At 70.9% G+C, this 54059-nt stretch carries 57 protein-coding genes, 1 tRNA gene and 1 riboswitch (1 of these 59 running past the window's edge); of the genes, 34 read left to right on the top strand and 24 right to left on the bottom strand.

Annotation, left to right across the window (positions count from 1 at the left end; genetic code table 11):
- From ACYVOM_RS08445 to htpX, 6 genes are all read left to right on the top strand, one after another.
- On the top strand, positions 1-198 hold the 3' end of the coding sequence (locus ACYVOM_RS08445) for an NADH-quinone oxidoreductase subunit J family protein (protein ID WP_460302686.1). The gene continues 330 nt to the left of window position 1, outside the view; 198 of the gene's 528 nt are visible here — the last part of the coding sequence; its start codon lies off the left edge, out of view; the stop codon is at positions 196-198.
- Entirely contained in the window at positions 198-557 is a 360-nt protein-coding gene (nuoK, locus tag ACYVOM_RS08440; protein ID WP_460302685.1) for an NADH-quinone oxidoreductase subunit NuoK, read from the top strand. The genes ACYVOM_RS08445 and nuoK overlap by 1 nt, the downstream gene beginning before the upstream one ends.
- A 5-nt stretch (positions 558-562) precedes the next feature.
- The gene (locus ACYVOM_RS08435) at positions 563-2545 is read left to right on the top strand and encodes an NADH-quinone oxidoreductase subunit 5 family protein (RefSeq protein WP_460302994.1); all 1983 of its coding nucleotides are present in this window, start codon (positions 563-565) and stop codon (positions 2543-2545) included.
- Positions 2542-4041, top strand: a complete 1500-nt coding sequence (locus ACYVOM_RS08430) for a complex I subunit 4 family protein (RefSeq protein WP_460302684.1) — start codon at positions 2542-2544, stop codon at positions 4039-4041. The genes ACYVOM_RS08435 and ACYVOM_RS08430 overlap by 4 nt, the downstream gene beginning before the upstream one ends.
- Positions 4038-5531 carry an NADH-quinone oxidoreductase subunit N gene (locus ACYVOM_RS08425; protein WP_460302683.1) on the top strand — a complete coding sequence of 498 codons (1494 nt, stop codon included), beginning with the start codon at positions 4038-4040 and terminating at the stop codon, positions 5529-5531. Before ACYVOM_RS08430 ends, ACYVOM_RS08425 begins: the two co-directional genes overlap by 4 nt.
- Before the next feature lie 95 nt (positions 5532-5626).
- Positions 5627-6490: a zinc metalloprotease HtpX gene (htpX, locus tag ACYVOM_RS08420; protein ID WP_460302682.1), complete on the top strand. Its 864-nt coding sequence runs from the start codon at positions 5627-5629 to the stop codon at positions 6488-6490.
- A 48-nt stretch (positions 6491-6538) separates the two neighbouring features.
- On the opposite strand, the gene ACYVOM_RS08415 is transcribed toward htpX, so the two are convergent.
- The 4 genes from ACYVOM_RS08415 to ACYVOM_RS08400 form a co-directional block, all read right to left on the bottom strand.
- Entirely contained in the window at positions 6539-7183 is a 645-nt protein-coding gene (locus ACYVOM_RS08415) for a VOC family protein (RefSeq protein ID WP_460302681.1), read from the bottom strand.
- Between the two features lie 56 nt (positions 7184-7239).
- Positions 7240-8034, bottom strand: coding sequence for an SGNH/GDSL hydrolase family protein (locus ACYVOM_RS08410; RefSeq protein ID WP_460302680.1), 795 nt, complete (start codon positions 8032-8034; stop codon positions 7240-7242).
- A gap of 196 nt (positions 8035-8230) precedes the next feature.
- Positions 8231-8758: an isoprenylcysteine carboxyl methyltransferase family protein gene (locus ACYVOM_RS08405; RefSeq protein WP_460302679.1), complete on the bottom strand. Its 528-nt coding sequence runs from the start codon at positions 8756-8758 to the stop codon at positions 8231-8233.
- A gap of 38 nt (positions 8759-8796) precedes the next feature.
- A complete protein-coding gene (locus tag ACYVOM_RS08400) occupies positions 8797-9849 on the bottom strand; it encodes a type III polyketide synthase (protein ID WP_460302678.1) in 1053 nt (350 codons plus the stop codon).
- A 193-nt stretch (positions 9850-10042) separates the two neighbouring features.
- Between ACYVOM_RS08400 and ACYVOM_RS08395 the strand changes: the two genes are divergently transcribed.
- Both ACYVOM_RS08395 and ACYVOM_RS08390 read left to right on the top strand, forming a co-directional pair.
- Positions 10043-10801 (top strand): GNAT family N-acetyltransferase, encoded by a 759-nt coding sequence (locus ACYVOM_RS08395; RefSeq protein ID WP_460302677.1) that lies wholly within the window; start codon positions 10043-10045, stop codon positions 10799-10801.
- Positions 10802-10839: 38 nt separating this feature from the next.
- On the top strand, positions 10840-11652 hold the full coding sequence (locus ACYVOM_RS08390; RefSeq protein WP_460302676.1) for a lysophospholipid acyltransferase family protein: 813 nt from the start codon (positions 10840-10842) through the stop codon (positions 11650-11652).
- 204 nt (positions 11653-11856) lie between these two features.
- On the opposite strand, the gene ACYVOM_RS08385 is transcribed toward ACYVOM_RS08390, so the two are convergent.
- A complete protein-coding gene (locus ACYVOM_RS08385; protein WP_460302675.1) occupies positions 11857-12246 on the bottom strand; it encodes a VOC family protein in 390 nt (129 codons plus the stop codon).
- Positions 12247-12317: 71 nt separating this feature from the next.
- Here ACYVOM_RS08385 and ACYVOM_RS08380 point away from each other — a divergent pair, with 71 nt between their 5' ends.
- The gene (locus ACYVOM_RS08380) at positions 12318-12743 is read left to right on the top strand and encodes an SRPBCC family protein (protein ID WP_460302674.1); all 426 of its coding nucleotides are present in this window, start codon (positions 12318-12320) and stop codon (positions 12741-12743) included.
- Between the two features lie 69 nt (positions 12744-12812).
- Here the strand turns inward: ACYVOM_RS08380 and ACYVOM_RS08375 are convergent, their stop codons facing one another.
- Positions 12813-13313 (bottom strand): hypothetical protein, encoded by a 501-nt coding sequence (locus ACYVOM_RS08375; protein WP_460302673.1) that lies wholly within the window; start codon positions 13311-13313, stop codon positions 12813-12815.
- Positions 13310-13774, bottom strand: a complete 465-nt coding sequence (locus tag ACYVOM_RS08370; RefSeq protein WP_460302672.1) for a helix-turn-helix domain-containing protein — start codon at positions 13772-13774, stop codon at positions 13310-13312. The genes ACYVOM_RS08375 and ACYVOM_RS08370 overlap by 4 nt, the downstream gene beginning before the upstream one ends.
- 225 nt (positions 13775-13999) lie before the next feature.
- Here ACYVOM_RS08370 and ACYVOM_RS08365 point away from each other — a divergent pair, with 225 nt between their 5' ends.
- The 3 genes from ACYVOM_RS08365 to ACYVOM_RS08355 all read left to right on the top strand — a co-directional run bounded on the left by ACYVOM_RS08365 (position 14000) and on the right by ACYVOM_RS08355 (position 17673).
- Entirely contained in the window at positions 14000-15727 is a 1728-nt protein-coding gene (locus tag ACYVOM_RS08365) for a DUF2207 domain-containing protein (RefSeq protein ID WP_460302671.1), read from the top strand.
- Complete coding sequence (locus ACYVOM_RS08360) at positions 15724-16761, top strand: hypothetical protein (protein WP_460302670.1); 1038 nt, start codon at positions 15724-15726, stop codon at positions 16759-16761. Before ACYVOM_RS08365 ends, ACYVOM_RS08360 begins: the two co-directional genes overlap by 4 nt.
- Positions 16762-16857: 96 nt before the next feature.
- Positions 16858-17673, top strand: a complete 816-nt coding sequence (locus ACYVOM_RS08355) for a class I SAM-dependent methyltransferase (protein WP_460302669.1) — start codon at positions 16858-16860, stop codon at positions 17671-17673.
- Between the two features lie 51 nt (positions 17674-17724).
- Here the strand turns inward: ACYVOM_RS08355 and ACYVOM_RS08350 are convergent, their stop codons facing one another.
- On the bottom strand, positions 17725-18804 hold the full coding sequence (locus ACYVOM_RS08350; RefSeq protein ID WP_460302668.1) for a hypothetical protein: 1080 nt from the start codon (positions 18802-18804) through the stop codon (positions 17725-17727).
- Positions 18805-18901: 97 nt separating this feature from the next.
- Positions 18902-19666, bottom strand: coding sequence for an SDR family NAD(P)-dependent oxidoreductase (locus ACYVOM_RS08345; RefSeq protein ID WP_460302667.1), 765 nt, complete (start codon positions 19664-19666; stop codon positions 18902-18904).
- Between the two features lie 136 nt (positions 19667-19802).
- On the opposite strand from ACYVOM_RS08345, the gene mshA reads away from it, so the two are divergent.
- From mshA to ACYVOM_RS08330, 3 genes are read left to right on the top strand one after another with little or no spacing between them, the layout of a single operon-like run.
- Complete coding sequence (gene mshA, locus ACYVOM_RS08340) at positions 19803-21050, top strand: D-inositol-3-phosphate glycosyltransferase (RefSeq protein ID WP_460302666.1); 1248 nt, start codon at positions 19803-19805, stop codon at positions 21048-21050.
- Positions 21047-21535 carry a type III secretion system chaperone family protein gene (locus ACYVOM_RS08335; RefSeq protein WP_460302665.1) on the top strand — a complete coding sequence of 163 codons (489 nt, stop codon included), beginning with the start codon at positions 21047-21049 and terminating at the stop codon, positions 21533-21535. The genes mshA and ACYVOM_RS08335 overlap by 4 nt, the downstream gene beginning before the upstream one ends.
- Before the next feature lie 44 nt (positions 21536-21579).
- Positions 21580-22326 carry a phosphoglyceromutase gene (locus ACYVOM_RS08330; protein ID WP_460302664.1) on the top strand — a complete coding sequence of 249 codons (747 nt, stop codon included), beginning with the start codon at positions 21580-21582 and terminating at the stop codon, positions 22324-22326.
- A gap of 67 nt (positions 22327-22393) precedes the next feature.
- Here the strand turns inward: ACYVOM_RS08330 and phoU are convergent, their stop codons facing one another.
- Positions 22394-23059, bottom strand: coding sequence for a phosphate signaling complex protein PhoU (phoU, locus tag ACYVOM_RS08325; protein WP_460302663.1), 666 nt, complete (start codon positions 23057-23059; stop codon positions 22394-22396).
- A 184-nt stretch (positions 23060-23243) separates the two neighbouring features.
- Here phoU and ACYVOM_RS08320 point away from each other — a divergent pair, with 184 nt between their 5' ends.
- Both ACYVOM_RS08320 and ACYVOM_RS08315 read left to right on the top strand, forming a co-directional pair.
- On the top strand, positions 23244-24428 hold the full coding sequence (locus ACYVOM_RS08320; protein WP_460302662.1) for a sensor histidine kinase: 1185 nt from the start codon (positions 23244-23246) through the stop codon (positions 24426-24428).
- Positions 24425-25105, top strand: coding sequence for a response regulator (locus ACYVOM_RS08315; protein ID WP_460302661.1), 681 nt, complete (start codon positions 24425-24427; stop codon positions 25103-25105). The genes ACYVOM_RS08320 and ACYVOM_RS08315 overlap by 4 nt, the downstream gene beginning before the upstream one ends.
- A 98-nt stretch (positions 25106-25203) precedes the next feature.
- On the opposite strand, the gene ACYVOM_RS08310 is transcribed toward ACYVOM_RS08315, so the two are convergent.
- Together ACYVOM_RS08310 and ACYVOM_RS08305 are read right to left on the bottom strand one after the other, a co-directional pair.
- The gene (locus ACYVOM_RS08310; RefSeq protein ID WP_460302660.1) at positions 25204-25851 is read right to left on the bottom strand and encodes a copper chaperone PCu(A)C; all 648 of its coding nucleotides are present in this window, start codon (positions 25849-25851) and stop codon (positions 25204-25206) included.
- A gap of 170 nt (positions 25852-26021) precedes the next feature.
- A complete protein-coding gene (locus ACYVOM_RS08305; RefSeq protein ID WP_460302659.1) occupies positions 26022-26729 on the bottom strand; it encodes a hypothetical protein in 708 nt (235 codons plus the stop codon).
- 284 nt (positions 26730-27013) lie between these two features.
- Between ACYVOM_RS08305 and ACYVOM_RS08300 the strand changes: the two genes are divergently transcribed.
- On the top strand, positions 27014-27496 hold the full coding sequence (locus ACYVOM_RS08300; RefSeq protein ID WP_106397345.1) for a CarD family transcriptional regulator: 483 nt from the start codon (positions 27014-27016) through the stop codon (positions 27494-27496).
- Positions 27497-27511: 15 nt separating this feature from the next.
- Complete coding sequence (gene ispF, locus ACYVOM_RS08295) at positions 27512-27997, top strand: 2-C-methyl-D-erythritol 2,4-cyclodiphosphate synthase (protein WP_460302658.1); 486 nt, start codon at positions 27512-27514, stop codon at positions 27995-27997.
- A gap of 56 nt (positions 27998-28053) precedes the next feature.
- On the opposite strand, the gene ACYVOM_RS08290 is transcribed toward ispF, so the two are convergent.
- Positions 28054-28938 carry a hypothetical protein gene (locus ACYVOM_RS08290; protein ID WP_460302657.1) on the bottom strand — a complete coding sequence of 295 codons (885 nt, stop codon included), beginning with the start codon at positions 28936-28938 and terminating at the stop codon, positions 28054-28056.
- A 195-nt stretch (positions 28939-29133) separates the two neighbouring features.
- Here ACYVOM_RS08290 and cysS point away from each other — a divergent pair, with 195 nt between their 5' ends.
- The 3 genes from cysS to ACYVOM_RS08275 all read left to right on the top strand — a co-directional run bounded on the left by cysS (position 29134) and on the right by ACYVOM_RS08275 (position 31656).
- A complete protein-coding gene (gene cysS, locus ACYVOM_RS08285; RefSeq protein ID WP_460302656.1) occupies positions 29134-30528 on the top strand; it encodes a cysteine--tRNA ligase in 1395 nt (464 codons plus the stop codon).
- Between the two features lie 88 nt (positions 30529-30616).
- Positions 30617-31558 carry a 23S rRNA (guanosine(2251)-2'-O)-methyltransferase RlmB gene (rlmB, locus tag ACYVOM_RS08280; RefSeq protein WP_460302655.1) on the top strand — a complete coding sequence of 314 codons (942 nt, stop codon included), beginning with the start codon at positions 30617-30619 and terminating at the stop codon, positions 31556-31558.
- Between the two features lie 24 nt (positions 31559-31582).
- Positions 31583-31656, top strand: a tRNA-Thr gene (locus ACYVOM_RS08275).
- Positions 31657-31721: 65 nt separating this feature from the next.
- On the opposite strand, the gene ACYVOM_RS08270 is transcribed toward ACYVOM_RS08275, so the two are convergent.
- Positions 31722-31868, bottom strand: a complete 147-nt coding sequence (locus ACYVOM_RS08270; RefSeq protein WP_460302654.1) for a hypothetical protein — start codon at positions 31866-31868, stop codon at positions 31722-31724.
- Positions 31869-32523: 655 nt separating this feature from the next.
- Between ACYVOM_RS08270 and ACYVOM_RS08265 the strand changes: the two genes are divergently transcribed.
- A complete protein-coding gene (locus ACYVOM_RS08265) occupies positions 32524-33324 on the top strand; it encodes a hypothetical protein (protein WP_460302653.1) in 801 nt (266 codons plus the stop codon).
- On the opposite strand, the gene ACYVOM_RS08260 is transcribed toward ACYVOM_RS08265, so the two are convergent.
- The 4 genes from ACYVOM_RS08260 to ACYVOM_RS08245 all read right to left on the bottom strand — a co-directional run bounded on the left by ACYVOM_RS08260 (position 33291) and on the right by ACYVOM_RS08245 (position 35516).
- Positions 33291-33914 (bottom strand): transposase, encoded by a 624-nt coding sequence (locus ACYVOM_RS08260; protein WP_460302652.1) that lies wholly within the window; start codon positions 33912-33914, stop codon positions 33291-33293. The genes ACYVOM_RS08265 and ACYVOM_RS08260 overlap by 34 nt on opposite strands.
- Before the next feature lie 221 nt (positions 33915-34135).
- Positions 34136-34426 (bottom strand): ribosomal protein L7/L12, encoded by a 291-nt coding sequence (locus tag ACYVOM_RS08255; RefSeq protein ID WP_460302651.1) that lies wholly within the window; start codon positions 34424-34426, stop codon positions 34136-34138.
- Between the two features lie 153 nt (positions 34427-34579).
- A complete protein-coding gene (locus tag ACYVOM_RS08250) occupies positions 34580-34966 on the bottom strand; it encodes a DUF7144 family membrane protein (RefSeq protein WP_460302650.1) in 387 nt (128 codons plus the stop codon).
- A 130-nt stretch (positions 34967-35096) separates the two neighbouring features.
- The gene (locus ACYVOM_RS08245) at positions 35097-35516 is read right to left on the bottom strand and encodes an Rrf2 family transcriptional regulator (protein WP_460302649.1); all 420 of its coding nucleotides are present in this window, start codon (positions 35514-35516) and stop codon (positions 35097-35099) included.
- Positions 35517-35593: 77 nt separating this feature from the next.
- Here ACYVOM_RS08245 and ACYVOM_RS08240 point away from each other — a divergent pair, with 77 nt between their 5' ends.
- A complete protein-coding gene (locus ACYVOM_RS08240; protein ID WP_460302648.1) occupies positions 35594-36445 on the top strand; it encodes an SDR family oxidoreductase in 852 nt (283 codons plus the stop codon).
- A gap of 15 nt (positions 36446-36460) precedes the next feature.
- Here ACYVOM_RS08240 and mycP read toward each other — a convergent pair whose 3' ends face one another.
- Together mycP and ACYVOM_RS08230 are read right to left on the bottom strand one after the other, a co-directional pair.
- Positions 36461-37675 carry a type VII secretion-associated serine protease mycosin gene (gene mycP, locus ACYVOM_RS08235; RefSeq protein WP_460302647.1) on the bottom strand — a complete coding sequence of 405 codons (1215 nt, stop codon included), beginning with the start codon at positions 37673-37675 and terminating at the stop codon, positions 36461-36463.
- Positions 37676-37748: 73 nt separating this feature from the next.
- Positions 37749-38276, bottom strand: a complete 528-nt coding sequence (locus ACYVOM_RS08230; protein WP_460302993.1) for a MarR family winged helix-turn-helix transcriptional regulator — start codon at positions 38274-38276, stop codon at positions 37749-37751.
- A 498-nt stretch (positions 38277-38774) separates the two neighbouring features.
- On the opposite strand from ACYVOM_RS08230, the gene ACYVOM_RS08225 reads away from it, so the two are divergent.
- The 4 genes from ACYVOM_RS08225 to ACYVOM_RS08210 all read left to right on the top strand — a co-directional run bounded on the left by ACYVOM_RS08225 (position 38775) and on the right by ACYVOM_RS08210 (position 43127).
- Positions 38775-39098: a DUF3263 domain-containing protein gene (locus tag ACYVOM_RS08225; protein ID WP_460302646.1), complete on the top strand. Its 324-nt coding sequence runs from the start codon at positions 38775-38777 to the stop codon at positions 39096-39098.
- A gap of 35 nt (positions 39099-39133) precedes the next feature.
- Positions 39134-39901 (top strand): trehalose-phosphatase, encoded by a 768-nt coding sequence (gene otsB, locus ACYVOM_RS08220; protein WP_460302645.1) that lies wholly within the window; start codon positions 39134-39136, stop codon positions 39899-39901.
- 90 nt (positions 39902-39991) lie between these two features.
- Positions 39992-41578 (top strand): serine/threonine protein kinase, encoded by a 1587-nt coding sequence (locus tag ACYVOM_RS08215; protein WP_460302644.1) that lies wholly within the window; start codon positions 39992-39994, stop codon positions 41576-41578.
- A gap of 88 nt (positions 41579-41666) precedes the next feature.
- Entirely contained in the window at positions 41667-43127 is a 1461-nt protein-coding gene (locus ACYVOM_RS08210) for a serine/threonine protein kinase (protein WP_460302643.1), read from the top strand.
- A gap of 3 nt (positions 43128-43130) precedes the next feature.
- On the opposite strand, the gene ACYVOM_RS08205 is transcribed toward ACYVOM_RS08210, so the two are convergent.
- Together ACYVOM_RS08205 and ACYVOM_RS08200 are read right to left on the bottom strand one after the other, a co-directional pair.
- On the bottom strand, positions 43131-43694 hold the full coding sequence (locus ACYVOM_RS08205; RefSeq protein WP_460302642.1) for a PadR family transcriptional regulator: 564 nt from the start codon (positions 43692-43694) through the stop codon (positions 43131-43133).
- 144 nt (positions 43695-43838) lie between these two features.
- Positions 43839-45593, bottom strand: coding sequence for a serine/threonine-protein kinase (locus ACYVOM_RS08200; RefSeq protein ID WP_460302992.1), 1755 nt, complete (start codon positions 45591-45593; stop codon positions 43839-43841).
- A gap of 52 nt (positions 45594-45645) precedes the next feature.
- On the opposite strand from ACYVOM_RS08200, the gene ACYVOM_RS08195 reads away from it, so the two are divergent.
- Positions 45646-46197, top strand: a complete 552-nt coding sequence (locus ACYVOM_RS08195; protein ID WP_460302641.1) for an RNA polymerase sigma factor — start codon at positions 45646-45648, stop codon at positions 46195-46197.
- A 38-nt stretch (positions 46198-46235) separates the two neighbouring features.
- On the opposite strand, the gene ACYVOM_RS08190 is transcribed toward ACYVOM_RS08195, so the two are convergent.
- Complete coding sequence (locus ACYVOM_RS08190; protein WP_460302640.1) at positions 46236-47660, bottom strand: alpha,alpha-trehalose-phosphate synthase (UDP-forming); 1425 nt, start codon at positions 47658-47660, stop codon at positions 46236-46238.
- Between the two features lie 185 nt (positions 47661-47845).
- Positions 47846-47984: riboswitch (SAM riboswitch) on the top strand.
- Between the two features lie 13 nt (positions 47985-47997).
- Between ACYVOM_RS08190 and thrC the strand changes: the two genes are divergently transcribed.
- The 4 genes from thrC to groL all read left to right on the top strand — a co-directional run bounded on the left by thrC (position 47998) and on the right by groL (position 51877).
- Positions 47998-49227, top strand: a complete 1230-nt coding sequence (gene thrC / locus ACYVOM_RS08185) for a threonine synthase (RefSeq protein WP_460302639.1) — start codon at positions 47998-48000, stop codon at positions 49225-49227.
- A gap of 8 nt (positions 49228-49235) precedes the next feature.
- Positions 49236-49514, top strand: a complete 279-nt coding sequence (locus ACYVOM_RS08180) for a MoaD/ThiS family protein (protein ID WP_460302638.1) — start codon at positions 49236-49238, stop codon at positions 49512-49514.
- 248 nt (positions 49515-49762) lie between these two features.
- Positions 49763-49963 carry a cold-shock protein gene (locus tag ACYVOM_RS08175; RefSeq protein ID WP_460302637.1) on the top strand — a complete coding sequence of 67 codons (201 nt, stop codon included), beginning with the start codon at positions 49763-49765 and terminating at the stop codon, positions 49961-49963.
- 288 nt (positions 49964-50251) lie between these two features.
- Positions 50252-51877, top strand: a complete 1626-nt coding sequence (groL, locus tag ACYVOM_RS08170; protein WP_460302636.1) for a chaperonin GroEL — start codon at positions 50252-50254, stop codon at positions 51875-51877.
- 144 nt (positions 51878-52021) lie between these two features.
- On the opposite strand, the gene ACYVOM_RS08165 is transcribed toward groL, so the two are convergent.
- Positions 52022-52435 (bottom strand): winged helix-turn-helix transcriptional regulator, encoded by a 414-nt coding sequence (locus tag ACYVOM_RS08165; RefSeq protein WP_460302635.1) that lies wholly within the window; start codon positions 52433-52435, stop codon positions 52022-52024.
- 104 nt (positions 52436-52539) lie between these two features.
- On the opposite strand from ACYVOM_RS08165, the gene ACYVOM_RS08160 reads away from it, so the two are divergent.
- On the top strand, positions 52540-53475 hold the full coding sequence (locus tag ACYVOM_RS08160) for an NADP-dependent oxidoreductase (protein ID WP_460302634.1): 936 nt from the start codon (positions 52540-52542) through the stop codon (positions 53473-53475).
- Positions 53476-54059 lie beyond the last annotated feature (584 nt).

Here is a 54059-nt window from a genome sequence, read left to right as displayed (position 1 = left end):
TGGCGGGGGTTCAGGAACGCACGGATCGAGCTGGATCCGGGCGGCGGCTCGGGCGACGCGATCGGCGCGGCGGTGTTCCGGCAGTGGGTGCTGCCGTTCGAGGTGCTGTCGGTGCTGCTGCTCGCCGCGCTCGTCGGCGCGATCGTGCTGTCCAAGGCGCGGCGCGCCGCGTCGTCCCGGACCCGGGAGGAGGGCTGATGTCCGTCGCCTATCCCGCGGTGTTCTCCGCGCTGCTGTTCGCCGTCGGCGTCTACGGGGTGCTCGCCCGGCGCAACGCGATCCTCGTGCTCATGTCGGCCGAGCTGATGCTGAACGCGGTCAACGTCAACCTCGTCGCGTTCGACGTGTGGCTGAAGGACGCGCTGCACGGCGGCCAGGTGCTCGCGCTGTTCACCATCGTCATCGCCGCCGCCGAGGTCGGCCTCGGCCTCGCGATCGTGCTGCTGCTGTTCCGCAACCGGGGGAACATCGACGTCGACCGGCAGGACACGCTGCGCGAGTCCGATCTTCCGGCTTCCGCTCCCGCGCTCCCGGCTCCCGCAGGGGAGGCGCGGTGACGGTCATGGCCGCGCAGGCGATCGCCCTGCCCTTCCTCGGCGCGCTGCTCGGGCTGCTGCTCGGGCCGTGGACGACCCGGCGGCTCGCCGAACTCGGCCTGCGCACGGGGGCCTCCCGCCCGCCCGTCCCGCCGACGGAGGCCCGGGGCGCGGAGGCGCACGTCGAGGCCGAGCCCTCGGTCGAGGGCGCTCCGGTGCCCGCCGAAGGGCTGCCCGCCGAGGCCGCCGCCCCTGGGGGCGGCTCGCGCGGCGCACTCGGGCCGGCCATCTACGCGGTGCTGCCCACGGTGCTCGCCGCGGCGCTCACCACCGTCATCGGCCTGACGGCCTGGCTGAGCCCGGGCGTACGCCAGAGCACCTTGACGACCCTTCCCACGGGCGGGCCCGAGATCTCCGTCGGGCTGTCCATAGACGGGCTGGCCGCTCTGCTGGGCGTCCTCGTCGGTCTCGTCGCGCTCGCCGTGCAGGTCTACTCCGTCGCGTACATGCGCGACGAGCCCCGGTACTCCTCCTACGCCGCGTTCGTGTCGCTGTTCACGGCGGCGATGCTCCTCGTCGTCTACGCGGGCGACCTCATCGTGCTGTACGTCGGCTGGGAGGTCATGGGCGTCTGCTCGTACTTCCTGGTCGGCCACCACTGGGAGGAGGAGACGGGCTCGCGGGCCGCGGTCAAGGCCTTCCTGGTGACGCGGATCGGAGACGCGGGCCTCCTCCTGGGCTTCATCGTGCTCGGCGTGAGTGCGGGCGGCTTCGACATCGGCACCGTCCTGGCGAAAGCCGACTCGCTGCCTTCGGGGGCGGTTCTGGCGGCGGCCCTGCTGGTGCTGTGCGGTGTCGCGGGCAAGAGCGCGCTCTTCCCGCTGCACACCTGGCTTCCCGACGCGATGGCGGGCCCCACCCCGATCAGCGCGCTCATCCACGCGGCGACGATGGTCGCCGCGGGCATCTACCTGGTGGCCCGCCTGTACGGGGTCTTCCTCGCCGCGCCGGCCTCCTTGGCCGTCCTCGGCGTCCTCGCCGCGGTCTCGATGCTCGGGGCGGCCCTCGCGGCGCTCGCCCAGTCCGACCTCAAGCGGGTGCTCGCCTACTCGACCATCAGCCAGCTCGCCGTCATGGCCGCGGCCCTGGCCGTCGGCGCGAAGTCGGCGGCCGTGTTCCACCTGATGACGCACGGTGCCTTCAAGGCGCTGCTCTTTCTCGCCGCGGGCTGCGTCATCCACGCCGTGGGCTCCAACCTCCTCGCCGACATGGGAGGGCTGGCCAAGGCGATGCCTTACACCTTCGTGTCGATGACGATCGGGTACCTGGCCCTCGCGGGGGTGCCTCCGACGTCAGGCTTCTTCTCCAAGGACGCGGTGCTGGAGCACGTCCAGGACAACGCGCTGCACGGGGGCGTGGGCATCCCCGGGCCGGTGGCCTGGGCGCTGTACCTGAGCCTCCTCGCCACGATCGCCCTCACCGCCGCGTACTCGACCCGGGCCTGGCTGCTGACCTTCCTCGGGCCGTCCAGGCAGGCGCACGAGGCCCCGGGCGCGATGAAGTGGCCCGTCGTCGCGCTCGCGGTCGCGTCGCTCGTCCTGGGGTTCGCCGGGCTCGGGAACGCGGACCTGCGGCCGCACCTCGCGCCCGCCGCGATGGGGCTGCTGTTCACCGCCGCGGGATTCGCCGCGGTGTACCTGTCCTGGCGCGACGACCCCGCCCGCGACCCGGCCTCCCGGCTGGGATTCCTGCGCCGGCCGTTTGAGCGGGCCTTCTACGTCGACGAGCTTTACGGCTTCGCGGTCGTGCGCCCCGTCCGCCTCCTCGCCAAGGGCGTGCGCGGCCTCGACACGCACGTCGTCGACCGGGTCGTGGAGTCGTCGGTCCCGGCGGTCCGCTTCGCGGGCAGGCTGGCGCGGCTGCCGCAGAACGGCGACCCGCAGACCTACCTCACCGGCGTGCTCGCCGGCGCCGTGTTCCTCGTCCTCGCGGTGGTGGCCCTGACATGAGCACTCTCGTCCACCTCCTCTGGATCCCGCTCTTGGCGGCCGTCCTGCCTTACGCGCGGATCGGGTTCATCGCCCGCGACCCGGTGGGCTTCGGGCGCTGGGTGTCGGGCTTCGTGCTGGCCATGGCGCTCGTGCAGGCCGCCGCCTTCGACTACGCGACGCCCGCGCGGATGCAGCAGCGCATGAACGAGCCGTGGATCAGCGCGCTCAGCGTGCGGTTCCACCTCGGGATCGACGGGGTGTCGCTGCCCCTGGTCGTGCTGACGGCCCTGCTCGTGTTCCTGTGCTTCGTGTACCTCGGCAAGCACGAGGTGAAGAACGCGCGGCTGCTCACGGCCCTGCTGTTCATCCTGGAATTCGGGATGATCGGGACCTTCCTGGCGCTCGATCTCATTCTGTTCTTCGTCTTCTTCGAGATCGTCCTGCTGCCGATGTTCGCGGTCATCGCCCTGTGGGGCGGCCCGCGGCGCAGGCACGCCGCCTACAAGTTCCTGCTCTTCACCCTGGGCGGCTCGGCGCTCCTGCTCGCCGGACTCGTCCTCATCGGGTGGCACGCCCGCACGTTCGACATGATCGCGCTGGCCGAGCAGCACGGGCGCGGGCTGCCGCACGGCGTCCAGGTCGCCGCGTTCGCGCTGGCGGGCCTGGGCCTTGCGGTGAAGGCCCCGGTCTGGCCCCTGCACACCTGGCTGCCCGACGCGCACACCGAGGCGCCCACGGTCGGCTCGGTGCTCCTCGCGGGCGTCCTGCTGAAGATGGGGACCTACGGCCTCATCCGCATCGCCGTCCCGGCCGCGCCCGAAGGCGCGGCCTACTGGGCGCCCTGGCTGGGCGTCCTCGCGGCGGTCGGGATCGTCTACGGCGCCCTCGCCTGCCTCGCCCAGACCGATCTGAAGCGGATGATCGCCTACTCGTCGGTCGGGCACATGGGCTTCGTGCTGCTCGGCATCGCCACCCTCACCCCCGTCGGGCTCAACGCCGCGCTCTTCGGGAACATCGCGCACGGACTCATCACCGGCCTCCTCTTCTTCCTCGCGGGCTCGGTCAAGGACCGCTACGGAACGGGCGACCTGGCCGGGCTCGGAGGCGGGATGCTCGCTCGGGCGCCCCGCCTGGCGTCCGTACTGACGTTCGCCTGCGTGGCCTCCCTCGCGCTGCCGGGGCTGGCCGGGTTCTGGGGCGAGATGATGACGCTCGTAGGCGCCTACAAGCCTGCCGCGGGCCTTCCGCGCGACACCTTCCTCGTCCTCATGGCGGTCGCCGCCGTGGGCGCAGTCCTCACCGCCGCGTACTTCCTGCGTCTCCTGCGCAAGATCACGCACGGGCGGTCGGCGGCCTTCGAGGCGACCGGCGAGACCGTCGCCGACGTCCGGGGGGCCGAGTGGGCGGCCTGGACGCCGCTCATCGTGCTCGTCCTGCTCGTCGGCCTGTGGCCCAAGGTCCTGCTGGCCCTCACGGACGGCCCGGTGCGGGCGCTGATCGGAGCCGGATCATGATCCAGGAGATCGACTACGGGGCGGTCGCGCCCGTCCTGATCACCGCGGCCGCCGCCGTCGCGGTGCTGCTCGCCGGGGCGTTCGAGGTGCGCGGGCGGATCCTGGGATGGGCGACGGCCGGGGCCCTGCTCGCCGGGTTCGTCTCCGTGCTCGCCTTGGCGGGCGGGGGCGTGCGGGGAACCTTCTGCGTCCCCGAGTCGCTGCGCGACGGCGGCCCCGCTTCGTGCTCTTACTCGGCGGACAACTTCACCCTCGTCTTCCAGGGCATCGTGCTGGCCGCGGCCGTGCTCGTCGTCCTGCTGTCGCTCTCCGACCTCGCCCTCGCCGACGTGCCTTTGGGGGAGTACTACTTCCTCCTCCTCTGCTCGGTCACCGGGGCGCTGAGCCTTGTCGCCGCCCGGGACCTCGTCCTGCTCGCCGTCGGGCTGGAGACCCTCGCCCTGCCCGTCTTCGCCCTCGTCGCGCTGCGGCGGTACGACGGCCGGGCCACCGAGGCGGCGGTGAAGCTGCTGCTCGTGTCGGTCGTGTCGACCGCGGTGCTGCTCTTCGGGATCGGCCTCGTCTACGGTTCCACCGGAGCCCTGCACTTCGACCGGATCGCCACCGCGGTCGTCCCGGCGGAACTGGAGCCCGTGCTGACCGCCGGGATCGTCCTGGTGATCTGCGGGTTCGCGTTCAAGGTCGCGGCCGTGCCGTTCCACACCTGGACGCCCGACGTCTACGAGGGCGCGCCGCTGCCCGTCGCGGCGTTCCTCTCGGTGGTCTCCAAGGCCGGCGGCTTCGCCGCGCTCGGCCTGGTCGTCGCCCTCGCCTTCCCCGACCGGGGCGGGGTCTGGGGGCCGCTGCTCGCCGTCCTGGCCGCGCTGACGATGACCGTCGGCAACGTGCTCGCGCTGCGCCAGACCAAGGCGATCCGGCTGCTCGCCTGGTCGTCGGTCGCCCAGTCGGGGTACATGCTGGCGCCCCTGGCCGTGGGCGGCGACACCGTCACCGCGGCCGTCGCCGCCATGGCCGGATACCTCGGCTTCTACGCGGTGATGAACCTCGGTGCCTTCGCCGTCGTGACGGGATTCGCCAACCGGCGCGGAAGCCTCCAAGCCGAAGGAGGCGAGGGCAACCTCCTCGCGTCCTACCGAGGCCTCGCGCGACGGAACCCTGCGGAGGGGCTGGCGCTGGCGTTCTTCCTCGTCTGCCTCGCCGGCCTGCCTCCGGGCATCATGGGCCTCATCGCCAAGGTCGTGGTCTTCGAGGCGGTGATGACGGGCCCCGTCGTGTGGCTCGCCGTCGTCATGGCCCTCAACACCGTCATCGGGCTCTACTACTACGCGGTGTGGGCCGTCCGGCTGTTCGCCCCCGAAGGCGAGGAGGGCGCCGGCCTCATGCCCAGGGGCCTCCCGTTCCGGGTCGCCCTCGGCCTCACCGCCGCGGGCGCCGTCGTGCTGTCGGTCCTGCCGAACCTGCTCCTGCACGCCACCCTCGCCGTCGGCTGACGGTCCGCCGGAAAACCCCGGATCCGGCTGTCAAGGAACGTTTACCCAGGTGCCTCCGTTGTTTCGTCTGTAGGGCCAAGGGGAGGTTCTCGGACATGAACGGCATCAAGACGGCGCTGCTCATCGGCGCCCTCTCGGCGGTGATGCTGCTGATCGGATTCGCGCTGGGCGGACGCGGCGGGCTGACGATCGCGCTGGTGATCGCGCTGGTCAGCAACGGTGTCGCGTACTTCTTCAGCGACAAGATCGCGCTGCGGTCGATGCGCGCCCATCCGATCAGCGAGGTCGAGGCCCCCGGCCTCTACGCGATGGTCCGCGAGCTGTCGACCCAGGCCCGCCAGCCGATGCCGCGCCTGTACGTCTCCGAGACGCCGCAGCCCAACGCGTTCGCCACCGGCCGCAACCCGCGCAACGCCGCGGTCTGCGTCACCCGCGGCATCCTGCAGATGCTCGACCCGCGCGAGCTGCGCGCCGTCATCGGGCACGAGCTGTCGCACGTGTACAACCGCGACATCCTCATCTCGTCGTTCGCCGCGGCGCTCGCCACCGTCATCACCTACCTGACGTACCTCGGCATGTTCTTCCGCGGCGGCAACGACCGCAGCGGAGGCCCCGGCATCATCGGCTCGCTGCTCATGGTGTTCCTCGGCCCGCTGGCCGCGAGCATCATCCAGATGGCGATCAGCCGCACCCGCGAGTACCAGGCCGACCAGTCCGGCGCGGAGCTGACCGGCGATCCGATGGCCCTGGCCAGCGCGCTGCGCAAGATCTCCGGCGGGGTCCGCGCCCGGCCGCTGCCCGCCGACCCGCAGTTGGAGTCGGCGAGCGCGCTCATGATCGCCAACCCGTTCGCGCCGGGCGGCTTCTCCAAGCTCTTCTCGACCCACCCGCCCATCGAGGACCGCATCGCCCGCCTCCAGCGCATGGCGGGGCCCGGCCAGTACCCGCACCTGCACTGACGGCCGCACCCGTACCGATGCGGCATCTGCACTGGCAGGCCGCGCCCCTCAGGTGAGGGTGGCGGCGCCGGCCGGGGTCGTCAGATGGGCGACGAGGGCCGGATGGGAGGCCTGCCGGACGTCCGCGCGGGCGCCCAGGGCGGCGAGGCCCGACGCGATGGCGCCCGGCTCAGGGGTGAGGAGTTCCAGGGAGCGCAAGGCGACGCCCGGGAGGCCCTCCGAAGGGTGCGGGCTGTCTTCCCAGTCGATGAGGAAGGGCAGGAGCCCGGCGCGCAGCGGGGTCAGCCGCCAGCTCACGAGGGCGCCCGAAGGCGTGCGGCGCGACATGGCGCGCGGCGGACCTGGATCGAATCCGGCGGCGGCGGCGCGCGCGGCGCGGTCGGCGAGTTCCCCGGACGGCACGGCCCACGCCCATCCGACGAGCCGGGGCCGGTCCAGCGCGTCGATGCCGAACGGCCGGGGCGATCCGGGCGCGGGCTGCGCCGGGTCGGGGCCGATCACCTCGAGATAGCCTCCGCCGCCGAGGCCGATGAGCCGGTTGCGGGTGCCGATGCCGGGGTGGGCGCCGCCTTCGGCCGAGGGGGTGCCCAGGGCGTCCTCCACCCACGCGACGGCCTCGGCCAGGTCGGGGCCCGCGACGACGAGATGGTCGAGCCGGCCTGTTCCCGGGCCTTCCCGGTGTTCTGCGCGCACCCGCCCATCTCATCATGGAAGGCCCCGACCCGGACGCGGACCGGGGCCTCAGGGCGTCAGACGACGGACTTGAAGGCGGGCAGGTAAGCGCCGGAGTGGCCTGCGGCGGTCGGGTGGTAGGAGCTGCCCAGCGGCCAGGCGAGCGCGTGGATCCACTGGGTCGAGTCGCAGAGCTGGTGGCCGCTGAAGGCGCTCACGACGCTCTTGAAGACGAAGTTCGCGCGGCCGGAGACGGCTGCGGAGACCGCGCTGTTGAGCTGAGCGGCGGCCTGGTTGAGGATGGTCCGCTTGGTGGTGTTGAGGCCGATGCAGCCGCTGTCGAGGGCCAGGTTGTAGAAGACCGGGTAGCCGAGGACGACGACCCTCGCGTTCGGGGCGGCGGTGCGGATCTTGCCGTACAGGGTGCTCAGCCGGCCCGGGAGGGTCGAGGAGATCAGGCCCTTGGCGGTGTTCACGGCGGTCGTGCAGGTGGCCGTGGTGCCGAGGACGCAGTCGGTCATGACATCGGCGAAGCCCACGTCGTTGCCGCCGACGGTGATGCTCACGAGCGTGGTGGTGGAGCTGAGCGCGCTGAGCTGCGACGAGGTCACGGTGGCCGTCGTCGCGCCGGAGCAGGCCTGGAAGCTGAACGAGGAGGGGGCGGTCTCCAGGGACCAGAGGTAGGCGTAGGCCTTGGAGCTGCGCTGGCAGGTGGAGTCGACGTAGCTGCCCGCGCCCGTCCCGGACGAGTAGGAGTCGCCGAGTGCGACATAGCGGACGGTCGCGGCCTGCGCCGAGGTGGCGAAGCCGAAGGTGGCGGCGAGGGTGGAGAGTGTGACGAGGAGGGCGGAGAGCAGGGGGTATCTGCGCAAGGCGGGGTTCCTGACGTGAGGGGGGGAAAGGGGTTCGACAGGAGGGTTATTCGTATGACGTCACGTGACGGGTGATTTCTACCACTGAGTGATCGTCATCGCCTAGCCGCGATTTCCGTGCCCGTCCGTCGCCTTAGGTGATCGCCGCAGATGAGGCCCACCGAGGCCGTTGGCGAAGCGAAGTGAACGTTCGGCCTTACGCCTCGCGGGGGTCGAGCGCCCTTAGGGCGGTGTTCTCGGTGCGGAGGCGGAGCGCCGTCACGGGGATGTTGAGGAGGGTGAAGGCGAGCGCGGTCATCCACGCGGTGTGGACGAGGGGGAGGGCGAAGCCCTCAACGGCGACCGCAAGGTAGTTCGGATGAGGCAGCCAGGACAGGCGGTACGGCCCGCCCGAGACGCGAGGCAACCCGGGCACCACCACGACCCGGGTGTTCCACTGCGGGCCGAGCGTACGGATGCACCACCAGCGCAGGCCCTGCGCCGCCACCACCAGGACGAGCATCGGCCAGCCGAGAGCGGGCAGGAAAGGGCGGTCGAACACGACGGGCTCAAGGAGGCAGCCGGCAAGGAGCCCGACATGCAGGGCGACCAAGGCCGGGTAGTGGTCGGCGCCCGACTCCACACCACCCCGGGCGAGGCTCCACCGCAGGTTCCTGCGCGCCACCGCGAGTTCGGCGAGCCGCTCCAGCGCGACGAGGCCGACCAGCGCCGCGTACCAGTCCATGTCAGCGCCCCCGGGCGGTGACGGGCCACCTCACCGCGTCACCAGTCCAGCAGGACGAGTTCGGCGCAGAAGCCCGGGCCGAGGGCCATCAGGAGCGCGTGCCCCCCGCTCGGCGGCGAGGCGTCCATGGTGTCGGACAGGACGTGCAGCACAGAGGCGGACGACAGGTTGCCCTTCTCCTGGAGGGACGTCCTGGTCAGGGCCAGCGCAGAGGGCGCGAGGCCGAGGGTCTCCACCACCGCGTCGATGATCTTCGGCCCGCCGGGATGGCAGATCCACGTCTTGATGTCCTCCGGCGCGAGGTCGTGCGCGGCGAGGAAGCCGCGGACGTCGTCGGCGAGGTGGCCGCGGACCATCTCGGGGATGTCCGGGTCGAGCATGACGCCGAACCCGTCGCCGGTGACCTTCCAGCCCATCAGGTGCTCGGAGTCGGGGTAGAGGCGGCTCCGCGTGGCGCGCACGGAGGGCGCGCCCGGCCGGTCGTGGGCGGCCCCGCAGATGACGACGGCGGCCGCGCCGTCCCCGAACAGCGCGGTGGCGACGAGGTTGGCGGGCGTCAGGTCGGCGCGCTGGAGGGTGAGCGAGCACAGCTCCACCGACACCAGGACGGCCACGTGCCCCGGCCAGCCCCGCAGATGGTCGTGGACGCGGGCGAGCCCCGCGGCCCCGCCCACGCAGCCCAGCCCGAAGACGGGCACCCTGCGCACGTCAGTGCGCAGCCCCACCTTCGCGGCGATGCGCGCGTCGATCGACGGGGCGGCCACCCCGGTCGTGGAGACGGTGAGGATGAGGTCGACGTCCTTCGGGGCCAGGCACGCGTCGGCGAGGGCCCCGGTGAGGGCGCGGGCCCCCAAGTCCACGCTCGCGGCGATGTAGGCGTCGTTGGCGCCGCCGAAGCCGTCGAGGCCCGCGTAGCCGCCGATCGGCAGCGCCAGGCTCCGCGTCCGCACCCCCACCGCCGTGTGCAGCCGCTCCAGCAGGGACCGCTTGGTCCCCGTCAGCCCCCAGCCCGCGACGAACGCCTCGGTGATCTCCTCCTGGGCATACCGGTGCTCGGGCAGGACCCCGCGGACCGCCGCGATACGCGTCATGACTCCATGAGAATCCTTTCTCGCCCAAGACCGGGGCACATCGGAGCCAAGCGCGGGCGAAGACGCGCCGGGAGACCGGACTTCACCGGGAGTTCCGGTGGGCGCTCGACGGCCGTCGCCGGACGTGCGCCCTGGCGGCCGATGGTTCGTGCGACGGGCCGAGTCCGCGCGCCCGCCGACCGCGGGAGCCCCCATGACGACACCCCTGCCCACACCCCTGCGCAGCGAGACCCCAGTCGCCTCCTACACCGTCTGCGTCGCCGACACCGAGGAGCAGGTCCGCGCGGCGCAGCGCCTGCGCCACAGGGTCTTCGCGACCGAGCAGGGCGCGCTGCTGGACACCTCGGTCCCGGGCCACGACGTCGACCCCTTCGACGAGCACGCCGACCACCTGCTGGTCGTGGAGACGGCGACGGACGAGGTCGTCGGCACCTACCGGCTGTTCCCGCCCGGACGGGGGCCGTCCTACGCCGCCACCGAGTTCGACCTGTCCGGGATGCCGGAGGAGGTCCGCGCCTCGATGGTCGAGACCGGCCGGGTCTGCGTCGACCCCGCGCACCGCACCGGGGCCGTCATCACCCTGCTGTGGTCGGGTATCGCCAGGTACGTCCTGCTGTCCGGGCACCGCTACCTCGGCGGCTGCGCCTCGGTCTCGCTGGACGACGGAGGCCGCGCCGCCGCCCACGTCCGGACCCTCGCCGCGGCCCGCCACGCCGCCCCCGAAGGCATCGCCGTCCGCCCGCACACCCCGTGGCGCCCGGCCGCGCGGCACGGCGCGGCGGACGAGCTCGCGGCCACGCCCGCGCTGCTGCGCGCCTACCTGCGGATGGGCGCGTGGATCTGCGGTGAGCCGCACCACGACCCGGACTTCGGCACCGCCGACTTCTTCGTGCTGCTCGACCTCGACGGCATGCACGAGCGCTACCGGCGCTTCTTCCTGGCCGAGCGGTGAACGCCTGGGCCCCCCGGTCGCCGTGCACGTCGGCGTGCGTGGCGGCCGCCCTGCCCCCCGTTCCGAGGCACACCGCCGCGCTCCGCGGCGCGCGCCTCGCGGGCGTGCTCGCTCGGGCGGTCCCCAGCGGCCCGGGCGACCTCGTCCCGCTCTCCCGGGCGCTCCTGACCGCCCTCGACATCACCGTCACCACCGAGCCTCCCGGCGAAGACGCCGCCCGGCCCGCCCGGAGGCTTCACGCCGTGCGGGGGAACGCGCAGGGTCCGGCGCTGAGCGTGCCGGGGCCGACGGGCACGCTCATCGTGGCCAACCACGTGTCCTGGCTGGACATCCCCGCCCTGCTGTCCCTGGAGCCGGTGACGATGCTCGCCAAACGCGAGGTCGGGACCTGGCCGCTCATAGGCGGCCTCGCCCGCCGCGCCGGCACCTGCTTCATCGACCGCGACCGCCTGCACTCCCTGCCCGGCACCGTCGCCGACATCGCCGCCCTGCTCCGCGCCGGCACGTCCGTCGTGGCCTTCCCCGAAGGGACCACCCGCTGCCTGACCCCCGGCCACCTGCACCGGGCCGTCTTCCAAGCCGCCTTGGACGCCGCCGCCCCCATCCGCCCCGTCACCCTCACCTACCGCCAGGGCCCCCACCCCTCGACCCTCCCCGCCTATGTGGGCACCGACCCCTTCACCCTCTCCCTACGCCGAGTCCTCACCGCCACCACCCTCTCCCTCTCCCTTCACCTCCACCCGCCCCTGCACCCTTCCCCCTCCGACACCCGCCGCTCCCTGGCCGCCCATATCGCCTCCCTCCTCGCGCCCGCGGTACCGGCCCCCGCACATCAGCTCAGCCCGGCATGACGGCCCGCCGCCCGCGCGCCGATCAGCGCCGTCCGGTCGTCCGGGAACCTTCGTGCGCTCCTGTCGTCTCCAGGTGCACGAACCCGTGCGCCCGCGTCCACGCCTTCTTGCCGCGCACGTCCCACCACCTCGACCGGTAGGCGGACGAAGCGGGTCGCCGGGTGCGTTGGCGGAAATCGCGCGGCCCTCCGGCGGCCGAACCGCTCAGGAACGCTGGTCGCGGCGGAGGGGGTGGTCGGCGGGGATCTGCACGAGGACGATGCGGGTGCCGTCGGGGTCGGCGATCCACATCTCGTGGAGGCCCCAGGGCTCCTTGCGGGGCTCGCGGAGGACGGGGACGCCGGCGGAGGCGAGGCGGGCGTGTTCGGCGGCGAGGTCGCGGACCTGGAGCCAGAGGGCGACCGAGCCGGCGGAAGGCTCAGGGGAGCTGCCGGAGAGTTCCAGGAAGCCGGAGCCCAGGAAGAAGACGGTGCCGGGGGAGTCCGGCGGGCCGAACTCGCGGTGCACGGCGAGGCCCAGGACGTCGCGGTAGAAGACGAGGCTGCGGTGCGGGTCGACGGGGTGCAGCAGGATGCGGCCGCTCAGGACTTCCATCCTGTGATGATGCCGAAGCCGTCGGCCGCGGCTAACCCGGGGCGGGACAAAGGACCTGCCATGCTGGCCGGATGGGACGGGTCATGGACGAGGTGGAGGCGCACAGCGCCGCGTCGGCCGAGCGGGTGTTCGCGGTGCTGACGGACTGGCCGCGGCACGGTGAGTGGATGCCGCTCACCCGCGCGACGGGCGGGCTGGGGGTCGGCGCGGTCGTCGAGGGGTGGACGGGGCTCGGCCCGGTCGGGTTCCTGGACACGATGCGGATCACCGCATGGGAGCCGGGCCGCCGCGTCGCGGTGGCGCACACCGGGCGGCTGATCCGCGGCGAGGGCTGGTTCACCACGACGCCGCTGCCGGACGGAGGCTGCCTGATCGGCTGGGGAGAGAGCCTGGACCCGCCGGTCCCCGCCGTCGTCTGGCGCGCGGGCTCGCCTCTGTTCCGCGCCTTCATGCGCCGGGGCCTGACGAGGCTCGCCCGCCTCGCCGAATCCCCCTGACGTCCACCAACACCCCCAGACACGCCCGAAGGGCGCCACGCCGCTAGGCGGGGCGCCCTTCGAGGGAGATCAGGCCTTCTTGGCGGTCGTGCTCTTCGCCTTGGGCTTCGGGGCCGGCTTGACGGTCTCGGCCTCGACCGGCGCCGCCTGCTTCGGCGGGACGGCGACCGTGGCCTCCTCGACCTTGACGGCCTCCTTGTTGATCACGGTCTTGCCGCGCTCGGCGAGCTCGTCGATCACCTCGCCGACCTTCGTGGAGAAGGTCGCGACGTACCCCTGGAAGGTGGTGGCGTCGGTGGTCTCCTGGTAGCGGGCGACGTTGGCCTTGAGCTCGTCGACGCGCAGGGTGACGGTGGTGCGGGCCTTGGAGACGCGCTCGTTCAGGTCACCGCGCAGGTCGTCGACGTTCTCGGTGACCGACTCGCGGTACTTGCTGTAGTTGTCGGTGAGCTCGGCGCGCACCTTCGCGGCGACCTCGGGGACTTCGCGGAGCTTCTCCACGGCGAGGTCCACCGCCCCGGCACCCGCGTAGACGGCCTTGCTCTCGCGGATCTTCTCGGCGAGGGTCATGGTTCCAGGTCCTCTCTTGCTGACGGGGCCTCGTCCTGCGGTCCGGCATCCGGGCGCCCCGGCGAGGCCGGGTTCTCAAAGTGCTCGGGTGCCGGGTCCGATGAGTCCGGCCCGGTGTTCGCGGAGTTCTCCTTCCGAAAGGAGTCGTAGATGTCGAGCAACACCTGCTTCTGCCGTTCGGAAAGAGTGAGGTCGGCCCGGACGGCTGTCTGGACGTCGCTTTCCGCCTCGCGGTCCTCGAGGATCCCGGCCTGGACATAGAGCGCCTCCGCCGAGATCCGCAGGCCTTTGGCGATCTGCTGAAGGATCTCCGCCGAGGGCTTGCGCAGGCCCCGTTCCACCTGGCTCAGGTAGGGGTTGGACACCCCCGCCTGCTGCGCCAGCTGGCGCAGTGAGATCTTCGCCCGTTGCCGCTGCTCCCGGATGTACTCCCCGATGGAGCCGACCTTCGGTCCTTGCATGTGTCCCACCCTCGGTGAAAGTGCTTGCTATTGCAAGCGGGGCGACGGTGTCGTCGTGGTGAGTCCGCTCACAATTTGCCATGATCTCGTAGTCAGGGCCCCGAATCGTCGGATTTTTTGGCGATCTCGTGCGTGTTCCGTGGTGAAAAAGTGCGTGCTCCAGCAAGCAGATCGGTTTGCGCATCCCATAGTGGCCGTGATCGGGAGCCACTACGCTTTGGGCACATGCTGGGACGACCATGGCTGATCGCCGCCCCCCTCCTCCTGCTCGCCCCGATGACCCCCGCGCACGCCTCCGGACCGCCGACCGCCGCCGAACGCGCCGCCGCGTTCGCCGACGCCGACGACCGGGTGCTGAGCGACGAGGTGGTCCTCACCGTCGGGCCGGACGGGGTGCTGCACGCCACCGAGACCGTCCGACTCGACCACGGCTCCTCCGGCGGCGGTGACCCCGTCGAGCGGATCTTCACCACCCGGATCCCGGTGGACGCCGAGCGCGACCGGATCTTCGCGGTGGAGAACATCAAGGTGGGCGGCGGCACCCAGATCGCCGACGCCGACGCGGTGGTCGAGGAGGACCGGACCGTCGTCAAACTGGGCGGCGGCACGGGCGTCCAGACCTACACCCTCGACTACGACGTCAAGGGCGCGATCGCACCGCTGCCGAACGGGCAGGAGGTGCGCTGGACCGCCGTCGGCTGGAACGTCCCGGTCGCCGAGGCCACCGTCACCCTCGACGTCGCGGCGGAGGTGCGCGGCATCAACTGCTTCGTCGGCTTGCCCAGCAGCGTCGTGGGATGCAGCGAGTTCCGCCGCCCGAAGCCGGGCCGGATGACGCTCTTCGCCCAGACCTCGATGCTGCCGGAGGAGTACCTGACGGTCGCGGGCGTCCTGCCCGCCGGGTACACGACGGGGAAGCCCGTCTACGAGCAGCGCAAGACGCTCGCCTCGTCCTTCGCCATGAACGCCGTCACGGGCGGCTCCTTGGCGGCCCTGCTCGCCGTTCTGCTCGGCGGCTTCTTCCTGCTGCACCGCCTGCGCGGGCGTGACGCGCGCGCGGAGGTCACGGAGAAGACTCCGCTCACGGAAGCGGGCTTCGAGCCTCCGGACGGCATCCGGCCGGGCCAGGTGGGCACCCTCATCGACGAGCAGGCCGACGTCATCGATGTCGCCGCCACAGTCATCGACCTCGCTGTGCGGGGCTACCTCCTCATCGAGGAGGCCGAAGGCAAGGGCGACTGGACCCTTCGCCGGCTCAACCGGCCCGTCAACGACCTCCAGCCTTACGAGCAGATCCTCTACGACGGCCTCTTCCTCGGCGGACGCGAGACCGTCAAGCTCGCGGCCCTGGGCGGGACCTTCGCCACGAAGCTGGCCCAGGTGCGGGCTGCGCTGTACGTCGACGTCGTCAAGCAGGGCTGGTTCAGCCGCAGGCCGGACGCGGTGCGCTCGCGCTGGACGGTCCTCGGCTACGTCGTCACCGCGCTCGGCGTCGTCGGGACCGTGGCGCTGGCGATCGCCACGAGCTACGCCCTGGTCGGCCTCGGCGTCCTCGCGTTCGGGTTCGCGCTGACGGCGTTCGGCAAGCACATGCCCGCCAAGACCGCCAAGGGCTCGGCCGTCCTCGCCCGCACCCTGGGCTTCCGCGAGTACCTGCAGAAGGGCCGCGCCGAGCAGGTGCCGGACCGCCAGAAGATCGCCCTGTTCTCCCGCTTCCTGCCCTACGCCGTCGTCTTCGACGCGGTGGGGCCGTGGGCCAAGACCGTCGAGACGGCCGGGGTCGAGGGGGGCGACAACCTCTACTGGTACGAGGGGCCCGCCGAGTGGGACCTGTCGAAGTTCGCCGAGTCCATGCGCGCGTTCACCTTCGCGCTCTCCGGGGCGATCGCCCAGTCGCGGCCCTACGGCCGCAAGGCGCCCAAGGTGGACGTCGCGGCCCTGGGGCAGAGTTGAGGCGGGCCGCCGCCTTCGCGGCCGTCTTCCTCGGCGCCTCCCTCCTGACGGCTCCGGCCGCGCAGGGCGCCGCTCCCAAGTGGCGCAAGATGCCCGGCGTGAAGACCGTGAAGGCGGGGGCGCTCAACAACGTCGAGTTCGCCTCGCCGAAGCTCGGCTGGGCGGCGGGCAAGGAAGGCGACAAGCTCGCTCTGTGGAAGTGGAACGGGCGCAAGTGGAGCCGGGTGGGCAACGACTTCGCTTTCGCGCCCGCCGGGCTCGCCGTCTCCGGTCCGAAGCAGGCCTGGGTCACGGGCGTCGAGCTGACCGCCGCGCACGCGCTGTACTACAACGGCGACACCTGGCGGGAGGTGGCCTTCCCGGGGCCGGGCGTCCCCGTGGACCTCGCCGCCGCCCCTGACGGGACCGCCGTGTCCGTCGCCGAGGACCTGTTCCGCGGGGGCTCGGCCATCCACCGGTGGAAGGACGGCGCGTGGCGGCGCTGGAAGGTGGCGCTGCCGAAGAACACGACCCTCAGCACGGTCGAGGTCCGGGCGAAGAACGACGTCTGGCTCGGCGGCACCTACAGCCCCGACGGAAAGCGGTTCCACGCGCTGCTCATGCACTGGAACGGCGGGACGTGGAAGCGGATCAAGGTCGGAGGGGTCTCCACCAAGGCGATCACCCAGATCGTCGCGGACGGCAAGGGCACGGCCTGGGCGCTGCGCGGCTCGACCGGGACCACGCTCGTACGCTGGAACGGCAGGCGCGTCATCGACCGCAAGCTGCCGCGCGGCCTCGGCGCGCTGACGCTGACGACGGACGGCAGGGGTGGGGTGTGGATGCTGCCCTACAGCACCAGCGACGCCAAGGAGACCCCGTACCTGCGCTGGAATGAACCGGAAGGCCTCTGGGACTTCGCTTACGGGCCGCGCCGTGACGGTGTCCCGGGCCTCGGCGACCTCGACGGCGTCCCCGGCACGTCACGTGTCGTCTCCGTCGGCGGCCTGGACCGCGACGACCAGCGCTTCCCCTTCGTCGAGATCTACCGCTAGGTCGAGATCCACCGTAGGTCGAGATCCAGGTGGAAGGCCCTGCCGGGCGCCTTGAGGCGGCCGGAGCGGTCCGGCGGAGCCCCTACCGTGGATCGGGTGTGCGCGGAGCGGGTGCGGAGGCCCGAGGGGGAGCTGACGCGGGGGACGACCAACCCCAACCGGCTCCGTCGGCAGGACCTCTGGACGGCCGCCACGGTCCCGCTGCCGCCCGCGCCGCTCGTGGTGGACCTCGGATACGGGGCCTCGCCCGTGACGGCCGTGGAGCTGTACACGCGCCTGCGGAGGGTCAGGCCCGACGTCCGGGTCGTCGGCCTGGAGATCGCCCAGGACCGGGTGGATGCGGCCCGAAGGTTCCTCGAAGGCAGGCAGGACGCCTATCCCGGCCTGTCCTTCGCCCGCGGAGGCTTCGAACTGCCCGTGGACCGGCCGCCCGACCTCGTCCGGGCCGCGAACGTGCTCCGCCAGTACGACGAGGAAGCCGCCTGGCAGACGTGGGACCGCCTGCGGGAGCGGCTGGCCCCCGGAGGCACCCTCGTGGAGGGCACCTGCGACGAGATCGGCCGAAGGCACGTCTGGGTGGCGCTCCGCAAGGAGGGGCCCGCGACGATCACCTTCGCCGCCGCGGTCGCCCATCTCCCGAAGCCGTCGGCGCTGGCCGAGCGGCTGCCCAAGACGCTCATCCACCGCAACGTGCCCGGCGAGGCGGTCCACGCGTTCCTGACGGACATGGACCGCGCGTGGGCGACCGCAGCCCCGCAGTCGGTGTTCGGGCCGAGGCAGCGCTGGCTGGCGACCGTCGAGCAGATCCGGCGTACGTGGCCCGTCCTCACCCGCCCCCCGTACGGGGGCGTGCGCCGCTGGAGGCTGGGCGAGGTGACGCTGCCCTGGGACGCGCTCTCGCCCCGCCGCTGAGGGCGGATCCCGATCCGGGGTGGATCGCTGCGTCACCCGTAGATCGCAGCGTCAGCGGTAGATCTCGACGATCGGCAGGTTCTTGTTCTTCCCGGCGACCCCGCCGACCGCGATCACCTGCTGGGTGCCCGGGATGCGGACGAGGTCGTGGATCTGGGTGTCGGCCTTGCGCTGCGGGCCCTTCACGTTCGTCCACCTGCCCGTCCAGTGCAGGTAGAGCGAGCCCTTGCCTCCGCTGCCGGGCGACGGGATCGTCCAGGCGCCGGAGCCGCCGTCGGGGGTGAGCGCGTAGTGCGAGATGAGCGGGGTGCTCGCCTCGCTCCACTTCGTCCCGTCGAAGCGCAGGAGGCCGCCGCCGTTCTGCGCGCGGATCGCCCACACCTTGCCCGGCCCGGTGACCGCGAGGTCCTGGACGATGTTGTGCGGCTGCCCGATGACGCCCCAGGAGCCTCCCGGGGCCTTGACGGCCTTCCACTGCCCGTCGACCAGCCGCAGGACCGTGGCGACGGCCTGGGTGCCGTTCGCGGTCGTCGTCCCGGCCAGCCAGACGTCCTTGGAGCTGCGCACGGAGACCGCGGTGAGCGACGCGCCCGCCGCGCCCGCCACGTCCACGTTGACGAACTTCTTGCCGTCCCACCTGCGGACCGCGCTCAGGCCGTCGTTCTTGGAGTTCAGCCCCGCCACCGAGTAGACGGCGCCGTCCGGGGAGGCCGACAGCGACAGGGGGACGAGCGGCACGGCGATCGGGCCGAGGTTCGCGCCCGGGTAGGCGACCCGCTTCCAGGACTTGCCGTTCCAGTGGATGGCGACGGGCGTCGCGCCGGACAGCCCCACGGCCCACGCCTTGTTCGGCCCGGACGCGGCCATCGCGGTGGGCCGGAACTTGCCTGCGCCCTTCTTCACGGTCCACTTCTTGCCGTTCCAGTGGAACGGCCGCCCGTTCTCGTTGATCGCGAAGGCGGTCTTCTTGTTCACCGCCGCCACGGCGAGAAGGTTCCCGGACGTCTTGAAGGCCGCGCCCGTGACGTTCTTCCAGGACGGCTTCCTTGCGGCCGGCTCGGCGGTGGCGCCCTGCGGGGCGAGCAGCGCCCCCGCGAGCACGGCGGAGACGGCGACGGAGAGACGGCGCATGAGACGGATCTCCTCTAGGGGGATGGGAGTGCGCATCACCCTAGAGGAGCCGTCAGCGGGACGTAAGGGAAGCGAGTGCCTGGACGGGGGCCTTCGGCTAGTCGCGGTGGATCTTGTACGGGGCGGCCTGGGCGCGGGGCTGGACGTCGATCCTGTCGATGTTCACGTGCTCCGGCCGGGTGACCGCCCAGGCGACGCAGTCGGCGACGTCCTCGGCCACGAGCGGCTCGGCGACGCCCTGGTAGACGTTGTCGGCGGCGCTCTGGTCGCCCCGCAGGCGCACCAGGGAGAACTCCTCGGTCTTCACCATGCCCGGGGCCACCTCGGTGATCCGGACGGGCCGGTCGACGAGTTCGAGCCGCAGGATGTCGTTCACCGCCGCCGCGGCGTGCTTGGCCGCCACGTAGCCGCCGCCGCCCTCGTAGGGCACATGGGCGGCGAGCGAGGTGATGTTCACCACATGTCCGGCGCCGGAGGCGATGAGCTTCGGCAGCAGGGCCCGGGTGACCCGCATGAGCCCGAGGACGTTGGTGTCGTACATGACCCGCCAGTCCTCGGTCCTGGCGTCGGCGACCTTCTCGGTGCCGTGCGCGCCGCCCGCGTTGTTGATCAGGACGTGGCACTCCGGAAGGCGGGCGGCCAGTTCCGCGACGGACTCCTCCGAGGTCACGTCCAGGGTCACCGCCTCGACGAACCCGCGGCGCCCTGCCGGGTCGGCGTCCTCGATCTCCTTCACCAGGGCGTCGAGGCGGTCGCGGCGCCGGGCCGCCGCGACGATGTTGAAGCCTTCGGCGGCGAGCCTGCGGGCGGTCGCCGCCCCGATGCCGCTGCTGGCTCCGGTGATCACTGCTGTCTTTCGCATGGGTCCATTCTCGCGGCGGCGGTCTTCGCGCGAGCGCCGGGGAGGGGGCCGGTCGGGGTGGGCGGTGTGGGGAACAAGTCAGGCAGATCGGTAGGTTCAACATTTGGTTCCCTTTCCCCGAGCAAAGCGAGGTCTCGTGATCAACCGGGTCGCGACGCTCTCCGTGCACACGTCACCCCTGGACCAGCCCGGCACGGGCGACGCCGGGGGCATGAACGTCTACATCGTGGAGACCGCGAAACGGCTCGCGGAGCGGGGCGTGCAGGTCGACATCTTCACGCGCGCGACCTCCCGGGCTCTTCCGCCGGTCGTCGAGCTGGCCCCCGGCGTGCTCGTGCGCAACGTCCAGGCCGGGCCGTTCGAGGAACTCGACAAGACCGAGCTGCCCCGCCAGCTGTGCTCCTTCACCTCGGGCCTGCTGCGCGCCGAGGCGGCCCACGACCCCGGCCACTACGACCTCGTGCACTCCCACTACTGGCTCTCGGGCCAGCCGGGCTGGGTGGCCGCGCACCGCTGGGGCGTGCCGCTGGTGCACTCGATGCACACCCTCGCCAAGGTGAAGAACCTGAGCCTGGCCGAGGGCGACACGCCCGAACCGGCCCTCAGGGTGACCGGCGAGGAGCAGATCGTCGCGGACGCCCACGAGCTGGTCGCCAACACCTCCGACGAGGCGCGTGAGCTGGTCGATCTCTACGGAGCCCTTCCCGAGCGCGTCCAGACCGTCGCGCCGGGCGTCAACCTCGAGGTGTTCACCCCGGGAGGCAGGGCGGAGGCCCGTGAGCGCCTGGGCGTACCGGCCGACGCCTACCTGCTGCTGTTCGTCGGCCGTATCCAGCCGCTGAAGGCGCCCGACGTCCTCGTGAAGGCTGCGGCCCGGCTCCTTGAGCGCCGTCCCGACCTGCGCACCAGGCTCGTCGTCGCGATCGTCGGCGGCCCCTCCGGGACGGGCAAGGAGCGCCCTGAGAGCCTCCAGAAGCTCGCCGCCTCCCTCGGCCTGAGCGACGTCGTGCGGTTCGAGCCGCCGACCCGCCAGGAAGGCCTCGCCGAGTGGTACCGCGCCGCCGACGTCACCGTGGTGCCCTCGCACAACGAGACCTTCGGCCTCGTCGCCGTGGAGTCCCAGGCGTGCGGGACGCCGGTCGTCGCGTCCGCCGTGGGCGGGCTGCGCACGGCCGTCGGAGACGGGATCTCGGGAGTCCTCGTCCAAGGCCACGACCCCGAGGACTACGCAAGGGTCTTGGAGCACCTGTACGACGAGCCCCATCTCCGTGAACGGCTGGGGCAAGGCGCGGTAAGGCACGCGCGCGTTTTCGGCTGGGACGCCACCGCGGACCGCCTCCTGCGGGTGTACAACAGCGTCGTGAACGAACGGGTGTGCGCATGACCACCGCAGAGACGATCAAGGCGGTCCTCGACGAGTCCGAGCTGACCTACGAGCAGCCCAAGGAAGGCGCCTTCCTTGTCCGGCTGCCGGGCGAGCACAAGCTGGCCACCATGGTGTGGCTCATCGTGGGGGCCTACAGCCTGCACGTGGAGGCCTTCTTCTGCCGCAAGCCCGATGAGAACCACGCGGTCTTCTACCGGTGGCTGCTGGAGAAGAACGGCAAGATGTACGGCCTCGCGTTCACGCTGGACGAGGCGGGCGACGTGTACCTCGTCGGAAAGATCCCGCTCAAGGCCGTCGACGCCGACGAGCTCGACAGGCTCCTCGGCTGCGCCCTCGCCTACAGCGACGAGAACTTCGACCGCGCCCTGGAGCTCGGCTTCAAGACCTCGATCCAGAAGGAATGGGACTGGCGCGTCTCGCGCGGCGAGTCCCTGACCAACCTCCAGGCGTTCGCCCGGTTCGCCGCCCCCGGCAACCGCTGACCTCCTGGAGGAGTCCGCGCGGGCCCCTCGGTAGGATCTCCCCCATGGCTACCCTGGTTTTGCTCCGGCATGGCGAGAGCGTGTGGAACGCGGAGAACCTGTTCACGGGCTGGGTGGACGTGGATCTGTCCGCCAAGGGCGAGAGCGAGGCCGCGGCGGCCGGCGAGCTGCTGCTCGACGCCGATCTCACCCCCGACGTCCTGCACACCTCCCTCCTCAAGCGCGCGATCCGGACCGCGAACATCGCGCTGGACGCCGCCGACCTCCTGTGGCTGCCCGTCCGCCGCTCCTGGCGGCTGAACGAGCGCCACTACGGCGCGCTCCAGGGCAAGAACAAGGCCCAGACGCTGGAGGAGTTCGGCCCCGAGCAGTTCAAGACCTGGCGCCGCTCCTACGACACCCCGCCGCCGCCCATCGCCGACGGCGACCCGCTGTCCCAGGTGGGCGACCTGCGCTACGGCTCGCTCCCCTCGGAGCTGGTCCCGCGCACCGAATGCCTGGCCGACGTCGTCGACCGCCTCCTGCCGTACTGGTACGACGCGATCGTCCCCGACCTCGCCGCGGGCCGCACCGTCCTGGTGACCGCGCACGGCAACTCGCTGCGCGCCCTCGTCAAGCACCTCGACGACATCCCCGACGACGAGATCTCCGAGCTGAACATCCCGACGGGCATCCCGCTCAAGTACGAGCTCGACGCCGACTTCGTCCCGCGCAAGCGCGGCGGCGAGTACCTCGACCCGGCCGCCGCCAAGGCCGCCATCGAGGCCGTCAAGAACCAGGGCAAGAAGTAACGAGCGTCAAGACGCCCGAGGGGCCGCACGGATGTCCGTGCGGCCCCTCGGGCTTTGCTGCGGCGGGTCAGTTGAACTCGTCCACGATCTCCTCGGCCTTCTGGCCGGTCACCAGGTAGACGACGTCCTCGGCGACGTGCACCGCGTGGTCGGCGAACCGCTCGAAGTACCGGCCCGCGAGGGTGATGTCGACGGCCTTCTCGACCCCGTGCTTCCACTTCGGGGAGAGCAGGATCTTGAACAGCCTGCTGTGCAGCTTGTCCATCGCGTCGTCGTCGGCCTCCAGTTCCAGGCCCATCGCCACGTCCTGGGACGCGATGACGCTGCCGGCCTTGGCGACCATCCGCTCGGCGATCTGCCCCATCTCCAGGACGTTGGCGTGCAGCTCCGGCGGGATGCACGACTCGGGGTGGCGGCGGCGCGCGGTCTTGGCGATGTGCGCCGCGAGGTCGCCCATCCGCTCCAGGTCCGCGGCCATGCGCAGGGAGGTGATCAGGGTCCGCAGGTCGCCCGCGACGGGCTGCTGGCGGGCCATCAGGTCGAAGACGGTGCTCTCGATGTCGGCTTCGATCTTGTTGACCGCCTTGTCGCCGCTGATGACCTCTTCGGCCAGCCTGGCGTCGGCGTCGAGCAGAGCCGTGGTCGCCCGCGCCATGGCGGAACGGACCAGCCGGGTCATCTCCACCAGGTCGTGGGAGATCCCGTCGAGTTCCTCATGGTAAGCGTCGCGCAAAGTCGGTCCCTTGTGTTCGTTCGATCACTTTGGGTGAAACCCTATGTGCTGGGTTGTTCCCGCGACACATCGAACATGTCGGTCATGAACTGAGTCATAGGTAGAGGTGAACATTGGGCGAACGCGACCGTCCGGGTACCCCCGGTAGTGCAAGGGCATCGTCTTCGGGACCTAACATCCAGTTGTGAATGTCGAACTGGCCGTCGGACTCGCCGGTTTCGTCGGCTTGACCGGCGGACTGGTGACGGGCCTGGCCATCCGCTGGACCGAACTCGCCCAAGGCCGCGGCGAGCAGCCGCAGGCCCCCGCCGTGGTCCTGCCCCCCGGCGTCGCCTCCGTCCTCAACGTACTCCCCTCCTCCGCCGTCGTCCTCGACACCGACGACAAGGTGCTGCGCGCCTCCTCGGCCGCGCGCGCCTTCGGCATGGTCAGCGGCGACCGCCTCATGGTCGACGAGATCCTCGCGCTCGCCCGGCGGGTCCGCCGCGACGGCGAGATCCGCGAGGCCGAGGTGCAGGTCGGCGTCGCCGACTCCCGCTGGTTCGCCGTCCGGGTCGCGCCGCTCGGCTCCGGCGGCCTCGTCCTCGTGCTCGCCGAAGACCTCACCGAGATGCGGCGCGTCGAGTCGATCCGCCGCGACTTCTCCGCCAATGTCAGCCACGAGCTGAAGACACCGGTCGGGGCGCTCCTGCTGCTGGCCGAGACCGTCCAGGACGCCGCCGAGGACCAGGACGCGGTCCGCCGCTTCGCCGGCCGGATGCAACTTGAGGCCGCGCGGCTCTCCAGCCTCGTCCAGGACCTCATCACCCTCTCCCACGTCCAGGGGGAGGAGCCTCTCGCGCAGGAGGAGCCGGTGGACGTCGAGGACATCGTCGCCGACGCCGTGGACCGCGCCACTCTCGCCGCGGAGGCCCGCGAGATCGACCTCAGCGTCGCCGTCGCCCCGGACCTGACCGTCCAGGGTGACGAGGAACTCTTGGTGATGGCACTGAAGAACCTGGTGGACAACGCGATCGCCTACAGTCCGGAACGGACGAAGGTCGCGATCACCACCAGGACCGTCATGGGGGACCCGGCCGAGGAGGGCCGCCCCTACGCCGAGATCAGCGTGTCCGACCAGGGCATCGGCATCCCCGAACGGGAACTGGAGCGGATCTTCGAGCGGTTCTACCGCGTCGACCCCGCCCGCTCCCGCCAGACCGGGGGCACCGGACTCGGCCTCGCCATCGTCAAGCACGTCGCCACCAAGCACGGCGGCGAGGTGATCGTCTGGAGCAAGGAGGGCTCCGGATCGACCTTCACTCTCCGGCTCCCCCTGCGGGAACACCCCCGATCCCTAGATCAGTCAGTCCGGGAGGACAATCCGTGACCCGTGTACTTGTCGTGGAGGACGAGGAGTCGTTCAGCGACGCCCTGTCGTACATGCTCCGCAAGGAGGGCTTCGAGGTGGCCGTGGCCGCCACCGGGCCGGACGCGCTGGAGGCCTTCGACCGCAACGGCGCAGACCTCGTCCTGCTCGACCTGATGCTGCCGGGGCTGCCCGGCACCGAGGTCTGCCGCGAACTGCGCTCCCGCTCCAGCGTCCCCGTCATCATGCTGACGGCCAAGGACAGCGAGGTCGACAAGGTCGTCGGCCTGGAGCTGGGCGCCGACGACTACGTCACCAAGCCGTTCTCATCACGTGAGCTGGTCGCCAGGATCAGGGCCGTGCTGCGCCGGCAGGGCGATGTCGAGGAGATCGTCCCGGCGGCGCTGGAGGCAGGTCCCGTCCGCATGGACGTGGAACGCCACATAGTGAGCGTCGGCGGCGAGATCGTCCAGCTTCCCCTGAAGGAGTTCGAGCTCCTCGAGGTGCTGCTGCGCAACGCCGGACGCGTCCTCACCCGCATGCAGTTGATCGACCGGGTCTGGGGCGCGGACTACGTCGGCGACACCAAGACCCTCGACGTCCACGTCAAGCGGCTCCGGGCGAAGATCGAGCCGGCGCCCTCGACTCCCCGCTACATCGTCACCGTGCGCGGCCTCGGCTACAAGTTCGAGCCCTGAGCGGCGCTCCACGTCCCTCGCGGGGGCGTGGCATCACTGGGACGACAGGAAAGGCCCCCGGCGGAAGCCGGGGGCCTTTCGGTGTCTCTGGGGGCCGCTCAGTGCTCGGACGTCTCGTTCGTCGGCTTGGCGGTCTTCGGGGTCTTGGTCGGCTTGGGGTTGGACGCCGGGGTGCCCTCGATGCCGCCGGTGGCCGGGGCCGTCGGGGTGCCGGTGGGGGTGGCCGAGCCTGTGGGGGTCGCCGCGGGGGCCGGGGCCAGCGTGGCGTACTCGCCGACGGAGGGCACGACCGGGACCGTCACGGTGATCTGCGGGGCGCCGGAGAAGGTCAGCGTGAGCTTGACGCTCTCGCCGCCGAACAGCTTGGCGCTCGTGCCCTTGAGGACGACCGAGGTCTGCGGGCCGCCGAGGCGGACCGCGGTGTGCGCGGGCAGCGCGATCGAACCGCCGCCGACCTCGGCGGACTGGACGAAGCCGCCGGCCGCGGTGACCGACGTCAGCGCGTCGGACTCCTTGGCGGTGTTGTTGATCAGCGTGCCGTACAGCGGGAGGTCGACGCCGGGCGCCGACGGCGTGCCGGGGACCGGGCCGAGGACGAACATGTTGCGCACGTCCAGGCCGCCCTGCGAGATGTTGACGCCGTCGGTGAGGCGGCTCGGCTTCACGCTCTGGGCCTCGGTTCCGGCACCGCACCCGGCCAAGGCGAGAGAACCGGCCAGGGCCAGCGGGGCGACTTTGCGGATCACGGCGACGCGTCTCCTCGGTTGGTGCACACACCCTCGGGTGCATGTTCGATCGTGGGTCCGCACGCATCGTAGCGACCGCTCGCCGGTGCTACGGACCGGGGGTGCTCCGGCGATCTCCGTCCGATCCCGCGCCTGGTGGGCCCTGTGGCCACGCGACGGTGAGGAAGGCCTCAGAAGCGGACGAGCGAGGGTTCGGGGGGCGTTCGCATGTCCCGCATGATCTGTCCGACGGCGCCGTTCGCCTTCACCACGAGAACTGTCAGTCCGTGCGCTTCATAGGTACGTGGGAGAAGATCAGTGGAATCGTCGACAATGAACGCCCCGGAACCGGTCGTGCGAACGGAGATCTTCTGGAGATCCGCATTGGCCTTCTTGACCGATTCACCTGTCGTGCGGCGGTCCGCCAGGAAATAGATCCGTACGGAAGTGGCGTCGGCGATGCCGTCGAGTCCGCGCAGGGCCGCGTCGCAGTCGCACGCGCGGGGAATGATCGCGATCAACGCGGGCCTCATGTCGGCGCTGCGCACCGGGGTGCCATTCACCGCCAGCTCCGCGGAAGGCAGCGGCCCGCCCGGCGAACCGGGCGCCGCGGAAGTGCGCGTGAAGAACTGGCCGGGGGAGGTCTGGCGGGGCGCCCGCGGGCCGAAGAAGGTCATCATGACGCCGCTGAGGACGGCCACGAGCAGCACCAGGACGGTGACGGGCAGCGCGAGGCCCCAGCTCCGGAAGGGTTTCGTGAGCCGCGCCCAGCGGGCCCTGCGCAGGCGGGCCTTCTCCTCGCGCCGCCAGGCGGCCACGTCCTCGTCCAGCTCACGGGCGTCGTCGGGGACGACCACGTGGACATGGGGCAGGCCGTAGTCGTCGTCGTCATGCCTCATGCCGCACCTCGCCTCCGCGGCGCCGATCACGCGTCCCTTTCCAGTATCGCTTTTTCCGGCAAGATCGGAATATCGGTTTCGCGGTGCGCGAGCAGGTGTTGCGCAGAGGTTGCGAAGACGTTTCCCCTGGGTAGAACAATGAGTCCGGGGCGGGTGCTTGCACCGGTCCGAAGGTTTGTCAAGACCCCAATTAATGGCGTGACCTGCGGAAATGTACGGTTGGCCCGTGCGTTCAGTGGGAAGCGCGTGGTAGGCTTGTGCCTAGCGGAAGGGGTACTTGTCACATGACTTTCACGGTCGGCGACACCGTCGTCTACCCCCACCATGGGGCTGCTCGGATCGAAGCCATCGAGACTCGCACCATCAAGGGTGAGGACAAGACCTACCTGGTGCTGAAGGTCGACAAGGGGGACCTTACAGTACGCGTCCCCGCGGACAACGCCGAGTTGGTCGGGGTCCGGGATGTGGTCGGCCAGGAAGGCCTGGAGAAGGTGTTCGAGGTGCTGCGCGCCCCGTACACCGAGGAGCCCACCAACTGGTCTCGGCGGTACAAGGCGAACCTGGAGAAGTTGGCGTCCGGTGACGTCAACAAGGTCGCCGAAGTAGTCCGCGACCTCTGGCGGCGCGACAAGGAGCGCGGCCTGTCGGCGGGGGAGAAGCGGATGCTCGCCAAGGCTCGGCAGATCCTCGTCAGTGAGCTCGCGCTCGCGGAGAAGACGAACGAGGACAAGGCCGAGGCGCTGCTGGACGAGGTCCTCGCCGGGTAGGGCACGCTTGTCTGCATGACATCTCAACATCCAAGGGTGGGCGTCGGTACCGACGTCCACCCTTTCGCATCCGGTAGGCCGCTCTGGGTGGCCGGGCTGGAATGGCCCGGCGAGGGCGACGGGATCGAAGGGCACTCCGACGGCGACGTCGCCGCGCACGCGGCCTGCGACGCGCTGCTCGGCGCCGCGGGACTCGGCGACCTCGGCGCGGTCTTCGGCACGTCCGACCCGCGCTGGCACGGGGCGTCCGGGGCCGTCCTGCTCACCGAGGTGCACCGGCTCGTGCGCGAGGCCGGCTACGAGATCGGCAACGTCGCGATCCAGGTCATCGGGAACCGGCCGAAGATCGGCAAGCGGCGCGCGGAGGCGGAGAAGACGCTGAGCGCCGTCCTGGACGGCGCCGCGGTCAGCGTCTCGGCGACCACCACCGACGGCCTCGGGCTGACCGGCCGCGGCGAGGGCATCGCCGCCATCGCCACGGCACTGATCTTCCCGCGCTGACCCGACTCCTCCCGCGCCGACGTGGCGGGACCGTCTGAGACACCGGGCCCCGCGCGTCAGCCCTTTTCGGGCGGCGTGGGGCCGCTGCGCAGGGTGCCCGAAGGCGGGTCCCAGTCATCGCCCCCGTAAGCGGCCCACTCGTCGAGATCCGTCCTTGCGCCCTCTGGAGGCGTGTCCGTCTTGGCGGGCCGCCCTACGAGCTTCACATCGGTGGGCAGGGCCGACGGCGGACGGACGGGTTCGGCTGCGACGGGCAGGGGGAGCGGAGGCGGACCCGAAGGCTCCGGCTCGTCTTCGGGCTCGTCGTACTGCTCGATCTGCTCGGCCATCTCGATCGGCTCGGCCTGCCCGGCCACCGGGTGGGGGTAGGCGTCGAGGTACGGGTTCGGGAAGTCCGCCGCGGTGGGCAGCCGCATCGGCTGCGCCGGCGTGATCCCGTCGAGGGAGAAGTCGGGCTGCGGCGCGGGCTCGGGATCCGGAGGGGTCTGCGGGGCCTTGCGGCTCCGCCGGCCCGCGCGCACGTGCCGGAACATCGAGAGCCAGAGCCACGTCGCCAGGAGCGCCGCGATCCAGGGGGCCGAGGCGACCCCGGCCTCCAGCGCGGTGCCGTCGATCGCGGCGAAGCCCTTCAGCACGTTCTGGACCGACGCGGCGATCGCGCCGCCGATCAGGGCGTAGAGCAGGATCCACCTGATCCACCTGGCCCACCACGGCGCGTGGCGGGCCGTGAAGAGCGCCAGCATCGTCGTGGCGATGAGCCCGTCGTAGACCATCGGGTAATAGGCGCCGAAGCGCTCGGCGTTCTCGCCGTTCAGCCCGGTCTCGGCCAGCAGCCGCAGATCGTCGTAAGACAGGACGAACGCCCCGGCGGTGAGCCCGGCGACGGCGAGGAAGCTCAGAATCGTGAACGCGCGCTGGGCGGGCGTCAGAGCGGTGGTCATGGTGCCTCGGGGGGAAGACGGCGTGAGAGACAATCTTGACCCGGCTTGCCGCCCCGCGCGACCCCTGAGGACGCATATGCGCCCGCGGCCTCTCCACGGAGGCTTCCGTCCGTGAGATTCCCGGCCCCGGCGGGATCCGCTCCTTCACGGCGCTAGCGCTGTGAAGGAGCGCCTTCCCTAGTAGCCTTGACTTCCGTGAGCCTGCGCCTTTATGACACCAGCACGCGTGCCGTCCGCGAGTTCGAGCCCCTCAAGCCGGGCCGGGTCGGGCTGTACGTCTGCGGCGCCACCCCGCAGGCCGCGCCGCACATCGGCCACCTGCGCTCCGGCGTGATCTACGACCAGCTCGTCCGCTGGCTGATCCGCTCCGGCTACGAGGTCACCTTCGTCCGGAACGTCACCGACATCGACGACAAGATCCTCGCGGTGGCCGAAGACTCCGGTCGGCCTTGGTTCGCCGTCGCCGAAGGCAACCAGCGGATCTTCAACAAGGGCTACGAGACACTCGGCTGCCTTCCGCCCACCATCGAGCCCCGCGCCACCGGACACGTCCCGGAGATGATCGTCCTCATGCGGCGGCTCATCGAGCGCGGGCACGCCTACAGCGCGGGGAACGACGTCTACTTCGACGTCGTGTCCTGGGCGGATCACTACGGCAGCCTCTCCAACCAGAAGCTGGAGAACATGCGCTCGGCGGGGGACACCCCGAACGAGGACCTCAAGCACGACCACCGCGACTTCGCCTTGTGGAAGGGCGCCAAGCCCGGCGAGCCGTCCTGGGAGACCCCGTGGGGGCCCGGCCGTCCCGGCTGGCACCTGGAGTGCTCGGCCATGGCCACCAAGTACCTCGGCGAGACGTTCGACATCCACGGCGGCGGCGTCGACCTGGTCTTCCCGCACCACGAGAACGAGATCGCGCAGGCCAAGGCGGCGGGCGACGGGTTCGCGCGGTACTGGATGCACAACGGTCTTCTCACCATCGAAGGTGCGAAGATGAGCAAGTCCATCGGGAACGTGGTCTACCTGGACGACCTGCTCGGGCAGGTCAGGCCCGTCGAGGCCCGGTACTTCCTCGTCTCGGCGCACTACCGCTCGACGATCGACTACACGCCCGGCGCCCTTGAGGACGCCGCCACCGCCTACCAGCGGATCGAGGGCTTCCTCGTCAGGGCCGCCGAGACCCTGGGCGACGTCAAGATCTCCGCGGACCTCCCCGCGGCGTTCGTCGAGGCGTTGGACGACGACCTGGGCGTCCCGCAGGCGCTCGCCGTCCTGCACGAGACCGTCCGGGCGGGCAACAGCGCGCTGGCGGCCGGGGACGTCGAGGCGGCCGCGGAGGCCGCCGCCGAGGTCCGCGCGATGGCCTCGGTCCTCGGAATCGACCCGCTGGAGTGGAGCGCGTCCGCCGGCGGCGCCGACCTGCGCCCGGTCGTCGACGCGCTCGTGCGGGTCGTCCTCGGGCAGCGCCAGGCGGCCCGCGGCCGCAAGGACTGGGCGGCGGCCGACGCGATCCGCGACGGCCTCGCCGAGGCCGGGATCGTGGTCGAGGACACCCCGCAGGGGCCCCGGTACGACATCAAGCGGGGCTAGGGTTTTCCACAGGCGGCCCGGAGCGATGCTCCGGGTCGCTTACGCTTGTGGTTCACGTGGTTTTTTTCTGTGGGAAAGGCAGCCGAGGATGACCAAGAAGGGCAAGAAGGGCCCGAGCGTCACCGCCAAGGCCGAGGACCGGCACTGGCACGGCAAGCGCGTCAAGGCGCGCAACGTCAAGAACTCTTCCCGCACCGGCACCAAGACCTTCGGCCCGCGCAAGCCGGGTGCCCGTCCGGCCCCCGGCCGGGACGACCGGCAGGGCGGCGCCGCCCAGGGCCGCACCCCGGCCGCCACGCGCCGGCCCGACGCGCCAGAGCTCGTGCACGGCCGCAACCCCGTGCTGGAGGCCCTGCGCGAGGGTGTGCCGGGAACCACCCTGTACTACATGCCGGACAGCGACGAGCGGGTCCGCGAGGCCGTCAAGATCGCCGCCGACAAGGGCATTCCGCTGATCGAGTGCGGCAAGCCCGAACTCGACCGCCTCACCGACCGGGCCGTCCACCAGGGCCTCGCCCTCCAGGTGAAGCCCTACCGCTACGCCCACCCCGACGAGCTGCTGAGCGGCACCGCCCCGCTGATCGTCGCCCTCGACGGCATCACCGACGCACGCAACCTCGGCGCGATCGTCCGCTCGGCCACCGCCTTCGGCGCGACCGGCATCCTGCTGCCGGAGCGGCGCAGCGCCGGCATCAACGCGGGCGCCTGGAAGACCAGCGCCGGCACCCTGGCCACCACCCCGGTCGCCCGCTGCACGAACCTCACCCGCCAGCTCAAGGCCTACCAGGAGGCGGGCTGCTTCGTCGCGGGCCTCGACGCCCACGGCGGCACCTCGATCGCCGCCCTCCCGGCCTCTGACGGCCCCTTCGTCCTCGTCGTGGGCTCCGAAGGCAAGGGCCTGGGCCGCCTCGTGGGCGACAGCTGCGACATCCTCGCCCACATCCCCATGTTCGGCCACGCCGAGTCCCTCAACGCCGGCGTCGCCGCCGGCATCGCCCTCTACGAGATCGCCCGCCAACGCCACGCCTGATTCGGCTAAGATGCCCCCCACAACGCCTCGTTAGCTCAGCCGGCCAGAGCAGCTGTCTTGTAAACAGCAGGTCATCGGTTCGAATCCGATACGGGGCTCGTGGTCAAAGGCCCCCTCCGATGCCGGAGGGGGCCTCTTTGCTAACAGGGTTGCTAACAGCGGCTCATTCGTCGTCGACGAGCCGCGCGAAGGCGTCGGCGGCCTCCGAGAGCCGCGCGTTGATCACGTGAGCGTAGACGCGGAGGGCCGGATCAGCGTGGCCGAGCCGCGCGGCCACCATGTGGACGGAGACCCCGGCGACCAAGAGCATCGCGTGGACGTGCCGAAGGTCATGCAGGCGGAGGAGACGAGAGCCGGCCGGACCGTCATCGACCGGCCGCCCATCCAGCTCAGCGGGTGAGCACAGGGCACGAAGACCGCCAGAACGCTGCCCACCCGTTTCGCGTGCTTCACGGCGAAGGTGAGCGGACCCCACGCGTTGCCCTGGCAGTAGGTCATTTTCCGACGTACCGTCCAGCGATAGCCGACGCCGTCAGCGGTGATACCCCGAGTGGGTCCGAATCCCGCCACCCCGACCAGTTCAGGGCCGTGATCGGAGAATCGATCACGGCCCTGGGTTTTGTCTGGCGTGTTGAGAGGGTGGGCGGGGAGGACTGCCCGGTCTCGGGGTTGTTGGTCCGGAACCGGTGAAGGGGTTGCTCAGGTCGAACGGGGCGCTGGATCATGAGGGCGTGGCCGGTCAACCGAATGAGGACGATGCCTGGAAGCCGCCGTCTTCGGGGCCCGGGGGCCTATCGGATCCGCAGCGGCGATGGGTACCGCCCCATCCCGGTGTCGCGGATACCGGGGCGGGTCCGCCCGGAGGCCCTCGCCCGCCCATCGACGCGGCACACACTGCGGATTCGCGCGGTGAGCCACGCCGAGGTCGGGACTGGAGGAAGATCGGCGGCTATTTCGTCGCGACGGTGCTGGTGCCGGTCGTGATCGCTGCCGGAACTCTCTGGGCGGCCTACTACCTCGCTCCCGCGCAGGAGGAACGGAATCGCCAGGCGGAGGCCGAACGGGGTCGGCAGGGTCCTCCCTTGCGGGTGTCCCTGGAAAGCTCGTGGGACATCGACACGGATTCCGTCTTCCTTTTCGAGAATCCGCTGTCTTCGAGCGCCGCGAAGGAACTGAAGCATCCGTCAGGCGGAAGCCAGGAGATCGTGGACTTCGCGGAACGGCACGGGGCATTGCGGGTAGGAGCCGAGTGCCTCACCTCGGCCTGCGATACCTCTCGAACCAGATTCAAGATCACTTTTACGGGGTTGCGGACCACCCGGCTGCGCATCACTCAGATCGCCGCGGAGATCCTGGCCCGCCGACCATCGCCCTCCGGATCGGCTGTGCTGAATTTCCGCGGAGGAGGAGGACCGGTCGAGGGGGGTGTCCTCGTCCTCGACTCCGGGGAATCGCGGCTGCTGGCCTTGGACGAGTTCGGCAAGGCGGGCAGGCCGTACTTCGATGTGAAGACCGTTGGCCTTGAACGGGAGGAGCCCATCACCTTCGAGATTTTCGCGCTGAGCAGCACAGACGCGATCGAGTGGCAGCTCGTGGTGGATGTCGAAACAGAGGGACGGTCCGAGCGGATGACGGTACGCGCGGATGGCGGCACGGACGGGAAGCCATTCCTCAACCCGGGCCGGATACGTGGCCTCGCCGAATACGAGACCGCTTATGATTGTCAGCTTTTTCAGCCGCCCAGGTGCGATCTGTTCGTACCTTGAAGCCGCGTTCCACTCGGCTCTCGGGCGGGGGAGGTGATGACGGTCACTAAGACCTGTCTGATTATTCGCGGGTCCAGAGGATGAGGCTGGCCAGCAGGATGCCTGCTTGGTATCGGTTGGCCAGCCGTAGCGGGTGGCGATGGCGCGCCATTGCTTGAGGCGGTTGAAGCAGCGCTCGACCTGGTTGCGGTAGAGGCTGGTGTCGCAGGAAGGTGGCCGTCCGCCTCGGCTGCCTTGCGCAGGCGGTTGGCGCGCTGGCCCCGGCGGTGTGGGATCACTGGCTTGACGCCGCGTCTGCACAGGTGGAGGCGGATGCGTCGGGCTGCGTGGCCCTTGTTGGTAAGAAGCGTCTCCGGTCTCGTGCGAGGCAGCCCGGCGCCAGGGCAACGGATGCGAATACGGGCCATGAGCGTCTCGAACACGCTCGAGTCGTTGACGTACCCGCGCGTGACCAGCACCGCCATCGGCGGGCCGCGGCCTTCGACGACCAGGTGCGTCTTGCTTGTCAGCCCGCCCCGGGAGCGGCCTAGGCCAGGAACGCATGGCTGATTGTTAGCGCGCAGTTCATCGGATGCGCTGACGTCCCGCATGGGTTTGTGTGGAGCCCCGTACGGGGCTCGCGGCCGTTGTTGATCGTCCAGAAGACCGAGTGGACGGTGGCGTCCTGGCTGAGTCGGAGCAAGGTCTCTTCCTCGGCGGTCGCGGGGTCGAAACCCATGAGCACGAAGGTGCTGCCGTGCTGCTCTAGGAAGATGGTGTCGGACAGGTCGTCGTAGTCGGACCCGCCATCATGGCCTTCACCGAAGGTCCGTCATCGGGTGGTTTCGCGGTGTTCGACGGCCTTCTTGGCGTCGGCCAGGGGGGCGCCGGTGAGTTCGCGGTAGCGCTTGATGGCCTGGATCTTCTTTCCCTGGGCCAGGAGGAGGTCGACCTCGGCCATGCCGTCCGGTGCGGGGGCTTCGGCGCCCTGGTGGACGATCAGCAGGTCGAGTCGGCGGGTGAGGCGCTGCAGGGTCCGCTCCACCCGGCGCAGGCGGGCGTCCATCGACCAGAGCACGGGGATGACGAAGACCAGGACCAGGGGGATCAGGAAGTCGGCCATCCCCAGAACCTAACGACATCCGCGATCCGCCTGCCAGGGTTCGGGGTACCCGAGGACCTGGAGCGGGGCGGGCCGTTCTGCGGTCGGGCCGGTGGGGCTTGCCCGGGGTGCGGCCGGCCAGGTGCGGGGCCTGGCCGGCCGGCACGGGCGGGCTCAGAGTTCTTCGGGGCGCCAGGTGAGGAGGGCCCAGATGATGATGATGTCGAGGATGATGATGAGGGCGGACCACCAGGGGTAGTAGGGGAGGAAGAAGAACTGGGCTATGGCCTGGAGGACGGCGAGGGCAAGGACGGGCCAGCGGGCCCAGGGCTGTCCGGCGATCAGGGCCAGGGCCAGGGCGATGAGCAGGAGCCCGATGATGAGGTGGATCCAGCCCCAGCCCGTCGTGCTGAACTTGTAGACGTAGTTCGGGGCGACGACGAAGAACTCCTGCTTGATGATGGCCGCGAGCCCGACGATGGCGCCCCAGACCCCGTTCAGGATCATCAGAATGGCGGCGAAGAGGACGAATCCCGTCGCGGTGGCCTGCCGTGTGCTCACGTGAACCCCCTGGTGCGTTACCGCGGTCCCGTGGCGCCGCGGTAACGCAGAGGATTCCCAGGTGATTCGTTGTGAATTGCCGTGAAGGTCAACCTTGGCCGGGGCTTGACCGGGAAATGGGGAGCTGCGCTCAGGGTGCGGCCGGAGCCAGCAGGTCGGCGATGGTGGTGCGCGCCAGGGAGTCAAGGAGGGCCTGCCGGGCCAGGGTGTCCTGGGCGTGCAGGTGGGTGGTCACCGCACGGCCGACGGGGCATCCGGGCGCGGGCAGGTGGACGCCGAGGACGGGGTCGTCGGCGTTGATGGCGGTCCAGATGTCGGCGAGGGTGAGGGACTCGGGCGGGCGGGAGAGGGCCCAGCCGCCGCGCGGTCCGGCGTGGGAGTGCACGAGGCCCGCCGTGCGGAGGCTGCCGAGGACGCGGCGGACGTGGACGGGGTTCGTCGCGGGGCTGACGGCGAGTTCGCCGGAGTCGACGAGTTCGCCGGGGCGGCCCGCGAGGAGCGTCGCCAGGTGGACCGCGACGGAGAACCGGGTGTTCGTCGCCTGCGCCATATCCGACATTGTATCTGTAACCGCCGCTGATACAGTTTGATCTGTACTCGTCGTGGTTACAGAAAAGAGGATCTTCCATGACCACCTATGGCGTCACCGGAGCCACCGGGCATCTCGGACGGCTGGTCGTGCGCGCGCTCCTGGGCCGCGGGGTGCCGCCGGCGGACGTCGTGGCGATCGCGCGGACGCCCGAGAACGCCGCCGACCTCCGCGAACTCGGCGTGGTCGTGCGCCAGGGCGACTACGACAGGCCCGAGACCCTGACGGACGCGCTCGCCGGCGTCGACAGGCTGCTCCTCGTCTCCGGGAACGAACTGGGCACCCGGGTCCAGGGGCACCGCAACGTCATCGCGGCGGCCAAGGCGGCGGGCGTAAGCCGGATCGCCTACACGAGCGTGCTGCGCGCCGCGTCGAGCGCGCTGGTGCTGGCCCCCGACCACCTGGCGACCGAGGACGCGATCCGGAACTCGGGCCTGCCCTACGTCCTGCTGCGCAACGGCTTCTACACCGAGGTCTACCTCGCCAAGGTCCCGGCGGCGCTCGCGACCGGCGAGATCGTGGGCGCCACGGGGAACCGTCCCGCCTCCACCGCGGCGCGCGCCGACTTCGCCGACGCGGCCGCCGCGGCCCTGACGGGCACTGCCGAGAACGTCATCTACGAGCTCGGAGGCGCCCCGTTCACCCTCGGGGAGTTCGCCCGCGCGCTGTCCGAGGCGTCGGGCAAGGAGGTCGTCTACCGGGACGTCACGGTCGGGGAGCTGGTCGAGGTGCTGAAGGGCGCGGGGCTCGACGCGGAGACCGCGGGCTTCGTCGCCTCGCTGGACGAGGGCCAGTTCCGCGGCGACCTCTACACCGACTCCGGCGACCTGGCCGACCTGCTGGGCCGTGCTCCCGTCCACTTCACCGAGGTGCTCCGCGACGCTCTGTGAGGCCGGCCCGCGCCGTCAGGGGGCAGGGCGGGGGCGGCGGCGGTTGCGCCAGGCGACGGCCAGGCCGATGACGACGAACAGGCCGCCCACGACGAGGATGGCGAAGGCGAGGGCGGGGGAGCCCGTGGCGTGGCCGCCGGCCGAGGTGGTGGTGGCGTCCGGGGCCGCCGTCTCGCCGAGGGCCGCGTCGTCGATGTCCTGGCCGTTCAGGGGGACGATGCGCGAGCCCGTCTCCTTCGCGGTCTGCTGGGCGGCGCGCATGGCGCGCCACGCGTGGACGACGCCCGCGCCGACCCGGTCGCTGTGGCCCGCCTTCGGCCGGTGGGTGGTGCCCGCTTCCAGCGCCGCGCGGATCTGCGCGGGGGTCAGGTCGGGGAAGCGGGACCGCAGCAGCGCCGCGACGCCCGCCACGATCGCCGCGGACGCGCTGGTGCCGTCGTCGGTGGCGTAGGCGTTGTCCGGCTGGGTCGTGACGATGCCCACGCCGGGCGCGGCGAGGCTGATCCACGGGTTGTGGTTGCTGTCGGACCAGGGCCGGAACGAGCGGTCGACGGCGCCGACCGCGATGACGCCCTCGTAGGCGGCGGGGAAGTTGCGCCGGTTCTGCCCCGCCCCGTCGTTGCCCATCGAGGCGATGAGGACGACGCCCTTGGACAGCGCGTAGTCGACGGCCTCCATCTCGGTCTCGCTGCCCGTGTAGTCGGTCTTGCCGCCGCCGAGCGACATGTTGATGACGTCGGCGCCGTGGTCGACCGCGTACCGGATCGCCTTGGCCATCGCGTCCTTGTTGAGGTCGCGGTACTTCTCGCGGTCGCGGGCGGGGTCCTTGTTCTCCCACGTCACCTTGATCGAGAGGATGCCCGCGGCGGGCGCGACGCCCTTCACCCCGGACGAGCGGTTCTTGCCGTGCCCGTTTCCGGCGATGATCCCGGCCATGGCGGTGCCGTGCAGCGCCCAGAACGGGCTGTCGGCGGTGGTGCTGTGGCCGGTGTAGTCGGGCCCGGTGGTGACCTTGCCGACGAGGTCGGGATGCCCGGGGTCGACCCCGGTGTCCAGGACGGCGACGGTGACGTTGTCGCCTTTGGCCAGCGTCCAGGCCTTGGACAGCCCGAGCTTGGCGATGACCCACTGTCGGGCGCGGATCTCGTCGGCGTGCGCGGGCAGCGGGGTGAGCGCGCCGGGCGCGGTCAGGAGCAGGGCGATGCCGACCGACAACGCGCGCAGCCGCATGCCCGTCCTCCTTTACGTTGCGGACCGGGACATTGTGCCATGGCGGAGTCGGCGACTCCGGGTGAATCGATGGTCACTCACCGCTCTCCGCCTCGGTGAAGATCTCGGAGATCCGGGACGGGTCCATCGGATCGCCGGAGATGGCGTCGGCGAAGGCGGTGAGGAGCCGGGCGAACTCCACCCTGTCTGATTCCGGCCAGGCGCGCATGATCTCGGCGAGATAGGCCGCGCGGTGCCTCTCCGCCGAGTCGAGCACCCGCCTTCCGGCCTCGGTCAGCCGCAGGTCGGCCCGCCGGGCGTCCGACGCGGAGGCCCGGCGCGAGACGAAGCCCGCGTCTATGGCGTGCCCGACCAGCCGGGAGGCGGTGGACGGGTCGACCTCGAGCCGCTCGGCGACCGCGCCGATCGTGACCTCGCCGCCCGCGTCGCCGAGCCTGCCGACCGCGCTCACCACCATGAGGTTGGACAGTTGGAGGGGGCGGGCGCCCGGATGCTGCGCGCCGACCTTCTTCATGAGGTCGGGACGCGCCCACACCCGGCGCAGCCGGAAGAGCGACGTGCCGATCTGGGAGAGGAGGGGGTCGTGGGCCACGGTCTCCATCACATCCCTTTCCTGCGGTTCGCAAGGATCCACGCAGTCCGTCAGGTCCGTCCGGCGGTTGGAAGGAAAAATGTATGGTGCACACGGTCTCACGTCACCGTGTGGAGGACTTTCGCGGAGTCCGTCGTCGGCGGTCGAACCTCGGCGGGTGCGGCGGGTCGTGGGCGCCCACGCTCGACGCGTGCCGAGAGCCGCGAGCCGACGCGGCGCGAACGTCCTGCTCACACCGGCCCCGGTCGCGAAGCGCGCGGGAACTGATCGAAGAACCCGGGATTTCTCGGCTTTTTCGGGGAACACCGCAGGTCAGGGCCTGGATGGGCGGGCTGGTGCGGGAGGTGTCAGCGGGGGCTGAGGGAAGGGAGGAAAAGCAGATATCCACGTGCCGATAACCGCGTAGAGGGACGGCCAGAATGGCCGCCACGCCTTGGTGTACCCCGCTAGAGTGAGGTCCCCGCCTAACCCGGACAGCCGGGATCAGAATCCATCGAAAGGGACCTGATGACTGCGGCCGACGTCCCCGACGAGGAGCCCGGTGTCCGCGACGCGGACGACCTGCGCGCGTTCCCCGATGGTCTGCTGTCCGACCGCGATCGCCGGATCCTGGCCTTCGAGCGCCAGTGGTGGAAGCACGCGGGCGCCAAGGAGCAGGCGATCCGCGAGACCTTCGACATGTCCGCGACCCGCTACTACCAGTTGCTGAACCTGCTGATCGACCGGCAGGAGGCGCTGGTGCACGATCCGATGCTGGTGAAGCGGCTGCGCCGGATCCGGGCCCAGCGCCAGCGCCAGCGCGCTGCGCGCCGCTACGGTTTCAATCCGTGACGACGCGGGCGGCTGCGCTCTGAGAGACTGGCGGGGTGACCGTACTCGCCCCGCTCCTCAAAGCCCCCGGCGAAGCGCTCGTCGCCCTCGACTTCGACGGCACGCTCGCCCCCATCGTCCCCGATCCGACGCAGGCCCGTGCGCTGCCGGAGACGGCTCCGGTGCTGCGCGAGCTCGCGCCGAAGGTGCGCGCCGTCGTCGTCATCACCGGCAGGCCCGCCTCGATCGCCGTGGAGTACGGCGGTCTCGCCGACGTCCCGAACCTGACGGTGCTCGGCCAGTACGGCCTTGAGCGGTGGTCGGGCGGGAGCCTGTCGACGCCGCCGGAGCATCCTGGGGTGGCCGAGGCGAGGGCGAAGCTCCCGCTTCTGCTCGCGAAGGCGCCCGAGGGCGTCAGCGTCGAAGACAAGGGGCACGCCTTGGCCGTCCATACGCGGCGTGCGGCGGAGCCCGAGGTGGCGCTGGAGAGGCTGCGTTCGATCCTTGAGGCGCTGGCGGAGAAGACGGGGCTGGTGATCGAGCCGGGAAGGCTCGTCCTGGAGCTGCGTCCGCCGGGCATGGACAAGGGCAAGGCGCTGACGTCGTTCGCCGAGGAGGTCGGCGCGGGCTCGGTGCTGGTGGCGGGCGACGACCTCGGCGATCTCGCCGCCTTCGCCGCGGCGGACGCGCTGGGCCTGCCCGCGGTCAAGGTGTGCAGCGGATCCGAGGAGGTCGCGGCCCTGGCCGAGCGGGCGGACGTCGTCGTGGACGGCCCCGCGGGGGTCGTGGCCCTCTTGCGGGAGCTTTGCAACGAAATACCATAATGTGAGGAAATCTCGCGAACTGGCCTTAGCCGCGCCGTGGTTCTAGGGTTTTCGCCCAACCCACCTGTGGATCACGATGAGGGGACGGTCATGCCCGAGGCCCATTCACTCAGGCCCGGCGACCCCGTGCAGCTCGGCCCTTACCGGCTCGTCGGACGACTCGGGGAAGGCGGCCAGGGCGTCGTCTACCTCGCCGTGTCGCCGTCCGGAGAGCAGGTCGCGGTCAAGCGCCTGCACACCAGGTTCAACGGCGACAGCCGGGCGCGCTCGGCATTCGCCCACGAGCTCCAGGCCGCGCAGAAGGTCGACCCGTTCTGCACCGCGCGCATCCTCACCGCCGACGTCGAGGGCGACGTCCCCTACATCGCGAGCGAGTACATCCACGGCCTGTCGCTGAAGCGGACGGTCGAGGAGTGGGGGCCGCGCGCCGGGTCCCAGCTCAACCGGCTGGCGATCGGCACCGCGACGGCCCTGGTGGCCATCCACAAGGCGGGGGTCGTCCACCGCGACTTCAAGCCGTCGAACGTGATCCTCGGCCCGGACGGCCCGCGGGTCATCGACTTCGGTGTGGCCCGCGCCCTGGACCTCACGACGGCGTCCCTGTCCACCGGCGGCGGACCCCTCGGCACTCCCGCCTACATGGCGCCCGAGCAGTTCGCCCGCGCGCCCGTCGATCGGCCGGTGGACGTGTTCGCCTGGGCCTCGACGCTGGTGTACGCCTCCTGCGGGGAGCCGCCGTTCGGCAACGACTCGATCTCGGTGGTGATCAACCGGATCCTGCACACCGAGCCGGATCTCGGCGCGCTCACCGGCGGGCTGCGCGAGCTGGCCGAGGCGTGCCTGGCCAAGGACCCCGCGGCGCGGCCGACGGCCGAGCAGCTGCTCTTCGACCTCATCGGCACGGGCCGCTCCGACGACCCCTTCCCGGCGCCGGCGGCGTCCGCGGCGGCCCGCCCGCCGGCCCGCGAGCGCGCGGCGGTGTCGAGCCGCTCGAACCCGACGGTCTCGCGCACGGAGCTGCGGGCGATCGAACGCGCGGCGGCCCGCCGCAAGAACTCGGTGCGCTACGGCGTCGTCGGCGGGGTGATGGCGGTGGCCGCCGCGGCGGTCGCGGCCATCGTGGTGATGTCGGGCGGCGGCGGGGAGCAGGATCCGGAGCCGCCGAGCCCCTCGGTGATGGCGACGGGCGGCGCGACCTCGCAGGCGCGCCCGGAGTCGGGCCCCGTGGTGGAGCTGCGCAGCACCGACGACTACACGTACACGATCGGTGCGGTGGGCGGAGGCACCGAGGAGGTCGACGGGAAGAAGTACGCCTACGCCGACTACTTCATCGCCAACACCCAAGAGCAGCCGGTGCCCATGGAGTTCCCGGGCGACCTGTTCATCGAGCGCGACAAGGCGCCGAAGGGCGTCGCGTGCATGGAGCAGGCGGGCGCGCCCTCGTCCCGGTGCACGGTGGACAACGAGACGATCCTGAAGGCGCTCCTGGACGGCTCGGAGGCGCCCCAGATGGTCGACGGCGACGAGTACATGGCCCCGGGGGCGTCCTACCTGCTCAGGATCCGGACGAAGGATCCGGTGGCGGAGGACGTCAAGGCCGCCGACCTCGGCATCTACGTGTGGCAGGTCCGGTTCTTCCAGGACCGAAAGGCACGGCACATTGAGTTCCCCGGATAGGGCGGCGCCACCCCGCCGCGCCGAGGTCGGCCGCAACCGGCCACGAGAGCTCGGTTACACGCGTCCGCGAGGGGCCAGGATTCCCGGCATGGAAGACCTCCAGGCGGGCGATCCCGAACAGATCGGCCCCTATCGCGTGGTCGCCCGGCTCGGGCGCGGCGCGCAGGGCGTGGTCTACCTCGGCGACCGCGACGGCGATCTGGCCGCGGTGAAGCTGCTGCACGCCAGGTTCGGCGGCAACCAGCGGCTGCGCGCCCGCTTCGCCGAGGACCTCTCGGCCGCGCAGCGGGTGGACGACCCGTGCGTCGCCAGGCTGCTGGGCGCGGGCATCGAGCGGGGCGCGCCCTGGGTCGCGTCGGAGTTCGTGCACGGGCTCTCGCTGGGCGACGTGGTGGAGGGCGCGGGCCCGCGCGTCGGCCCGCCGCTGGACCGGCTGGCCATCGGGGTGGCCGGGGCGCTGTGGGCGATGCACCGGGCCGGGGTGATCCACCGCGATCTGCGGCCCGGCAACGTGCTGCTGGATTCGGGCGGCCCTCGCGTCATCGACTTCGGCTACGGGGTCGCGCTGGAAGGCGGCGGTGTGCGGGGCGTGCTCGGCGGGCCGTCGTTCCGCGCGCCCGAGCAGGTCTCGGGCCGGGAGACGGATTCGGCGGCCGACGTGTGGGCGTGGGGCTGCCTCATGGTCTACGCGGCGACGGGACGCCCTCCGTTCGGTGAGGGCTCGATCCAGGAAGTGGTCGGGAGGGTCCTCACGGAGCCGCCGCTGCTGGGCGGGCTCGACGGACGCCTGGGGCAGCTCGTGGAAGACAGCCTCGCCAAGGAGCCGAGGCGTAGGCCGTCGGCGCAGCAGCTGCTGCTGGAGCTGACGGGGACGACGGCGCCTTCGGCGCGGTCCTGGCCCTCGCTGTCGGTCGTGCGGGCTCCGGAGCGGCCTTCGCGTCCGGCGATCGAGCCGGTGCAGCCGTATCTGGGCCTGGGCGGGATGCCTGTGGCGCCGCTGCGACCGCTGCTGCTCGCCGCGTCGGTGGTGGTGCCGCTCGTGGTGGGCGGCGCCGTGGTGAAGTGGAACGACGGTCGCGCCGACACCGAGGTGGCGCCGGTCGCGCAGGTGGCGGCGGCTTCGGAGGGCCGGAAACTCGACCTCGGCGGCGCCTACCGGATCAAGGCGCTGAAGGGCGGGACGGACGACGGCCGCGCCTTCGCCGACTACGAGATCGTCAACACCACGGGCCGGACGATCGACCTGGAGACGCCGGGGGAGCTGCTGATCCGCCGGGACGCGCTGCCCGAGGACGTGCGGGCGGGGTGCGAGCCGGTGCTGCAGATGTGCGCGCTGCGCACGGGCACCGTGGTGCGCGAGGCCGTGGCCGACTCGCCGCCGCCGCGACTGCGGGACGGCACCCTGACGATGCCGCCCCGCGCCGCGTACGTTCTGCGGATCACCACCACGGACCCGGTGGAGGCCGAGCTCGCCCAGGCCGACGTCGGCCTGTACGTGCTCGATGCGCGGTTCACTCGGCGAGCCATTCCGCTGCCCTTCGCACGGTAGGCCTCAGCTCTCGGCGAGGATGCCGTAGAGGTTGCGCTTGGCGTCCGCGACGACCTCCAGCGCGCGGGCCTGCTGCTCCTCGGTACCTGCCGTCATGACCTGCTTGAGCGCCACGGCGAGCTGGTGGACGGACTCGCGGGCCTTGACCGCGCTGCTGCCTGCCGCGTCGGCGACGGCGAGCCACGGCTCGGGGTCGGCCGCGGCCGTGGTCCTGCCCTCCTCGGTGATGGTGAACAGGCGCTTGCCCTCCTGCTCGGCGCTGGTGACCAGGCCCTCCTCCTCCAGGAGCTGGAGGGTGGGGTAGACCGAGCCGGGGCTGGGCCGCCAGATGCCGCCCGTCCTGTTCTCCAGCTCGCTGATCATCTCGTAGCCGTGCATGGAGCGGTCGGCGAGCAGGGCCAGCAGGGCCGCCTTGACGTTGCCGCGCCGGGCCCGGCCTCCGCCGCGCCGTCCGCCGCCGAATCCTCCGCCGCGGGGACCGCCGCCTCCGGGGCCCCAGGGGCCGAAGTCGCCGCGCCTGCCGCGCCCGCGCCGCGGGCCGATGCCTTCTTCGTGTTCGCGATACATGATCGCTTCCTTTCGGTAAGTGTCACGACTGTTTGTCGATGGCTCAACGATATATCGGAAGTATGTCGTTGGCAAGTGGCGAACACGAAGAGGGCCGCCCGTCGAGATCGACGGGCGGCCCGGATGCGTCGCGGACGGGGGCGCTTAGGGGGCTTGGAGCTTGAGGGTCCGCAGGATGGCGTCGCTGAGGTCGGGGTCCTGGGTCTGCTTGATCCGGACCCAGGCGCCGAAGCTCTTGTCCTCCCGCACCACGCCCACCTCGGTGATCGACGCGACGCCGGTCTTGCACTGCGTCCACGGGGTGACGGTCGCGCCGAGGCCGTCGATCTTCAGCGTCCGGGTCTTGCCCTTGACGCAGCCCCCGTCTTCGGGCGCCGAGTGGTCGGCCTGTCCTTCGGGGGGCAGCGCGAGCGCCGTGGTGAGGCCCACGAAGATGCCGGGGGACTTGGCCTCGGCGGGCCGGAAGTCGTCCTTGTCGGTGGTCGCGCGCAGCACGGGACGGTCCGCGGAGTCGTCCACGCCGGCGTTCGCGGCGGGGTTCCAGGTGGTCTCCTCGGCGTCCTGCGTCCACTCGGCCGGGACGCTCACCTGGATCTTCTGGCTCGCGTCGGCCAGCGGGACGAGCGCGACCGTCGGGGTCGGCTTCGGCTCGGGATCGCCGCCGCCGAGCCGCACCAGGACCGTGGCGACCGCGCCGAGCACCAGCACGCCCGCGGTGATCACCGCGGGGATGAGCAGCCTCTGCCTGGCAGGCCGGGCCGACGGGGCGGGCCCGGCGGCCGGGGAAGAGGCGGGCGGATACCCGGGAGGCGGGGCCTGCGGGCTCTGCCGCCCGAACGGGGTGTCGCGCGGGGCGGGCGGCTGCCGGTCGAGCAGGGAGCGGCCGTCCAGGACCGTCGCGTCGTCGTCCCGGTAGGGGACGGCCTGGGTCTCGGCGTCGGAAGGGCTCGCGGGCTGCCTGTACCGGGGCGGCTCCTGCGGAGGCTGCTCCGGCCGTCCCGCGGGGCTGCCGTACGGCTCGAAGCTCGCGAAGTCGGGCGAGGTGCTCGCGACCGGGGGCACCGGGCGCGCCGCGGGCGGAACGGGCCGCGGCGCCAGCGGCACCTCGCCTCGGCGCAGCGCCGCGATCGCCTTCGCGTACGCCTCGGCGGTGGGCCAGCGCAGTTCGCGGTCGGCCTCCAGCGCCTTCAGCACCACCGCGTCGATCTCGGGCGTCACCGAGGGGTTGTGGGCGCTCGGCGGGGCCTTCACCGGCGCGGGGCCGGGCGCCCGGCCCGCCAGCAGGTGGTAGCTGAGCGCGCCGACGCCGTAGACGTCGGCCCGGACGTCCAGGCCGCCGCCGAAGCGGGCCTGCTCGGGCGACATGTAGCCGGGGGTGCCGACGGGGAGCGTGAACGCGCCCGAGGCGTGCGCCAGCGCCTTGGCCAGGCCGAGATCGGCGATGAGCAGCCGCTCGCCCTGCCCGTCCTTGGTCGTCTGGAACAGGATGTTCGACGGCTTCAGATCGCGGTGGATCACGCCGAGCTCGTTGATCACCTCGACGCCGTGCGAGATGTCCTCGATGTACGCCAGGGCGGTGCTGACCGGAAGTGGACCCGCCTGCTTCATCCGGTCCGACAGCGATCCGCGGTCGGCATAGGACATGACGAAGTACGGGCGGCCGTCCGGCAGCTCGCCGAACTCGTGCACCCGGACGAGCCGCTCGGAATCGGCCCGCCGCAGGATACGGGCCTCTTCCAGGAAGCGGTTGCGCACGTCCAGATCGTCAAGGAGAGCCCCGGACAGGACCTTGATGGCGACCTGGTCGTTCAGGTCGTCGTCCAGGCCGAGCCAGACGGAGGCGAACGCCCCCTGTCCGAGGACTCGATCGATTCGGTAACGGCCGACGGCTGAAGGCATGGACACCCCGATATCATGCCCTTTGAGCGGTCATGAAGGGGAGCGGAAGCGGATGGCGTTCAACGAACGAACCGAAGAGCTGGCCTTGAAGGCCGCCCAGGGAGACCAGGGCGCTCTCAACGAACTCCTCGGTCTGATCCAAAGTGATGTCCTGCGGCATACGGGCAGGTTCCTCCCGTGCAGGCAGGACGCGGAAGAGGCCTGCCAGGACGCGCTCCTGCAGGTGGCGCGCAACATCCACAGGTTCGAGGGCCGCTCGCGGTTCTCCACGTGGCTGCATGTGGTCGTGGCCAACTCGGCCCGCTCGACCTACCGCTCCCTCAAGCGCCGCTCCGTGGAGCAGGCCGGGGAGCTTCCGTCGCAGCGGCCGGACCCGCGCCGCACCAGCGTCATCGCCGGATCCCGGGTCGACATCCTGGAGGCGATGGAGGAGCTGGAGGCCAAGAAGCCGGACCTCATCCAGGCCCTGGTCCTGCGCGACGTCTCCCAGTTGGAGTACAGCGAGATCGCGGCCCAGCTGAACCTGCCCCTCGGCACGGTCAAGTCCCGCATCCACGAGGCCCGCAAGCAGGTCCGCCAGACCCTCGGCGAAAGCTACTCGTGATGTTCCGGGGGCCGTCCGTGCGGACGGCCCCCGGAACATCAGTCGAGTGCGGCGAGCTGTTCGGCGAACCAGCGGCCCGGGGGCAGGGCCGTGGAGGCGTCGGCGAGGCGCTTGGTGCGGGCCCTGCGGTCGTCGGGGCTGAGCAGGAGCGCCTGGTTCATCGTCTCGGCGGTCTGGGAGACGTCGAAGGGGTTGACGACGAGGGCGTCCTCGGAGAGCTCGGCGGCGGCGCCGGCCTCGCGGGACAGGACCAGCGCGCAGCCCTTCTCCGATAGGACCGGGCCCTCCTTGGCGACGAGGTTCATGCCGTCCCGGATCGGGTTCACCACGAGCACGTCGGCGAGCTGGTAGGCCGCGAGGGACCTCGCGTAGTCGTCCTTCACCTGGAGGATCAGCGGCGTCCAGTCGGCGGTGCCGAACTCGTCGTTGATCTCCGAGGCGAGGCGCTCGACCGCCGCGGTGTAGGCCCGGTACTCCGGAAGGTCGGTCCGCGACGGGTAGGCGAACGCCAGGTGCACGACCCGGCCCCGCCACTCGGGATGGTTGAGCAGCAGCTCCCAGTAGGCCGCGAGCCCCCTGACGATGTTCTTCGACAGCTCCGTACGGTCGATCCGCACGATGAGCTGCCTGTCGCCGACCTGCTCGCGGAGCGAGGCCATCCGCTCCGCCACGTCCGCCCGCCCGGCCCGCTCCCGCAGCTCCGGCCCGTCGACGCCCAGCGCGTGGACGCCCACGCGGGTCGTCCGGCCCCGGTGCGTGACCGTTCCGGCGACGGGGTCGATGGCCGCGCCGAGGATCTCGTCGCAGCAGGCGAGGAACGCCTCGGCCCAGCGGTCGCAGAGGAATCCGAGGTGGTCGGCGCCGAGCATGCCCTCCAGGATCTCGGTGCCGATGTCGTCGGGCAGCAGCCGGAAGTAGGCGGGCGGAGCCCAGGGCGTGTGCGAGAAGTGCGCGATCCGAAGGTCGGGCCTGGCCTCCCGGAGCATCCCGGGCACCAAGGACAGGTGGTAGTCCTGCACGACGACCTTCGCGCCCCGCTCCGCGTCCTGCCTCAGCGCCCCGGCGAAGGCCGCGTTGTAGGCCGCGTACGCCTGCCAGTCGCGCCGGAACGTGGCGTCGAAGTGCGGGGCGGTCGGGGTGGCGTAGAGAAGGTGGTGGACGAACCACAGGGTCGAGTTGGCGACGGAGTTGTAGGCCCGGTGGAAGGTCTGCTCGGGGATGTCGAGCATCCGCACGGCCCCGGTGTCGTGGCCCGCCTTGTCCAGGCGTCCTTCGGGGTCCTGACGGGCTGCCGTGCGGTCGGCTTCGGAGAGCGCCGCGCACACCCAGAGGAGGTCGGAGCCGGCGGCCACGGAGGCGAGCCCGGAGACCAGGCCGCCCCCTCCCCGGCGCATGGTCAGGGTGCCGTCTTCGGCGCGGCCGAAGGAGACGGGACCGCGGTTGCTGGCGACGAGTACCTGCATGCCCCCGAGTCTCGCACGGCACATCGGGGCGATCCCGGTCAAGGTCGGCCCTGACCGGGACGGCGGTGGCGCAACTCACAATCGGGCACGGTCCAACCAGGTGGCCGCCCCGGCTGTTCGGGTCTTCGGACACCTGAGGTAAAGTCGGGGCACAACTTCATACACGCCCGTCGCTTTTTGACGGGCGCTCATCCAGAGGGGTGGAGGGACCGGCCCTGCGAAGCCCCGGCAACCCTTCCGGCGATCGGCGCAGCCCTTGCGCGCGCTCCCGGAACAGGTGCCAACTCCGGCCTGCGACCAGATCGGCGCAGGCAAAGATGAGGGAGAGCCTCGCATCATGCCCAACCTGGGTAACGCCACCGCGCTCGTCTGCCGCGAATGCGGCAACTCCGTAGAACTCGGCCCGTACTACGCCTGTTCCGAGTGTTTCGGCCCGCTAGAGGTCTCCTATGACATCACGGGCGTGACCCGGGAGAGCATCGAAGCGGGCCCCCATAACATCTGGCGTTACAAGGACCTCCTTCCGGTCCCGTCGAACGTCGCCGAGATCCCCAACACCGAGCCCGGCTTCACCCGTCTGGTGAAGGCCGACCAGCTCGCCTCCGCGCTCGGCCTCAGCGCCCTGTGGGTCAAGGACGACAGCGGCAACCCCACCCACTCCTTCAAGGACCGCGTGGTCGGCGTCGCCCTGGCCGCCGCCCGTGAGCTCGGCTTCAAGGTGCTGGCCTGCCCGTCCACCGGGAACCTGGCCAACGCCGTCGCCGCCGCCGCGGCCCGCGCGGGCATCCGCAGCGCCGTCTTCGTGCCCTCCGACCTGGAGCAGCAGAAGATCATCACGACCGCCGTGTACGACGGCACCTTCGTGACGGTCGACGGCAACTACGACGACGTCAACCGCCTCGCCTCGGAGCTGGCCGGCGAGCAGGAGGACTGGGCGTTCGTCAACGTCAACGTCCGCCCGTACTACGCCGAGGGCTCCAAGACGCTCGGGTACGAGATCGCCGAGCAGCTCGGCTGGCGCCTGCCCGACCAGATCGTCGTCCCGATCGCGTCCGGCTCCCAGCTGACGAAGATCGACAAGGCCTTCCAGGAGCTGATCAAGCTCGGGCTCGTCGAAGACAAGCCGTACAAGGTGTTCGGCGCCCAGGCCGAGGGGTGCAGCCCGGTGTCGGCGGCCTTCAAGGCAGGCCTCGACGTCATCCGCCCCGTCAAGCCGAACACGATCGCCAAGTCCCTGGCGATCGGCAACCCGGCCGACGGTCCCTACGTCCTGGACGCGGTCCGCCGCACCGGCGGCGCCATCGACGACGTCACCGACACCGAGGTCGTCGACGGGATCCGGCTGCTGGCCAGGACCGAGGGCATCTTCGCCGAGACCGCGGGCGGCGTGACCGTCGGCGTGCTGAAGAAGCTCATCGACAGCGGGCAGCTCGACCCGTCGCTGGAGACGGTCATCATCAACTCGGGCGAAGGCCTGAAGACGCTGGACGCGGTGGCCCCGGTCGCCAAGCCGTCCGCCAACATCGCGCCTTCGATCGAGGCGTTCCGCGCTACCGGATTGGTCTGAGACTAGATATGAGCGTTTCCGTCCGTATTCCCACGATTCTCCGCACCTACACGGGTGGCGAGGCCGAGGTCAAGGCGACCGGTGACACCCTTCGCGATGTCATCGCCGACCTTGAGGCGAACTACACGGGCATCGCCGCGCGCGTTCTGGACGACACGGGCAAGCTGCGTCGTTTCGTGAACGTCTACGTCGGCGACGAGGACGTCCGGTTCGAGCAGGGCCTCGACACGGCGACCCCGGCGGGCACCCAGGTGTCGATCATCCCGGCGGTCGCCGGCGGCTGCTAGCCACAGCGTCTTTACAGAAAGGGCTTTCCCGTCAGAATGGGAAAGCCCTTTCGCGTTTTGTCCGGTAAGGGAATGGTGGCCACACCCGGCCGGAACATTCCCCTGTCTGATACACCCCTGTATGTTCCGTTGCCATCTCCATCACGCCAGGATCTCCGGGCGGTCTCGAATGGGGATCGGGGGTCCGAGGTGGACTCCACGGCCGTTCCGCGGTCCAGGGGGGCCGCGGCTCCAGTCAGGGTTCAAGAATGGCGCAGGGCACCGTGAAGTGGTTCAACGCGGACAAGGGCTACGGATTCATCGCCGTCGACGGCGGCCGTGACGTGTTCGTCCACCACAGCTCCATCCAGATGGACGGCTACCGCACCCTCGAACAGGGCCAGCGGGTCGAGTTCGAGATCACCCAGTCGGACCGGGGCCCCCAGGCCGACCTCGTCCGCGCCCTCTGAGCCGACCACCCGCACGGACCCGCGTCCCCCGAATCGGGAACGCGGGTCTCTTTTTGGGCGGTGCCCCTGCTCAGCACGCATGCGGCTTGCACTCTCCGGGGTAGAGTGCTAAACAGTGTTCTGGCACTCTCTGGGTGAGAGTGATAACCGCAAAGCTTCTGGGTCGGAGGCGATGAGGCCTGACTCACGGGTGGCATGCATGGGGCCGCTCGCAGGGTGAGGCCGTCCGTCGCGGGCATCCCCCGACCCGCCATGTTCCGCATCCACTACGAGGAGGATCTGGAGCCAATGGCTGCCAAGATGATCGCGTTCGACGAGGAGGCCCGGCGCGGTCTCGAGCGTGGCATGAACCAGCTCGCAGACGCCGTCAAGGTGACGCTCGGCCCGAAGGGTCGCAACGTCGTGCTGGAGAAGAAGTGGGGCGCCCCCACGATCACCAACGACGGTGTCTCCATCGCCAAGGAGATCGAGCTCGAAGACCCGTGGGAGAAGATCGGGGCCGAGCTCGTCAAGGAAGTCGCCAAGAAGACCGACGACGTAGCGGGTGACGGCACCACCACCGCCACCGTGCTGGCCCAGGCCCTGGTGCGCGAGGGTCTGCGCAACGTCGCCGCCGGCGCCAACCCGATGTCCCTGAAGAAGGGCATCGAGGCCGCCGTCGCCGCCGTCTCCGAGCAGCTCTCCCAGCTGTCCAAGGAGATCGAGACGAAGGAGCAGATCGCCTCCACCGCCTCCATCTCCGCCGCCGACACCGAGATCGGCACGCTCATCGCCGAGGCGATGGACAAGGTCGGCAAGGAAGGCGTCATCACGGTCGAGGAGAGCAACGCCTTCGGGCTGGAGCTCGAGCTCACCGAGGGCATGCGCTTCGACAAGGGCTACATCTCGCCCTACTTCGTGACCGACCCCGAGCGGATGGAGGCGTCGCTCGACGACCCGTACATCCTCATCGTCGGCGGCAAGGCCTCCTCCAACAAGGACCTGCTGCCCGTGCTCGAGCAGGTCATGCAGGCCGGCAAGCCGCTGCTGATCATCGCCGAGGACGTCGACGGCGAGGCCCTGGCCACGCTGGTCGTCAACAAGATCCGCGGCATCTTCAAGTCCGTCGCCGTCAAGGCCCCGGGCTTCGGTGACCGCCGCAAGGCCATGCTCGGCGACATCGCCGTGCTGACCGGCGGCCAGGTCATCACCGAAGAGGTCGGCCTCAAGCTCGACTCGGTGACCCTCGACCAGCTGGGCCGCGCCCGCAAGGTCGTCATCACCAAGGACGAGACCACCATCGTCGAGGGCGCGGGCGACGCGACCGAGATCCAGGGCCGGGTCAACCAGATCCGCATGGAGATCGACAACACCGACTCCGACTACGACCGCGAGAAGCTCCAGGAGCGCCTGGCCAAGCTCGCGGGCGGTGTCGCGGTCATCAAGGCCGGCGCCGCCACCGAGGTGGAGCTCAAGGAGCGCAAGCACCGCATCGAGGACGCCGTTCGCAACGCGAAGGCGGCCGTCGAAGAGGGCATCGTCCCCGGCGGTGGCGTGGCGCTGCTCCAGGCGTCCGTGAACGCGTTCGACAAGCTCGACCTGGTGGGCGACGAGGCCACCGGTGCCGCGATCGTCAAGAAGGCGCTCGAGGAGCCGATCAAGCAGATCGCCGTCAACGCCGGCCTTGAGGGCGGCGTCGTGGTGGAGAAGGTCCGCAACCTGCCCGCGGGCCAGGGCCTCAACGCCGCCACCGGCGAGTACGTCGACATGTTCGCCTCCGGCATCATCGACCCGGCGAAGGTGACCCGCTCCGCGCTGCAGAACGCGGCGTCGATCGCGGCCCTCTTCCTGACGACCGAGGCCGTCATCGCCGAGAAGCCCGAGAAGAACCCGGCCCCGGCCGGCATGCCCGACGGTGGAGGCATGGACTTCTAAGAAGTCCGCGCGCCAAGGCAGCACAGAAAGGGCGGTCCCTCTTCGGGGCCGCCCTTTCTGCATACCGTCTCCCTTTTCGGCAAGGGCCGGAGGAAGCCCTCCCCAGGGAATTCGAAGACCGTCGCGTGATGCGGGAAGGCCTGGTCACGGGCTCCTGACGGGCTGCGGTTCGAGCGTGGCCCGCAGGTCGTAGTCGGCTCGGGCGGTCAGGATCTCGTCGACATGGAATTCGGCCCAGGACTTGATTCCGCTCATCAGGGTGATGACGCTCCGGCCTAGCGGAGTGAGCTCGTATTCGACTTTCGGGGGGATCGTCGGATAGACGGTCCGCAGGACCATGCCATCGCGTTCCATGGTGCGCAGGGTCGAGGTGAGGCTCTTCTGGGTGATGCCGCCGATGCGGCGCCGGAGCTCCCCGAAGCGGAGGGGGCCGTCCTTGAGCGCGTCGACGAGCAGGCACGTCCACTTGTCGGCGAGGGCGATGAGGACGGTCCGGGACGCGCACTGAGCCAGATAGGCGTTCGCGTCGTAGCGGACCTGCTCGGGCTTGGTATCCATGAGGTACCTATATATCTCAAAGGTGCCTTCTTTCAAGGAGATACCTGTCGCGGTGAGGATGGAGACGCCCGGGAGGAAGCCTCCCGAAGACGACAGGAGCACCCATGCGCAAGCTCTCCCAGGACGTGTTCGGCACACCGGCCGAGGTCCTGCGGATCACCGAGACCGCCCGTCCGGAGCCCGGCCCCGGCCAGGTCCTCATCGAGGTCGCGGCCTCGGGCGTCAACCCTGTGGACGTCGCCGTCAGCGCGGGGTACTACCCACTGCTCGGCGACCCGCCCTTCACCACGGGCTGGGACGTGGCCGGGACCGTCGCGGCCGTCGGCTCGGGCGTCTCGGCGTTCCGGCCGGGCGACCGCGTCCTCGGCATGCCGGGCTTCCCGGCGGAGGCCGCGGCCCACGCCGAGTACGCCCTTGCGTCGGCGAACGAGATCGTCCCCATCCCGGAGGGGCTCGCGGTCGAGGAGGCGGGGGCGCTGCCGCTCGCGGGGCTCACCGCCTACCAGGCGCTGATCGGCATCGCCGACGTGCGTCCGGGGCAGCGGGTCCTGGTGCACCGGGCCGCGGGCGGCGTCGGCCACCTCGCGGTGCAGATCGCCAAGAGCAGGGGAGCCTGGGTGGTCGGAACGGCCTCCGCAGGCAAGCACGATTTCGTGCGCGCGCTCGGCGCCGACGAAATAATCGACTACCAGACGACGGACTACACCAAGGTGCTCTCCGGCCTCGACGTCGTCTTCGACCTTCTCGGCCACGACAACGGCTCGCGCTCGGCGGGTGTCCTGCGCCCGGGCGGCGTGCTCGTCGGCGCGCTGTCCGCCTTCCTCGGGCTCACCCAGGAGGAGGCGGCGGCCCGGGGGATCCGTCTGGCCGGCGTCGACGTCCGGCCCTCCGCCCATGACCTGGGCCGCCTGACCGCGCTCGCGTCGGATGGCGCGCTCCGCGTCAACGTCGACGCCGCCTTCCCCCTGGCGGACGCGGCCAAGGCCTACGAGACGGTCGCGGCAGGCCATGTCGCCGGCAAGGTCGTCCTCGTGCCCTGACCGAACGATCCGGCAGCCCGCCCCGACCTTGGCGGAGGGAGGACGGGGCGGGCCCTGGACCGCCGCGGTGCCGGGGTCGGCTCCGATCTCGACGGGGGGACGGGAGCGATCGAACGGGTGAGGGGCTGCGGCGCGAGGGGTCCGGGGAAGGAGCCACGGGAGTTCGTGGAACTTTTCCTGCGGGCCGGTTTGACGATCAGGCGGAGGGGGCATAACGTTTGCTTCGCCCCGCTGAGAGCGGGCCGCAACGAGGGAGACCGAGGGGCGGCCGATCGCGGGGAACTCCTTCTGATCCACCCCGCTCAAGGGTGCGGTTCGCCGCGGCCAAAAGCGACAGATCGGGACGAAGTTTGACACTTCGGACGGATCTGGTAAGTTAGAAGGGTTGCTCCGGAAGGCGCTACGGAAGTAGCGGATCTAGAGCAGAAAGTAAGACAGCGGAAAGAAGTTGACAAACTTCTGGAAGCCGGTAAGTTAGAAGGGTTGCTCCGAAAGAAGCCCGCAAGGGTGGAAAACGGTGCGAGTCCGTTTCTTGAGAACTCAACAGCGTGCTAAAAGTCAGTGCCAAATAAGGCCAGGACTTA

This window comes from Actinocorallia aurea (assembly GCF_054783995.1).
The sequence above is the reverse complement of the archived record's forward strand: the minus strand, read 5'-3'. Positions and strand labels throughout refer to the sequence as shown.

Bases quoted from the DNA above. Each gene is read 5' to 3' on its own strand.
- nuoK (WP_460302685.1), top strand. From the start codon at position 198: ATGTCCGTCGCCTATCCCGCGGTGTTCTCCGCGCTGCTGTTCGCCGTC.
- ACYVOM_RS08435 (WP_460302994.1), top strand. From the start codon at position 563: ATGGCCGCGCAGGCGATCGCCCTGCCCTTCCTCGGCGCGCTGCTCGGG.
- ACYVOM_RS08430 (WP_460302684.1), top strand. From the start codon at position 2,542: ATGAGCACTCTCGTCCACCTCCTCTGGATCCCGCTCTTGGCGGCCGTC.
- ACYVOM_RS08425 (WP_460302683.1), top strand. From the start codon at position 4,038: ATGATCCAGGAGATCGACTACGGGGCGGTCGCGCCCGTCCTGATCACC.
- htpX (WP_460302682.1), top strand. From the start codon at position 5,627: ATGAACGGCATCAAGACGGCGCTGCTCATCGGCGCCCTCTCGGCGGTG.
- ACYVOM_RS08405 (WP_460302679.1), bottom strand. From the start codon at position 8,758: ATGGACTGGTACGCGGCGCTGGTCGGCCTCGTCGCGCTGGAGCGGCTC.
- ACYVOM_RS08400 (WP_460302678.1), bottom strand. From the start codon at position 9,849: ATGACGCGTATCGCGGCGGTCCGCGGGGTCCTGCCCGAGCACCGGTAT.
- ACYVOM_RS08395 (WP_460302677.1), top strand. From the start codon at position 10,043: ATGACGACACCCCTGCCCACACCCCTGCGCAGCGAGACCCCAGTCGCC.
- ACYVOM_RS08385 (WP_460302675.1), bottom strand. From the start codon at position 12,246: ATGGAAGTCCTGAGCGGCCGCATCCTGCTGCACCCCGTCGACCCGCAC.
- ACYVOM_RS08380 (WP_460302674.1), top strand. From the start codon at position 12,318: ATGGGACGGGTCATGGACGAGGTGGAGGCGCACAGCGCCGCGTCGGCC.
- ACYVOM_RS08375 (WP_460302673.1), bottom strand. From the start codon at position 13,313: ATGACCCTCGCCGAGAAGATCCGCGAGAGCAAGGCCGTCTACGCGGGT.
- ACYVOM_RS08370 (WP_460302672.1), bottom strand. From the start codon at position 13,774: ATGCAAGGACCGAAGGTCGGCTCCATCGGGGAGTACATCCGGGAGCAG.
- ACYVOM_RS08365 (WP_460302671.1), top strand. From the start codon at position 14,000: ATGCTGGGACGACCATGGCTGATCGCCGCCCCCCTCCTCCTGCTCGCC.
- ACYVOM_RS08350 (WP_460302668.1), bottom strand. From the start codon at position 18,804: ATGCGCCGTCTCTCCGTCGCCGTCTCCGCCGTGCTCGCGGGGGCGCTG.
- ACYVOM_RS08345 (WP_460302667.1), bottom strand. From the start codon at position 19,666: ATGCGAAAGACAGCAGTGATCACCGGAGCCAGCAGCGGCATCGGGGCG.
- ACYVOM_RS08335 (WP_460302665.1), top strand. From the start codon at position 21,047: ATGACCACCGCAGAGACGATCAAGGCGGTCCTCGACGAGTCCGAGCTG.
- ACYVOM_RS08330 (WP_460302664.1), top strand. From the start codon at position 21,580: ATGGCTACCCTGGTTTTGCTCCGGCATGGCGAGAGCGTGTGGAACGCG.
- ACYVOM_RS08305 (WP_460302659.1), bottom strand. From the start codon at position 26,729: ATGAGGCATGACGACGACGACTACGGCCTGCCCCATGTCCACGTGGTC.
- ACYVOM_RS08300 (WP_106397345.1), top strand. From the start codon at position 27,014: ATGACTTTCACGGTCGGCGACACCGTCGTCTACCCCCACCATGGGGCT.
- ispF (WP_460302658.1), top strand. From the start codon at position 27,512: ATGACATCTCAACATCCAAGGGTGGGCGTCGGTACCGACGTCCACCCT.
- ACYVOM_RS08290 (WP_460302657.1), bottom strand. From the start codon at position 28,938: ATGACCACCGCTCTGACGCCCGCCCAGCGCGCGTTCACGATTCTGAGC.
- rlmB (WP_460302655.1), top strand. From the start codon at position 30,617: ATGACCAAGAAGGGCAAGAAGGGCCCGAGCGTCACCGCCAAGGCCGAG.
- ACYVOM_RS08270 (WP_460302654.1), bottom strand. From the start codon at position 31,868: ATGCTCTTGGTCGCCGGGGTCTCCGTCCACATGGTGGCCGCGCGGCTC.
- ACYVOM_RS08260 (WP_460302652.1), bottom strand. From the start codon at position 33,914: ATGCGGGACGTCAGCGCATCCGATGAACTGCGCGCTAACAATCAGCCA.
- ACYVOM_RS08255 (WP_460302651.1), bottom strand. From the start codon at position 34,426: ATGGCCGACTTCCTGATCCCCCTGGTCCTGGTCTTCGTCATCCCCGTG.
- ACYVOM_RS08245 (WP_460302649.1), bottom strand. From the start codon at position 35,516: ATGGCGCAGGCGACGAACACCCGGTTCTCCGTCGCGGTCCACCTGGCG.
- ACYVOM_RS08240 (WP_460302648.1), top strand. From the start codon at position 35,594: ATGACCACCTATGGCGTCACCGGAGCCACCGGGCATCTCGGACGGCTG.
- mycP (WP_460302647.1), bottom strand. From the start codon at position 37,675: ATGCGGCTGCGCGCGTTGTCGGTCGGCATCGCCCTGCTCCTGACCGCG.
- ACYVOM_RS08230 (WP_460302993.1), bottom strand. From the start codon at position 38,276: ATGGAGACCGTGGCCCACGACCCCCTCCTCTCCCAGATCGGCACGTCG.
- ACYVOM_RS08225 (WP_460302646.1), top strand. From the start codon at position 38,775: ATGACTGCGGCCGACGTCCCCGACGAGGAGCCCGGTGTCCGCGACGCG.
- ACYVOM_RS08215 (WP_460302644.1), top strand. From the start codon at position 39,992: ATGCCCGAGGCCCATTCACTCAGGCCCGGCGACCCCGTGCAGCTCGGC.
- ACYVOM_RS08210 (WP_460302643.1), top strand. From the start codon at position 41,667: ATGGAAGACCTCCAGGCGGGCGATCCCGAACAGATCGGCCCCTATCGC.
- ACYVOM_RS08205 (WP_460302642.1), bottom strand. From the start codon at position 43,694: ATGTATCGCGAACACGAAGAAGGCATCGGCCCGCGGCGCGGGCGCGGC.
- ACYVOM_RS08200 (WP_460302992.1), bottom strand. From the start codon at position 45,593: ATGCCTTCAGCCGTCGGCCGTTACCGAATCGATCGAGTCCTCGGACAG.
- ACYVOM_RS08195 (WP_460302641.1), top strand. From the start codon at position 45,646: ATGGCGTTCAACGAACGAACCGAAGAGCTGGCCTTGAAGGCCGCCCAG.
- ACYVOM_RS08190 (WP_460302640.1), bottom strand. From the start codon at position 47,660: ATGCAGGTACTCGTCGCCAGCAACCGCGGTCCCGTCTCCTTCGGCCGC.
- thrC (WP_460302639.1), top strand. From the start codon at position 47,998: ATGCCCAACCTGGGTAACGCCACCGCGCTCGTCTGCCGCGAATGCGGC.
- ACYVOM_RS08180 (WP_460302638.1), top strand. From the start codon at position 49,236: ATGAGCGTTTCCGTCCGTATTCCCACGATTCTCCGCACCTACACGGGT.
- ACYVOM_RS08175 (WP_460302637.1), top strand. From the start codon at position 49,763: ATGGCGCAGGGCACCGTGAAGTGGTTCAACGCGGACAAGGGCTACGGA.
- groL (WP_460302636.1), top strand. From the start codon at position 50,252: ATGGCTGCCAAGATGATCGCGTTCGACGAGGAGGCCCGGCGCGGTCTC.
- ACYVOM_RS08165 (WP_460302635.1), bottom strand. From the start codon at position 52,435: ATGGATACCAAGCCCGAGCAGGTCCGCTACGACGCGAACGCCTATCTG.
- ACYVOM_RS08160 (WP_460302634.1), top strand. From the start codon at position 52,540: ATGCGCAAGCTCTCCCAGGACGTGTTCGGCACACCGGCCGAGGTCCTG.